Below are 55,118 nucleotides of genomic sequence, written 5' to 3' on the forward strand. Positions count from 1 at the left end.
GCCGCCAAGGCCGGCGCACCGGTGATCGAGTTGCACACGGGCACCTATGCCGAAGCCGAGGGCGAGGCGGCTGCAGCCGAACTGGCACGCATCCGCCTGGCGGTTGACGAAGGTCTGCGCCATGGGCTGCGGGTCAATGCCGGCCATGGCCTGCACTATGGCAATGTGCAAGCGGTGGCGGCCATCGAAGGCCTGGCCGAACTGAACATCGGCCACGCCATCGTGGCCCAGGCCGTGTTCGACGGCTGGGAAAAGGCCATTCGCGACATGAAAGCCTTGATGGTGCGCGCACGCGCAGCCTGAACCGCGCTGGCGCGATCCAGGGCCGCCCCGAGGGGCGGCCTTTTCATTGCCCGGCGCTCGCGTATGATTCCGCTATTGCAGCGCCTGCTTTCCGAGATGTTCCCGCCATGGCTTTCTTTCCCGATACCCCCGGCGCCATTGCCGGCATTGGCATGGACCTGATCCGTGTCGATCGCATCGAACGCGCGTTGGCCCGTCATGGCGAGCGGTTTGCCGAAAAAGTCCTGGGCGACCAGGAACTGGAGAAGTTCCGCGCCCGCAGCGCTCGCGATCCGCAGCGCGGCGTGCGCTTCCTGGCCACCCGTTTCGCGGCCAAGGAGGCCTTCTCCAAGGCGATCGGCCTGGGCATGCGCCTGCCCATGACCTGGAAGCGGGTGCAGGCGCTCAATGCGCCGGGCGGGCGCCCCGTGCTGGTGCTGGATCCTGCGCTGGGGCACTGGTATGCCGAACGTTTCGGGCAGGCCCATGTCTCCCTGACCGATGAGTGGGATATGGCTGCTGCCTATGTGATTGTCGAAACCCGTCGCGCGCCGGGCGCCGCGACTTCCTGAGGATTCCTTGATGTCAAAAAGCAAGAAGCCCCGCAATCTGCCGCCCGGACCCGTCATGGTCGATGTGGCAGGCACGCGCCTGAGCAAAGAAGAAAAAAAGCGCCTGCGCGACCCGCAGGTCGGCGGCGTGATTCTGTTCGCGCGCAACTTCGAGAGCCGTGAGCAACTGACCGACCTGACGCGCAAGATCCATGCTGCGCGTGGCGAGCCCTTGCTGATCGCGGTGGATCATGAGGGCGGGCGTGTGCAGCGTTTTCGTGAGGATGGTTTCACGGCCCTGCCGGCGATGGCCAGCCTGGGCCAGTCGTGGGATCGCGATCCCTTGCTGGCCATGCGTCAGGCCACGGCCGTCGGTTTCGTGCTGGCCGCCGAGCTGCGCGCCTGCGGGGTCGACATGAGCTTCACGCCCGTGCTGGATCTGGATTACGGCGTAAGCGGCGTCATCGGCAACCGCGCCTTGCACCAGGACCCGCGTGTGGTCGCCATGCTGGCGCGGGCGCTGTCGCAGGGGCTGGCGCTGGCCGGGATGGCAGCCTGCGGCAAGCACTTCCCGGGGCATGGCTTCGTGGAGGCCGATTCGCATCACGAGATCCCGGTGGACCGGCGCAGCCTGGCGGCCATTCTCAAGGATGACGCCGCGCCCTACGAGTGGCTGGGCGATCAGGTGCTGCCGGCCGTCATGCCGGCGCATGTGATCTACCCGAAGGTGGATCGCCATCCGGCCGGTTTTTCGCGCCGCTGGGTCACCGACATTCTGCGCGGCCGCCTGAACTACGACGGTGTGGTGTTTTCCGATGACCTCACCATGGAGGGGGCCTCGGTGGCCGGCGATATCCTGGCGCGCGCCGAGGCCGCGCTGGGCGCGGGCTGCGACATGGTGCTGGTCTGCAACCGGCCCGATCTGGCCGATGAGCTGCTGGGTCGCCTGCAGTTTGAATTGCCGGCCGAGTCCGTGGCTCGTATCCGCCGCCTGATGCCCGCCTTCGCCGCTCCCGATTGGGACAGCCTGCAGGCCGATGCCCGTTACCAGCATGCCCGACGACTTCAATCTGAAATCCTTTCTGGCTGATCTGCCCCATCTCCCTGGCGTCTACCGGCATCTCGATGCCGACGCCGAGGTGATGTACGTAGGCAAGGCACGCGACCTGAAAAAGCGCGTGTCTTCCTACTTCCAGAAAAACCTGTCCAGTCCGCGCATCGCGCAGATGGTGAGCAAGGTGGCGCGCGTGGAGGTGACGGTCACGCGCTCCGAGGCCGAAGCCTTGATCCTGGAAAACAACCTGATCAAGAGCCTGCGGCCGCGCTACAACATCCTGTTTCGTGATGACAAGTCCTATCCCTATCTGCTGATCACCGGTCACGAATGGCCGCGTATCGCCTATTACCGCGGAGCGACCAGCCGGCGCGGGCAGTACTTCGGTCCTTATCCCAACGCCTGGGCGGTGCGCGAAACGATTCAGATCCTGCAGAAGGTGTTCCGTTTGCGCACCTGCGAGGACACGGTGTTCGCCAACCGTTCGCGGCCCTGTCTGCTGCATCAGATCGGCCGTTGTTCGGCGCCCTGCGTGCAGGCCATCGAGCCTCAGGACTACGCAAGCGACGTGCAGCGCGCGGTGCGCTTTCTGAATGGCGAGGCGCGCGAGGTCATGGACGAAATCGAGGCGCGCATGCTGCTGGCCTCCACGGACTTGCGCTTCGAGGAGGCGGCTGTGCTGCGCGATCAGATGGGGTCGCTGGCCAAGGTGTTGCATCAGCAGACCATGGAGAACTTCGGCGGCGAGGATACCGACGTGATCGCCGTGGCCAGCGCCGGCGGCAAGGTGTGCGTCAACCTTGCCATGGTGCGCGGCGGCCGGCATCTGGGCGACAAGCCCTTTTTCCCCACCCATGCCGAGGGCGAGGCGGCCACGCAGGTGCTCGAGGCTTTCGTGGCCCAGCACTATGTCGAGGGCGGACTGCCGCCGGTGCTGGTGGTATCGCATCCCTTGCCCGACGCCGAGCTGCTCGGCCTGCTGGCCGAACAGGGCGGTGTGCGCAGCCGGCTGCTGACGCGCCCGCAGGGCGTGCGGCGCTCCTGGCTGGAGCAGGCCCAGAAAAACGCCGAGCTGGCCCTGGCGCGCGCACTGAGCGAATCGGGCGCACGCGCCGGGCGTACCCTGGCGCTGGCCCAGGCGCTGGACATGGACACCGACGAAGCCGCGCTGGATGCCTTGCGCATCGAGTGCTTTGATATTAGCCATACCGCTGGTGAGGCGACTCAGGCATCTTGTGTGGTTTTCGAGCACCATGACATGCAGCCGTCGCTGTACCGGCGTTACAACATCGTGGGCATCACGCCGGGCGATGACTACGCCGCCATGCGCCAGGTGCTGACGCGCCGCTTCGGCAGGGTGGCTGATGGCGAGGCGCCGATGCCGGGGCTGGTGCTGATCGACGGCGGCAAGGGCCAGGTGGAGGTGGCGCGCCAGGTGTTCGCCGAGCTGGGACTGGATATCGCCACCCTGGTGGGGGTGGCCAAGGGGGAAGGGCGCAAGGTCGGCCTGGAGACGCTGGTTTTCGCCGACGGGCGTCCTGCGGTGGCCTTGGGCAAGGAGTCTGCCGCGCTCATGTTGATCGCCCAGGTGCGCGACGAGGCCCACCGCTTTGCCATCACCGGCATGCGGGCCAAGCGCGCCAAGGCGCGCAATGTGTCGCGGCTGGAAGAGATTGAAGGCGTGGGTGCGAAGCGGCGCCAGCGTCTGTTGGCCCGCTTCGGCGGTTTGTCCGGTGTGACGTCGGCCAGTGTCCAGGACCTGGCGGCGGTGGACGGGATTTCTCTCGAACTGGCGCAGCGCATTTATGACGCCTTGCATGGATGACAGGCGGTCTCGGGCTGGCTGAGGTAGCATTACAAACACTATGCCGTTAAACGTACCCATTTTCCTGACGTGGCTGCGCATCGCCATGATTCCGCTGGTGGTCGGGCTGTTCTACCTGCCCGATACCTGGCTGTCGGTGAGTGTGCGCGACACGTTGGCGGCCGTCGCCTTCATCGTGGCCGCGCTGACAGACTGGTTCGATGGCTGGCTGGCGCGCCGCTGGAACCAGACCTCGGCGTTCGGCGCCTTTCTGGACCCGGTGGCCGACAAACTGATGGTCTGTGCAGCGCTCATCGTGCTGCTGGATCTGAGCCGGGTGGATGCGTTTATTTCGCTCATCATCATCGGCCGTGAAATCACCATTTCCGCGCTGCGCGAATGGATGGCCAAGATCGGCGCCAGCGCCAGCGTGGCCGTGCACTGGCTGGGCAAGTTCAAGACGGCCGCCCAGATGGTGGCCATTCCTTGCCTGCTTTACGATCAAACCCTGTTCGGGCTGAGCACCCGGGTCTGGGGCAATGTGCTCATCGTGGTGGCGGCCGTGCTGACGGTCTGGTCCATGCTGTACTACCTGCAGCGCGCCTGGCCGGCCATCCGCGAGAAGGCGGGCTGAACCGCGCGGGGCGGTAAAGCTGCAGACAAAGAGGCCGCGCACAGCGGCCCATGGAGGGTGGCGGCCGCGGGCCGCCATCGACTGGAGACCTTGCTGGGGCCGCGTCGACGCGGCCCGCGATATTTATGACGACCGCTAGCGCCCTTTCCCCTGATAGCCCCGATTCCCCTCTTTTGCGCCGCCGAGACTGGCAGGTGATCATGCTGATCGGCGTGGCCCATGCCAGTTCGCATTTCTTCCAGCTGATCCTGCCTTCGCTCTATGTGTCGCTGGGCCTGGCCTTCGACCTGGATTTTGCGCGTCTGGGTCTGCTGGTGTCGGTGTTTTTCGTGGTGTCCGGGCTGGGACAGGCTTCTTCGGGGTTCGTGGTCGACCGGGTCGGGGCGCGGCCGGTGCTGTGGTTCGGCCTGAGCTGCTTCGTGCTGTCGGCCGTGCTGATCGGCTCGGCCAACGGCTACGCCATGCTGATGGTGGCTGCCGTGATCGGCGGGGTGGGGAATTCGATTTTTCATCCGGCCGACTATTCGATCATCAATCACCGTGTCAGTGCGGCCCGCCTGGGGCATGCCTATTCGGCCCATGGTCTGACCGGCAACCTGGGATGGGCGCTCACGCCGGTGTTCATCACTTCCATCACGCTGTTGTCGAACTGGCGGGTGGCGACGTTCTCGGCGGCTGCGCTGATTGCCTTCATCTTGTTGCTGACCATACTGGGGCGTGACCTGCTGGGCGGCGCCGTGCCGCAGGAAAGCGGTGCGCAAGGCAAGTCCGGCGCACCGCAGCAAAGCGCATTGCAGACGCTCAAGGATCTCTTGGCGCGCCCGGCGCTGTGGGGGGCTTTCCTGTTTTTCGCGGCGACCTCGGTGGCGTTTTCGGCGGTTCAGAACTACACCATCCCGTTGCTCGGTCAGCTTTACGATCTCTCGCGGGTCACGGCCAGCACGGCCTTGTCGGGGTATATGCTGGCCTCGGCGGCCGGCATGGCGGCCGGCGGCTTTCTGGTGTCGGCCACGCCGCGCACCGAGCGCACCGTGACGGCGGCGCTCATCCTGGCAGGCCTGACGCTGGTGCTGCTGGCCATGGGCTGGGTGCCGGCCTCGCTGGCCGCCTTCGTGGTGGGGCTGGCCGGCTTCTGCTCCGGCGTGGCCGCGCCTTCGCGCGACATGCTGATCCGTCGCGTCACGCCCAAGGGATCGACCGGTTCGGTCTATGGCCTGGTGTATTCGGGCATGGATGTGGGGTCGGCGCTCGGACCGCTGGGTTTCGGCATTCTGCTGGATGCGGGTCTGGCCAAGGGGCCCTGGATCGGCGCCGGCCTGGCGTTCGCCGTGGGCGCGCTGCTGGCGCAGTGGATTGCCGTTCAGGCGCGCCGCAGCGCGGCCTGAATCGCGCGGCGGGGCAGGGGCTTACTGGCGGGCAGTCCGAAGGTTGGCGGGCGGGGCATCCTGGCGGTTGCTGCGCCAGGGGTTGATGTCCAGTCCGCCGCGCCGGGTATAACGCGCGTACACAGTCAGTTCGCTGGGCTGGCAGGCGCGCATCAGGTCGCAGAACATGCGTTCGACGCAGTGCTCGTGGAATTCCGTGTGCTGGCGGAAGGATACGATGTACTTGAGCAGTGCTGCCCGGTCTATCGGGCGGCCCCGGTAGCGGATCTGCACGCTGCCCCAGTCCGGCTGGCCGGTGACCGGGCAGTTGGACTTCAACAGCTGTGATACCAATGTTTCCTCGACCTCGTCGCCCGGCAGGCAGGCCAGCAGTTCGGGCGCCGGCTGGTAGCGGTCGATCTCGATATCCTGCTTGTCGAGATTGAAACCGGCCAGTTCTCCGATAGCCTGGCCGCTGAAATGCTGCGGCAGCATGAAATCCATCGCTATGGTTGCGCCGGCGGCCTTTGACAGGTCTTGCTGCAGGCGCTCGCGCAGCGCATGGGCGTTGGGCAGGCGTGTCTGGTTGAACGAGTTCAGGTAGAGCTTGAACGACTTGGACTCGATGATGAAGGGGCTGTCGGCAGGGATGGCGAAACTGGCCATGGCCACGCGCGGCTTGCCCTTGGCATCCAGCCAGGAGAGCTCATAGGCCGTCCAGATGTCGACCCCGCGAAACGGCAGAGGCTGACCAGCCAAGGGGGGAAGCTCGGACAGCCCCAGCCCGGCACGGTTCTCGGCGCGCGGAATGGGGAACAGCAGCGAGGCGTCATATTCGCTGGGGTAGGCCACATGATGGCCCAGCGGCGCATGGGAAAGCGGCATGGCAAGAAGGCAAAGATCGGAAAGCTGCATTGTAGGCGTTCGACAGGCGCTTTTTTTTGCATGGTGAAAACCGTATGCCGGCATGTGAAAGCGTATGCTGCAAAGCAGCGAAAGCAGATTTCACGGCAGCAAATGAGTTTTCATATTATGAAATGAAATTCGTAATTCATTGATTATAAATAGAAAAATAAATGGATTTTCTCTGATGGAAGAGGGTCGCTGCTGCGCAGCATCCTCGTAGACTGTTTCGCACGGATTCGCGGCAGACCCAGACCCTGAATCCCTAGTCTTGCAAAACCATCCCTCGGAGGAACATCATGAGCCAACGCGACAACGACATCCGCAATCTGCAACGGGAGTGGGCCGAGAACCCGCGCTGGAAGGGCATCACGCGCGCCTATGGCGCCGATGAGGTCATCCGCCTGCGCGGCTCGATCGCCATCGAGCATTCGCTGGCCCGCCGCGGCGCCACCCGCCTGTGGGAGTTGCTGCACAGCGAACCCTTCGTCAACTCGCTGGGTGCGCTGACTGGCAACCAGGCCATGCAACAGGTCAAGGCCGGCCTGAAGGCCATCTATCTGTCGGGTTGGCAGGTGGCCGGCGACGCCAACCTGGCGGGTGAAATGTATCCCGACCAGTCGCTTTATCCGGCCAACTCGGTCCCCCAGGTGGTGCGCCGCATCAACAATTCGCTGGCCCGTTGCGACCAGATCCAGTGGATGGAAGGGCGTCAGCCTGGCGACGAGGGTTACATCGATTTCTTCGCGCCCATCGTGGCCGATGCCGAAGCCGGGTTCGGCGGCGTGCTCAATGCCTTTGAGCTCATGAAGGGCATGATCGAGGCCGGCGCGGCCGGCGTGCACTTCGAGGACCAGCTGGCCTCGGTGAAGAAGTGCGGCCACATGGGCGGCAAGGTGCTGGTGCCCACCCGCGATGCCGTGGCCAAGCTGGTGGCCGCGCGTCTGGCGGCCGACGTGATGGGCACGCCCACGCTGTTGCTGGCGCGCACCGATGCCGATGCGGCGGACCTGGTCACGAGCGACGTGGATGAAAACGATCGTCCTTTCATCACCGGCGAGCGTACGGTCGAGGGTTTCTTCCGCACCCGCGCCGGCATCGACCAGGCCATTTCGCGCGGCCTGGCCTATGCGGCCTATGCCGACCTGATCTGGTGCGAGACCTCCACGCCCAATCTGGAGTATGCCCGCAAGTTCGCCGAGGCCATTCATCGCAAGTATCCGGGCAAGCTGCTGGCCTACAACTGCTCGCCGTCGTTCAACTGGAAGAAGAACCTGGACGATGCCACGATCGCCAAGTTCCAGCGCGAGCTGGGCGCGATGGGCTACAAGTTCCAGTTCATCACGCTGGCCGGCTTCCATTCGCTGAACTACGGCATGTTCGAGCTGGCCCACGGCTATGCACGTCGCCAGATGAGCGCCTTCGTCGAGCTGCAGCAGAAAGAGTTTGCCGCCGCCGATCTGGGCTTTACGGCGGTCAAGCACCAGCGCGAAGTCGGCACGGGCTATTTCGACGCCGTCACGCAGACCATCGAAGGCGGCCAATCCTCGACCACGGCCCTGACCGGTTCGACCGAGGAAGCCCAGTTCGAGCAGGGCGGCAAGCAGGTGCAGGCGGCGTAAGCGCCGGCGCGTTTCGTATGTAGGGTGGAGTGCTTTGGGGTGCCGCTGGGCACCCCTTTTTTTTGCGGGCGGGTCGGCGGGGCCGGGCAAATCCGACCGCTTTGTATCCTGAGGGGAAACAAACTGGTTCCGCCTGGCGGCTATTTCCCGGGCAGCGATGTCTCTACAGTGTTCGAAACGCTGGAGGAGACTAATGTTCGAGACCGATTTGTACCGTGGGCAGCGGGTGCTGGTGACGGGAGGGGGGACGGGGCTGGGCTTTGCCATGGCCGGCAAGCTGGCTTCGCTGGGCGCCGAGGTGCACCTGTGGGGACGCCGCGAGGCCGTGCTGCACGAGGCCGCGGCTGCGCTGCGCGAGACGCACGGCGCCCAGGTCTTCACGCATGCGCTGGATATCCGGGATGCCGCCGCGGTGGCCCGGCAGGTGGATCACATCTGGCAGCAGCATGGTCCGCTGACGGCGCTGATCAACAATGCGGCAGGCAACTTCGTCAGCCGCACCGAGGATCTAAGCATCAACGGCTTTCATGCCATTTCCGATATCGTGTTCCGGGGGACGTTCTACGTCACGCAGGCGGTCGGCAGGCAATGGATCGCGCAGGGGCTGCCGGGCGCGGTGCTGTCCATCGTGGTGACCTGGGTCGACACCGGTGCGCCGTTCGTGGTGCCTTCGGCCATGTCCAAGGCGGGGCTGGACGCAATGACCAAATCCCTCGCGGTGGAATGGGGGCCAAAGGGTATCCGCCTGAACGCCATTGCGCCGGGCGTGATCCCGACCGAAGGGGCCAGCCAGCGTCTGCGCCCCGGCATCGAGGGCAACCGGGATTCGGCGCGCCAGCGCGAGCTGGACAATCCCATGCGCCGGCTGGGCACGGGCGAGGACATCGGCAATCTGGCCGCCTTCATGCTGGCCCCGGGCAACACCTGGCTCAACGGCCAGACCATCACGCTCGATGGCGGCGATGCGCTGGCCAATGGCGCCTACTTCACCGACTACCAGGCCTGGACCGATGATGACTGGGCCCTGGCCAAGGCCATGGCCAAGGGGGCCCGCTGATGAGACCGCAACCCCATTCCACTTTGCTGTGCGAAGGGCAGGCGCTGGACCCCGCGCAGCAACAGGAGCGCGGCCTGCGCCTGGCGCAGGGGTTGGTGCAATTGGGTCTGCAGCCCGGCGATGTGCTTGCCGTGTTGCTGAAAAACTGCCTGCAGTATGCCGATGTGGTGCATGCCTGCCGTCTGGCGGGTGTGGTGTACTGCCCGATCAACTGGCATTTTACGGCCTCGGAAATCGCTTACCTGCTGGAAGACAGCGGCGCCAAGGCCTTGCTAAGCAGCCAGGATCTGCTCGATGCGCTGCAGCCGGCGTTGCAGACGCCGATTCCCAGGCTCGTCATCGACGCGGCCTCTGGCGGCTGCGACTACGAGACCTGGCTGGCCGAGCAGCCGCTCTATGATGGCCCGCTGGTCGCCCCCCGTGGCCATATGGCCTACACGTCAGGCACGACCGGTCGTCCCAAGGGCGTGGTGCGCGATACATTCCCGATCGAGGAACTGGCGCAGCGCCAGGCCGTCAACCGCAAACTGGTGGAGACGGCCTATGGTCTGCGCCACGGCGCGCGCACCCTGCTCACGGCGCCCATCTATCACAGCGCACCAAGCCTGTACTTCCAGAATGCCTTGATGCTCAGCGAGTGCGTGGTGCTGACTTCTCGCTTCGATCCGGAGCAGTTTCTGCAACTGGTCCAGACGCACCGCATCGATACGGCCTACATGGTGCCCATCATGTATGTGCGCCTGCTGCGTCTGCCGGCGCAGGTGCGCCAGCGTTATGACATTTCGTCCTTGCGCTTCATCGCCTCTACCGGCTCGCCGTGTGCGCCTGAAGTGAAAAAAGCCATGATCGAGTGGATGGGCCCCATCATCCACGAAACCTATGCCTCCAGCGAGGCCGGCCTGGTCACCTTCATGCATGCCCAGGATGCGCTGAGCCGTCCGGGCAGCGCCGGGCGGCCGCTGCTCGAGGCCAAGGTGAGGATCCTGGACAAGGCGCGTCAGCCCGTGCCCGTGGGCGAGGTGGGGCTGATCTACGTACGCCAGCCTGCCTATGCCGATTTCACCTATCGGGGCAACGAGGCTGCCCGGCGGGCCATCGCCTTCGATGATCTGATCACCCTGGGAGATATGGGGTATCTCGACGAGGAAGGTTTCCTGTATGTCTGTGACCGCGACTCCGATCTGGTGATTTCCGGCGGGGTCAACATCTACCCGGCAGAGATCGAGAACGAGTTGCTCAAGCATCCCCAGGTATCGGATTGTGCGGTGATCGGCGTGCCGGACCCCGAATACGGCGAAAAGCTGTTGGCGCTGGTAGAGACGGCGGGCGAGCCGGACGAATTGCAAAAGGCGCTGCCGCAATGGTTGAAGGGCAGGCTGGCCGCCTACAAGCTGCCGCGCGGTTTCGTGTTCCAGACCTTGCCGCGGGACGACAACGGAAAAATCGCAAAAAGAAAGCTGCGCGACGCCTATTGGGGATCGTCGCAGCGCAAGGTGTGATTCATTCAAAGCATCGAGGAGATAACCCATGAAAAAACTGGCAATCGCCATCTGCCTGCTGGCGACCGCAGCCAGCGTTTCGGCGCAGCAGCACGCCTTCCCCGACAAGCCCATCCGGCTGATCGCACCCTACGCCCCGGGCGGCTCGGCCGACGTGCTGGCCCGCACGCTGGCCAATTCGCTGGCTGCCGAGATCAAGCAGCCGGTGATCGTGGAGAACAAGCCCGGCGCCAATACCATCATCGCGGCCTCGGCCGTGGCGCGCGCGCCGGCCGACGGCTACACCCTGCTGCTGGCCAGCAATGCGAGCATGGTGCTCAACCCGCTGCTGTACAAGAAGCTTACCTACAACCCCGATACCGAACTCAAGCTGATCAATATCCTTGCTGAAGCGCCCTTGGTGCTGGTGACCAACAGCCAGACCGGGATCAAGGATATCGAGGGCCTGAAAGCCTATGAAAAGGCCCGCCGCGGCCAGCTCAATTACAGCTCGATCGGCCTGGGCAACCCGCTGCAGCTGACCACCGAGCTGATCAAATCGCGCCTGGGCGTGGGGGCCACCCATATCCCGTTCAATGGCAGCGCCCCGGCGTTGACCGCACTGATGTCCAACGATACGCAGATGATGGTGGATGTGATCGGCACCTCCCTGCCGCAGATCAAGGCCGGCAAACTGGTGCCCATTGCCACTACCGGGCGCGAGCGGCTGGCATTCCTGCCGCAGACACCGACGATTGCCGAATCAGGGTTTCCGGACTTCCGCGCCTCGACCTGGTTCGGCATCGCGGTGCCGATGGCCACGCCCACGCCCGTCGCACAGCGGCTGCAGCAGGCGATCGATACGGTCATGCAGGATCCTGCCTTCATCACCACCCTGAACAATCAATATCTGGTGGCGCAGCCGCCGCAGACCCAGGCCCAGCTTGACGCCTTTGTGAAATCGGATGGGCAGATGTGGCGTCAGGTCATTGCCGACAACCATATCGCGCTGGACAACTGAGCGCACAGGCCGAGCCGCCTCAGGAGACGAACCGTTTCAGGTTCGTCCTGAGGAAGTCGGTCATCACCTTGACCGCCTGGGACGGGCGACGATCCTCGGCCGTAATGATGTAAAGCCGGTCGCCCAGCCCCGAGATGCTCCAGTCGGGGCAGACGCGTTGTACCGACCCCATGCGCAACTCATCCATCACCATGTAGTGAGGCAGCGCCGCGACGCCGCAGCCCTTGAGCATCGACTGCTTCAGGAACGGGAAGTGTTCGCTCGTCAGGTAGGGCTCGCACTTCAGCGCGATCTCCTCCTGCTGGTTGCGGATCGTGATGGCATAGGTCTTGCCGTCGCCAGGCGGCAGTATCAGCACGCCGTGAGGGATCTCGGTGGGATTGGCGAAACGGTGGCTTTTTGCGAAATCGCTGTGGGCGTACAGGCCGAATTCGACCGGCCCGAGATCGCGCGCCACCAGATGGTCCTGCACGTCCTTGGCCAGCCGCACCGCCACGTCGATCTTCGCGCTCATCAGGTCGTTGACGCGGTTGGAGAACAGCACCCGGATGCGCACCTGCGGGTAGCGTTTGTGAAAGGCCAGCAGCAGGTCGGCCAGATACACTTCTCCCAGGCCGGTGGGGATGCTGAGCCTGACCGAGCCGCTGACCACGTGCTGCAGCGCGTCGAGCGCTTCGCGTGCGGATTCGACTTCCTGGATGATGCTGCGACCGTGGGCATAGAGCACTTCGCCGGGGGCCGTCAGCAGGATGCGCCGGGTGGTCCGGTGCAGCAGCTTAACGCCCAGTGACGTCTCCAGCGCCTTGAGTTCCTTGCTGACCTTGGAGCGGGTGACATCGCGCCGTCGGGCTGCCGCGCTCAGGCTGAGCGCATCGACGATCTCCACGAAGTTGCGGATGAGGTTGATGTCCATGCCGTTCATGCCGGCGGCGCACAGGGCGGGGCTGCCCGGCAGGCGGTAGGTTGGTGGATCGGTGCGCTCATGGTGCCGCCGCTCTCGGTTGGGCTTGTCGTTGTGTTGCGGGAGGCCGGGCAGCCGTCGGGCTGCCATGCGGGCGCTTCTGCGCCGGCGGTGGCCGCCGCAAGGGCGTTGTGTCGCAAAAAGTGTAGTGCGTATCGCGCCAAAGCGCGACCGCCCGCCCGGTCCTCAGGCCGGCAGCGGCACGTTCAGGCTGGCTTTCAGACAGCCCAGCGCGACCGAGGTGCGAAAGCGCCGGATGTTGTCGTCGCCGCGGAACAGGCGTTCGGTGAGGGCCTCGTAGTCCGCCATGTTGCTTGCGGTGATCACCAGCAGATAATCGGCCTCGCCGGTGATCGGATAGCACTGTTGCACAGCCGGCTCGGCCAGGATGCGCGCGCGCAGCGTCTCGGTATGGCGCGGGTGTTCGTCATGCAGATGCAGCTCGACCAAGAGGGTAAGCGGGCGGCCCAGCAGGGTGGGGTCAAGCACGGCCACTTCGGCGCGGATGACGCCGCTGGCGCGCAGCCGCCGTATGCGGCGCTGAACCGCCGGCGCCGACAGGTGGATGGCGCGCGCGATCTCGCGCTGCGGCACGGTGTTGTCGCGTTGGAGGATGGCGAGAATGGCCAGATCGAAGGAATCCAGCTCGATGGCGGCGGGAGATGGCATCACGAGAGCGAAAATTTCATTCGGACATGTTAAATAGAGCCCAAATAAAAATCGTAACGCAATAAAGTTCCGGCATGTCTACTTCTCGCTACACCGCTTTGCTTCCTCCCCTGGCGATTCTCGGGGCGGTCACGTTTCTGGGTCTGGGGACGTCCTGGGCCAAACAGGTTCTTTTTCCCCTGGTGGGGGCGCAGGGCACCACCGCCTTGCGGGTTGGCTTGTCAGCCATGCTGCTCTTGCTGTTGTGGCGGCCGTGGCGCTGGCGGCTCACGCGCCGCGATCTGCGCATGGTGGCGGCCTATGGCGCCGCGCTGGGCCTGATGAACCTCTGTTTCTATCTGTCGCTGCGCACGATTCCTTTCGGGGTGGCCGTGGCGATCGAGTTTTCCGGGCCGCTCGCAGTGGCCTTGCTGTCTTCGCGCCGCGCCGTCGATTTCGTCTGGGTGGCGCTGGCCATGGCCGGTCTGGGCCTGCTGCTGCCCTTGGGGCATAACGTCAGCACGCTCGATCCGCAAGGCGTCATGCTGGCCTTGATGGCAGCGGTCTGCTGGGCGACCTACATCCTGTTCGGCAAGCGCGTCGGCCATCTGCATGCCGGCCATTCCGTGGCGCTGGGCCTGGCCGTCGCCGCGCTGGTGGTGGTGCCGGTGGGCGTGGCCCATGCCGGCGCCAGCTTGCTCACGCCGGCCGTCCTGCTGGTGGGCCTGGGGGTGGCGGCACTTTCCAGTGCGATTCCCATCTCGCTCGAAATGGTGGCGCTCAAGCGTTTGCCGCAGCAGGCCTTCGGCATCATGATCAGCATGGAGCCGGCCGTGGCGGCGGTGCTGGCGCTGGCTTTGCTGGATGAGTATCTGAGCCTGACCCAATGGCTGGCCATCGGCATGATCGTGGCCGCTTCCATGGGCAGCGCCCTGGGCGCGCCGCGTCCGCCGGCGCCTGCCTCGCCGGCGGTGCCGGCCTGAGCGCGCGTCAGCGCGGGGCGAGCAGGGCGTCCAGCGGCGCGATGGCCTCGGCCTGACGCGCCACGGCGGCGGCGTCGACGCAGTCGAGTTGCGGGATCTCGGCCAGGATGCGGGTCTGGCCGAAGCGTTCTATGGCCAGGCGGTTGCCGGGTGAGGGCGGGCCGCTCATCACGACGCCGAGCACCGGGATCTCGCGCTGGCGCAGCGCCTGCAGACTGAGCAGGGTGTGATTGATGGTGCCCAGGCCGCTTCTGGCGGCCAGCACGACCGGCATGCCCAGCGCGGCGATGTAGTCCAGCATCATGTGCGTGTCGTCGATGGGTACGTACAACCCGCCCGCGCCCTCGATCACCAGGGGGCCGTCGACCACCGGCGGCACCAGCCGGCGGGGATCGATGCGCACCTGCTCCAGCGGCGCCGCGGCCCACGGCGATAACGGGGCCTGCAGGGCATAGGCCGGATCATGGCGGCGCGCGGGCGGCAATTGTGCCAGCTCCGCCACCGTGGCGCTGTCGCCGGGCTCGTCGGCCAGGCCGGTCTGCAGCGGTTTCCAGTAGTGAGCCTGCCAGGCGCGCGCCAGCACGGCGCTCACCAGGGTCTTGCCCACGCCGGTGTCGGTGCCGGTGACGAAGACGCCTTGTGGGCGTTGCCATTGGCCATAGGCGAATTGATAGGTCACTTGGGCTCCTTGTTGTTCGAATCGGTGCATGACGGCGCGCAGTTGCCCGGCGTTCAGGGGGCGGTGGCCGGCGCGCGGCACGGTGGCGCCGATGCCTTTGAGGGCGCGCACGAAATCCAGTCCGTCGCGGTGCTGCTGGCGATGGGCTTGTGCGACCACACTGCCCGGCAGCAGTCCGGCATGGATGCTGTCGGCCGCCGGGTAGGCGGGCGTGCCGGCCCGCAGGCCCAGCCCTTCATGAGCCTGCTGCCACTCGGTGAAGCTGCCGTTGGCCAGGGTGGCCGTCGCCAGCCAGCCACCGGGGCGCAACAGGCGGGCCAGCCGCAGCAGTCCGGCGTTCAGATCGCTGAACCACTGCATGGCCAGACTGGAGCAGATCAGGTCATAGTTGCCGGCCAGACCTCGCGGATGTTCGCCATCCATGACGGCGAAGCGCGCCGATCCCGGTAGCGTCAGGGTGGCGCGCGCCTGGGCCAGCATGTCCGGCGACAGGTCGGTAAGGGTCCAGTCGGCTTCGCCCAGGCTTGCGGCCAGGGCCTGTGACAGCAGGCCGGTGCCGCAGCCGATCTCCAGGATGCGCGGGCGTGGCGGCAGCGGCAGGGCCGCGATGCGGCGCGCCAGGGTTTCAGCGGCATGGCGCTGGGCCTGGGCGTGGCGTTCATAGGTGGGGGCAGCCGTGCCGAAGCGGCGCGCCACGAGGGCCAGGGTGGCGTCGCGGGCTGGCATCAGCGGTCCCATTGCGCCAGGAAACTGCGCAGGAAGTCAGCGCAGGCATCGGCGGCGGCCCAGGGCAGGAGGTGGCCGCCGGTGGGCAGCCATTGCGCTGCGCCGGGCAGCGCGGCTTGCGTCAGGGCAGGCGCAACGATGGCATCGTCGGTGGCCGCCAGCGCCGCCAGAGGGCGGCGCCAGCCTTGCAGGGCGTGGCGTTGATCGTCATCGCGCAGGCGCAGCAGATCGGTGCGCAGCCGCTGCGTGTCCAGCGCGGCTGCGTCCCAGTCTGGCAGCAGCGGGCAGGCCGGGCCGCCAGCGCGCGCCAGGAAGTCTGCCAGTACGGCCTGCGGCTGCCGCGTCAGGCGGGCCAGCATGCGGTCGATCAGCCGGACGGGCGTGCCGGCTTCCCAGCCGGGAGCGGCGCTAAAACGGGGGAAGCTGTTGATCAGGGCCAGGCCCAGGCACTGTGGCGGCGGGTCGGCCAGCAGGCGCATGCCGCCCAGCGAATGGCCGATGGCGATCACCGGGCCGTCCGGAGGGGGCGCGCAGCTTGCGCCGAAGTAGCCGGCCTCGGCCACGGAGTGGGGCCAGTCGGCCAGGCGCTCTCGCAGCGGTTGCCAGATCCGTGCGTCGCAACCCCAGCCATGCACGAAAAACAGGGTGGGGCGGTTCAAGAGCGCCACCCCCGCAGGGCATCGAGCAGCGTGTCGATGTCCGCCTGGCGATGGGCCGCGCTCAGGGCAAAGCGCAGCCGGCTGGTGCCATCCGGCACCGTGGGCGGGCGGATGGCCACAGCCAGCAGCCCGGCCTCCTGCAGCGTCTGGGCCAGCGCCACGGCGCGCGCGGCCTCGCCGACCAGGGCGGGCACGATCTGGGTGGACGAAGCGGCGCTGTCCAGGCCGAGCGTGGTCAGCCCGGCGCGCAGTCGTTCGCCCAGGGCCTGCAGATGCGCGCGTTCGGCGTCCAGCGTGGGCACGAGATCGAGCGCGGCGTCGATGGCGCCCAGCACAGCCGGCGGCAGGGAGGTGGTGTAGATCAGGCCCGAACAGTGATTGACCAGGTAATCGCACAGCGCACGTGAGCCCGCCACATAGGCGCCGAAGCTGCCCATCGCCTTGCTGAACGTCCCCATGATGAGATCCACGCCGCCCGGCGCCAGCCCGGACAGCCCCATGCCTGCCGGGCCGAGCACGCCGGTGGCGTGCGCTTCGTCCAGGTAGAGAAAGGCGTCATGGCGGGCAGCCAGCGCGGCCAGGGCTGCCACGTCGCTGCGGTCGCCATCCATGCTGAAGACGCTTTCGGTAAGGATGAACGGGGTGCCGGGCAGAGCCCGGTCACGCATCAGCAGGGACTCCAGGTGATTGAGGTCGTTGTGGCGGTAGCGGATCTGGCGCTGCCCCGCGCAGCCCTGATGCATGCTGGCGTGGTTGAGCCGATCCGTATAGAGACGCACCGTGCCGCAGGCCTGGAACAGCGCCGGCAGCACGGCCGCGTTGGCTTGCCAGCCCGAAGCCAGCAGCAGGGCGGCCTCGGTTCCCTTGGCGCGCGCCAGCTTGGCTTCGACGCTTTGGTGCTGGGGCAGCGTGCCGGTCACCAGACGCGAGGCCCCGCTGCCGGCCTGGCTGGCCCAGTCGCGCGAGCGCCCGATCAGCGCCGGATGCTGCGACAGGCCGAGATAATCGTTGCTGGAGAAGTTGAGCAGTTCGCGGCCGTTGAGCCGCAGCCGCCCGGGGGCGGCAGGCTCGACCGGACGCAGAACGCGCAACCGGTGGGCAGCTCGCGCGTCATCGAGAGCGCGAAGAAAGAGAGCATCTAGTTTTGACATGGGCCGCTTGCGACGCCGATGAGGCCGGCGCGTCAGGCGCCTGATCATAAAATACGAAGCCCATTGTAGTAGAGCGTGCCCGATCCGGGCCCGCCTTAGCAGGAGTCCGCATGAGTGTTCCCGACTGGATGAGCCAGGGTTATCCGCATATCTGGCTGCCCTATACCCAGATGCAGACGGCTGCGCCGCCTTTGGCCGTGGTCCGTTCCGAAGGCTCGCGCCTGACCCTGGCGGATGGCCGCAGCCTGATCGACGGGGTGGCGTCCTGGTGGACGGCCTGCCACGGCTACAACCACCCGCATATTGCCCAGGCGGTGGCCGCCCAGTTGCAGGCCATGCCCCATGTCATGTTCGGTGGCATGGTGCACGAGCCTGCGCTCAGGCTGGCGCAGCGTCTGGCCGACTGCCTGGGGCCGGGCCTGGACCGGGTGTTTTATACCGACTCGGGATCGGTGGCGGTCGAGGTCGCTATGAAGATGGCCCTGCAGTTCTGGATGAACCAGGGGCGCGCCGAGCGTCGTCGCTTCCTGTCCTTCCGGGGCGGCTACCATGGCGACACCTTCGGCACCATGGCCGTCTGCGATCCCGAGGAGGGCATGCACAGCGCCTTCCGGGGCATGCTGATCGAGCATGTACAGGCCGATCTGCCGCGCGACGAGGCCAGTCTCAAGGCCTTGCGCGCCTGCCTGGAGCGCGAGGCCGCGGGCCTGGCAGGCATCGTGCTCGAACCGCTGGTGCAAGGCGCCGGCGGCATGCTGATGCACGAGCCGCAGGTGCTGCGCGACTTGCGTGCGCTGGCCGATGAGTTCGATCTGCTGCTGATCTTCGATGAGATCTTCACCGGCTTCGGGCGCACCGGCACGATGTTCGCCTTCGAGCAGGCCGGCGTGCGGCCTGACATCATCACGCTGTCCAAGGCCTTGACCGGCGGGACGCTGCCGCTGGCGGCCACGGTCGCCAGCGAGCGCATCTTCGAGGGCTTCCTGTCCGAACAAGCGGGGCATGCCCTGATGCATGGCCCGACCTTCATGGGCAATGCCTTGGCCTGCGCGGCGGCCAACGCTTCGCTGGACCTGTTCGAGCGCGAGCCCCGGCTGGCGCAGGTGCAGGCCATCGAAGCCGGCCTGCGTCAGGGCCTGGCCCCCTGCGCAACCCTGCCCTGGGTGACCGATGTGCGCGTGATGGGGGCGATCGGCGCAGTCGAGTTGCCGGCCATCGTCGATCTGGTCGCGCTCAAGCGGCGCCTGGTCGAGGCAGGGGTGTGGGTGCGGCCTTTCGGGCGTATCGTCTACCTGACGCCGGCCTTCACGATCACACCCGATGAGCTGGCTCAGCTGACCGCTGCGATCTGCCAGGTGCTGGCCCAGGGCGCGCCCTGATATGTCGCGGGGCGGCCCGGGGCCGCCCCGATATTGTCTGGAGCCGATGACAACAGTTGTCGAGCGTCGCGGACGGAATTGGCGTTATCGTAGTTGTTTGACCCGGCGCCAAGCGCCGCATGGATATAGCGAGGTGGCCGTGCACGGCGAAAGCGTCATCAGCGTCCAGAACCTGTCCAAGGTCTACGCATCGGGCCATCAGGCCCTCAAGAACATCAACCTGGAAATCCGACGCGGCGAGATCTTCGCGCTGCTGGGCCCCAACGGGGCGGGCAAGACCACGCTGATCAGCATCATCTGCGGCATCGTCAACGCCAGCAGCGGCAGCGTGCAGGCCGACGGGCATGACATCGTGCGCGATTACCGCGCCGCGCGCCGCAGCATCGGGCTGGTGCCGCAGGAGCTCACGACCGACGCCTTTGAAACCGTCTGGAGCACCGTCAATTTCAGCCGCGGGCTGTTCGGCAAGCCGGCCAATCCGGCGCTGGTCGAGCAGATCCTGCGCGAGCTCTCGCTCTGGGACAAGAAAGACAGCCGCATCATGGCGCTCTCCGGCGGCATGAAGCGGCGCGTCATGATCGCCAAGGCGCTGTCGCACGAGCCGCGCATCCTGTTTCTTGACGAACCGACGGCGGGCGTCGATGTGGAACTGCGCCGGGGCATGTGGGATATGGTGAGACGCCTGCGCGAGCAGGGCGTGACCATCATTCTCACCACGCACTACATCGAGGAGGCCCAGGAGATGGCGGACCGGGTGGGTGTGATCCGCAAGGGCGAGATCATTCTGGTCGAACAGACGCAGACGCTCATGCGCAAGCTGGGCAAGAAACAGCTCACGTTGTCGCTGAACGCGCCGCTGGCCGCGCTGCCGGCTTCGCTGGCCGGCTACGAACTGTCGCTCGACGATGAAGGCCGCCAGCTGAGCTATACCTACGAGGCCTTGGCCGGCGGCGAGACCGTGCAGCCGCTGCTGCGCGAGCTCGACGCCCTGGGCATCGGTTTCCACGACCTGCAGTCCTCCGAAAGCACGCTGGAGGAGATTTTTGTCAGCCTGGTGAGCACGCAATCATGAACTGGTACGCCATCCGCGCCATCTTTCTGTTCGAAATGGCCCGCATGCGGCGCACGCTGATGCAGAGCGTGGCCTCGCCGGTCATCTCGACTTCGCTGTATTTCGTGGTATTCGGCTCGGCCATCGGATCGCACATGGTGCAGATCGACGGCGTGAGCTATGGCGCTTTCATCGTGCCCGGCATGATCATGCTCGCGCTGCTGACCCAGAGCGTGGCCAACGCCTCCTTCGGCATCTACATGCCGCGCTTCTCGGGCACGATCTACGAGATCCACTCCGCGCCGATCTCGTATGCCGAAATCGTGATCGGCTACGTGGGGGCGGCGGCCAGCAAATCGATCCTGCTGGGCCTGATCATGCTGGTGACCGCCAGGCTGTTCGTGGCCTATGAAATCCAGCACCCGGTCTGGATGCTGGCATTTCTGGTGTTCACGGCCGTGACGTTCAGCCTGTTCGGTTTCATCATCGGTATCTGGGCCGACGGCTTCGAGAAGCTGCAGATCATCCCGCTGATGGTGATCACGCCCCTGACCTTCCTGGGCGGCACCTTCTACTCCATCCAGATGCTGCCCCCGTTCTGGCAGACCGTGATGCTGTTCAACCCGGTGGTCTACCTGGTGAGCGGATTCCGCTGGAGCTTCTTCGGCGTGGCCGACGTAAACGTTGCCGTGAGCGTGGGCATGACGCTGGCCTTCATGGTGGCCTGCCTGTTGACGATACGCTGGATCTTCAAGACGGGGTATCGTTTGAAGACGTGACCTCGTCGCGCACCATCGGGTCCTTGATCCACTGCACGAACAGCACGTAGCCCAGCGCAAAGCCGACCGGCCCCAGGAACAACCCCACCAGGCCGGCGGCCAGCATGCCGCCCAGGGCGCCGATCAGAATGATCGGCATCGGGATGCTCATGCCGCGCGCCAGCATCAGGGGCTTGAGCACGTTGTCCAGCAGGCCCACCATCGCGCACCAGATGGCAAAGACCACGCCGATCGGCGTGCTGTTGTGCAGAAAGACGTAAATGGCGGCCGGCACCAGCACGATCAGGATGGGCAGCTGGATGATGCACACGATGACCGCGATCACCGCCAGGATGCCGGCGCCGGGCACGCCGACCACCAGCATGCCCAGCCCGCCCAGCGCCGCCTGGATCAGCGCCACGCCGATCACGCCCTGGGCCACCGCGCGCACCGTGGACATCATCAGGTCAACCATTTCGTGGCCGCGTTGCGGCCCGGCGATGCGCCCGGCAATGGCATCGGCCATCCTCTTGCTGGAGTGACCGTAGATCAGCACCAGCCCGGCAATGGCGATGGCAGCCAGAAAGACCATGAACTCCATGCCCGCAGTGGTGACGCTGTTGAAGAGCCAGCCGGCCGCGCCGGTCAGCATGGGCTGCAGGGGTTTGAGGGCCGCCTCCAGGTTCTGGGTGGCAAGCAACCAGGCCTGATGCAGCCGGGTGCCCACCAGCGGCAGTTCCGACACAAAGGCCGGCGGGTCGGGGATGCGCAGCAGTGGCGGGCCTTCGCCATGGCTCAGCAAGTGCGGCAGGGTTTCGATCAGTGAGCGGGCCAGCAGCACACCGGGCACGATGAAGGCCAACAGCATCAGCAGCACCAGCAGCAAAGCGGAGAGCTTGGGCCGTCCGCCCAGCCAGCGGGTCAGGTGGCGATGGGTGGGCGCCAGCGTCACGGCCAGGATGATGGACCACAGCAACAGGCCGATGAAGGGTTCGGCCACGCGATAGCACCAGTAGGCCAGGCCGCCGATCAGGCTGACCCGGATGATCAGATCCAGCAGGCTGCGGGAAAGCAACTGTTGAAAATCGATATCGGGGCGCAGGGGCATGATGGCAGGTGTCTTCCGGGAGCAGAAAGATGAAAGCGCCGCCCGAAGCGGCGGCGTTCATTCTTGTAGCGGATCGCGCCGCGGGCGGCAAGCGCCGGCCCGGCGCTCAGGAGGCGCTGGCTTGCAGAAAGTCGGCGCGCAGGAAGTCCTGGGCGGGCAGCGGACGGCCCAGCAGGAAGCCTTGCAACGAGTTGCAGCCCAGATGAGTCAGGAAATCCTGCTGGGCGACCGTCTCCACGCCTTCGGCCACGATCTTCAGGTTGAGCCGCTGGCCCAGAGCAATGATGGCCGAGACGATGGCGGCGTCTTCCTTGTCGTGTTCGAGCTGCTGGATGAAGCCCCGGTCTATCTTGAGTTCGTTGGCCGGCAGGCGCTTGAGATACAGCAGGCTGGAGTAGCCGGTGCCGAAATCGTCGATCGAGATGGAAACGCCCAGCGCGGCCAGGTCGCGCAGCACGGTCAGGCTGGCTTCGGCATCGCGCATGGCGGTGCTTTCGGTAATTTCGATCGCCAGGCAACTGGCCGGCAGCAGGTGGCGTTCCAGGGTGTCGCGGATGATGTCGATGAGGCCCGGTTGGGAAAACTGCGTGGCCGACAGGTTCACCGCCATGGTCCAGTCGGTGTGCCCGATGTCCCGCCACAGCCGCATCTGGCGGCAGGCTTCGTCCAGCACCCACTCGCCGATGGAGAAGATCAGGCCGGTGCGTTCGGCAATGGGGATGAACTCGGCCGGGGCGAGCAGGCCGCGCCGGGGGTGATTCCAGCGCAGCAAGGCTTCGGCTCCGGTGATGGGGCCGCAGGCCAGGAACTTGGGCTGGTAGTGCAGCACCAGTTCGCCGCGTGCACGCGCCTGGCGCAGATCCTGCAGCAGTTGCAGCTGCTCGCGCGCATCTTCGTTCATGGCCGGCTCGAAGTAGCTGAAACGGCGTTGGCTGCCCTGGCGTTTGGCGTGGTACATGGCGGCATCGGCGTGGGTCAGCAGGGTATGGGCGTCACGCCCGTCCTGGGGATACATCGCGATGCCCACGCTGGCCGTGACGGCCAGCGGATGGCCTTCGATGAGGGCTTCTTCGGAGAGTGCGTCGATCAGGCGTTCGGCCAGGTCTGCCGCATCGGCCGGCTCGATGACCCGGGCCAGCACGATGAACTCGTCGCCGCCCAGGCGCGCCACCGTGTCGTGGGCCTCAAGGACGCGCTCACGGATGCGGCGCGCCAGTTCGCGCAGCAGGGCGTCGCCGCTCTGGTGGCCGAAGGCGTCGTTGACCGCCTTGAAGCCGTCCAGGTCGATGAACAACACGGCAAAGCCCGTGCCCTGTGCCTGGCCCCGCGAGATGGCCTGATTCAGGCGCTCATCGAGCAGGGCGCGGTTGGGAAGGTTGGTCAGTGGGTCATGCAGCGCGAGGTGCAGCAGCTCCTGGTTGGCGCGCGCCAGCGATGTGGTCAGGGCCGAGGTCCGTGCTTCCAGGCGGCTGTCCAGCACCGCGACCACCAGGGCGATGGCCAGCACGCATAGCGTGACGGCGGTCACGCCGATGGCCAGCCAGCCGGCGCTGATGCCATGCAGCGCTGCCAGGCAGGTGCTGCCGTCGGCAAAGCGCGCAGCCGCCATGCCGGTGTAGTGCATGCCCACGATGGCCAGCCCCATCACCACGGCCGCGCCGCTGCGGTAGCCGGCCGCGCCCGGACGGTTGTGGCGCAGTGCATGGGCCATCCAGAGCGCCGCACCCGAGGCCAGCACGGCCACGACCACCGACAGCGCAAACAAGCCGGGCGCATAGTCGATGGCTGGATGCATGCGCATGGCTTCCATGCCGATGTAGTGCATGGCGGCGATGCCGCAGCCCATGAGCAGCGCGGCCCCGGCCAGATGCAGGCGTGGCAGCGCGGCGCGCGTGACGACCCAGAGCGCGAAGGCCGAGCAGGCGATGGCGATCAGCAGTGACAGCAGGGTGAGCGCCGGGTCGTAGCCCAGCACGATGGGCAGGCTGAAGGCCAGCATGCCGACGAAATGCATGGACCAGATGCCCAGACCCATGGCACAGGCGCCGCCCAGCAGCCACAGGCGGGCGGCAAGCCCGCTTGCGGCGTTGACCCGGCTTGCCATGCCCAGTGCGGTGTAGGAGGCCAGGATGGCCACCCCCAGCGAGGTCAGCACCAAGGTCGGATCGTAGTTGCCAGCGAGCATGCACAGGACTCCGGAATGTCGGTTGGCGGCTGCGGCGCGGGACGCGCCGCTGTAGAGCCTGGGGCCGGACCCCCAACAAGCGAAGCGTATCCGATTTTTTCAATTGTTGTTGGATGTAGCCTCGTGCGCCGCTCACGTCCCCACGCGCAGGGGGGCGGTGAGTTTGCGCAGCGCGGCGATGGCGCTCAGTGCGGTGATGCGGCCGGTCTTGGGATTTTCCGAAGGGATGTTGCGGATCTCCATGGCGAAGCTGGCCGAGTCGGACTCCACTTCGACGCGGTGCACGTTGCGCGTCACGCCCGGGTCGGCCCAGATTTCCAGGGTGCTGCGGTCCGGACCGATGCCGGCCAGCGCGACGCTCACGGCAACGTTCAGGTTGGCCGGGAACCCCTCGGCGGCTTCGCGCGGAGAGCCCCGGAAGATCAGCGTGGGCCCGGTGATGGCGTTCACGTCGATCCGGTGCTGCTCCAGGTAGGGCGCGCCGCTCAGGCCGCGCGGCGGCTTGCGGGTGATCATGGTGACCGAATGGATCTCGCCCTGGGCGGCTGCCGTGATGGCATCGAGCCCCAGGATGGCGCCCGATGCGACAAGGATCTGGCCGCCATGCGCCTGGGCCACCCCGATCAGGTCTTCGTTGCGCAGCAGCGCCCCGGCGCTCAGGACCAGCAGCTTTTTGCCGGCGCGCAGCGTCGGTTCGGCCACCTCGCGAAAGACCTGGGCGGGGGCGGCCTCGACCACGATGTCGCAATGCGCGGCCAATGCTCCCAGGGTCGTGAACAGGGGGCGCGGGCCTTGCCATGTCCGATCCTGGTAGCGCTGCGGATCGCGCACGGCAATGGCCGCCAGTTCCAGGCCGGGCAGGCCGCGGTCCAGGGCCTGTGCCACGGCGCTGCCGATTGCGCCGAAACCGGCGATACCAACTTTCAGGGGGTGCATGCTTGTCCTTCAGGAACGGCTTAATCAGGGGCCAGATACTAGGACAAGGCGGAGGTTCTGCCTACCCGCAGGCAGCAGGAGGGGGCGGGCCAGTGACAGACCGGCCCGGCAGGGGAGGGGTCAGCCAGTGGATTTGAGGATGGCGTAGAGCTGATCCTTCAGGTGGAGCTTTTCTTTCTTGAGCTTTTCGATCTCGATGGGGCTGGCGGCTTCGCGGCCGGCTTCCATGTTGAGGATGCGCTGATCAAGATCGTTGTGCTTGTCGAACAGCCGCGCAAAATGCGCGTTGTCGGTCTTGAGACGGGAAATCTGCTCGCGATACTCAGGGAACATACAAGGGACCTCCGTGGTGAGTGACCGCGCCCGAGCGGACGCGGTGGAAATGCCGGTGCCTCGAGTTGATTCCAGTATAGCGGGCGGCAGGCCAGGCCTCCAGCCCGCTATCGGGGGTTTTCAGCGGGGGGATCCCTGCGTCACGAGGGCCAGGCCGCCAAGAATCGCCGCCATGCCCGCCACAGCCAGGCCGCTGAGCGCCTGGCCGAGCAGCAGGTAGTCCAGCAAGGCGGTGCCGACCGGTACAAGGTAGAAGAGACTGGTCACGTTGACCAGATCGCCGCCCTGAATGAGACGGTAGAACAGTAGCGTTGCCCCGACCGAGATCCCCAGGCCCAGCCATAGCAGCAGGCCCAGCGAGGCCGCATTGAACGTGAAGGCCAGCGCTTGTGTCGGCGCCAGCGCCAGGCACAGCAGCAGACCGACGGCGTATTGCAGCGGCAGCACGTCCAAGGGCGCCTGGGTCACTTTCTTCTGCAGCAACGCACCCAGCGTGATGCAGGCAAGCGAGGTCAGGGCGAAAGCGATGCCCAGCCAGCCCAGCCCCTGCAGATGCAGGCCCTGCCACACCACCAGCATCAGCCCGCCCAGGGCCAGCAGCAGTCCGGCCAGCCTGCGTGGCGACAGGTGGCGATGCACGGCCAGCAAGGTGAGCAAAGGCTGAATGCCCAGAATGGTGGCCAGTACGCCTGGGGCCACGCCATGTTCCAGCGCCAGCAGATAGCAGACCGTATAGCCGCCCAGCAGCGTCAGGCCGATGAGCGCGGTCAGCAGGCGCGTGCCCGGCGCTGGCAGCCAGCGGCGCCGGGCGGTCGCCAGCGCGGCCAATACGAGGAAGGCCAGGCCCATGCGCAGCAACAGAAAGGCAAAGGGCGAGGCATACAGCAAGGCCAGTTTGGAGGTGATGGCTCCGCTGCTCCAGAGCAGCACGAACAGCGTCGTGGCGCCATGGGCGCGGCACGAGCGTAGATGAATAGACATGAAAAATCCTGTCGAAAGACGCAAACGTCCCCCGCAGCGCGCCGGTGGCGCGAATACGTTCGTTACGGGGGAAAGGCAGGCAGCGCGCAGCGGCGCCGCAGACTCAGTGCTGAGCGACGACCGCAGCGACCACGACTTGCGGGGGCGAGACTGCGGCGACGATGGCAAGCACCGTTGCGTGGACAGGAGACACCGTTCGCACGCAGGTCAGCGCGGCGCGGGAGCGCAGCGTGCTGACAGGCGGGTGGTGCGAAAACGGCATGGTGTGAGGGATCTCTATAGCGCGCCGCCAGGCAAAAGTGCCGCAGCGCAAGTGGAAATTCTAGGGTATTTGTCTGACATCGTCAAAACGCAGAGGTGCCCGCGCCCGCTTTCCCGGCCTGGGGCAGGGATTAGGGAATGCGGCGCATTTGCGGGACAATGCCGCCGTCTTTCATCTGTTGCAGGATTTTCTGATGTCCCAGGCCGACTATCCGGATGACCCCCGGCCCCAGGCGCCGCAGGCGCCGGGCCCGAACGAATGCTGCCAGAGCGGCTGCATCCCCTGTGTCTACGATATGTACGACGAGGCCATGGGAGAGTATCGGGAGGCGCTGAAAGCCTGGCTGGAGCGCCATCCCGAAGCGGCTGCCTGAGCTGCTTGTCAGGTCAGGGCGCGACGCGCTTTAGCACGTAGAAGTCGGCCAGGGCGCCGGTGATGACCTGGCCTTCCTGGTCGAGCATCGTCAACTGGTTTTCGCCCACGCGCCAGCGGGTCTCTTCGCCTTCGAGGAAGATGGAGCCGTTGTCGGGCAGCCAGCGGAAATTGCCGCGCGTGACCTCCGGCTTGGCCTGACGGTCCTCGTAGAGCGTGCTTTGCTCATACGTTTCATTGCTGTTGAGCGTGAGCTTGATGCGGATGCCGGGGCAGTCCGCGCAGGGCAGGGTGCCGGCGTAGCTGCCGGCCCAGTCGACCGAGGTGCGCGAGGTGTGCATGTCGGGCGGGGGAGCCGGCACCGTGTTCGAGGGGGCCGAGCACGCGCCCAGGAGTACGGTCATGGCGAGCGGGGCGAGAACTTTGAACATGGGATCTCCGTGGGTGAAGGAATACGCTCCGCAACCTTAGCGGGAAGGGGGGGCGGATCGTATTCGGAAACGTAACACGAGGTGAGGTTTTCTGTTGCGCTGGCCTGTATGGATCAGGCCCGCAGTAGGATACGCGCTTGGGCAGCCAGCGCGCCGGACGGTCCGGGGCCATCTGCCAGGAGGCATCATGACGTTCATTTCCCGTGCCGCGTTGCTGGCGGCCCTGTGTTTTGCGGCGGGCGCGCAGGCGCAGACCGCGTCTGCGCAGACCGACTTTCCCGGGTCGCAGCCCCCGCATTCCTCGCATTGGTCGCCACCGTCGACCCTGCGCATGACGGTCGAGCCGGCGCCTGCGGCCGCAGCGCCGTTGCGGGACACGCCCGAGAGCATTGCCGAGTACCAGCGTTGTCGTGCGGTGTCTGACCGTGCGGCGGTGTCCAATCAGCAGCGCACCGCCGGTGTGCAGGCCTGCCTGAGCGAATTGCAGCAGCGCCGCGAAATGGCGCAATGAGGCAGGGTGGAGGCGGGCGGTGGATCCTGAACTTCTGATGCGGCTGGTCGAGCGCGAAATGCCTTTCGGCAAGTACCAGGGCCGACGCATTGCCGACCTGCCCGGACACTACCTGACCTGGTTTGCGCGCAACGGATTCCCCAAGGGGGAAATCGGCCGGCTGCTTGCGCTGATGCACGAGCTGGATCACAACGGCCTGCGTGAACTGCTGGCGCCGCTGCGCCAGATGGCCGGCGGCAAGCCGCCCGGCTAGGCGCGCAGGGCCTGCACGAGAGCCTGCACGTAGCCGGGTGCGGCAGCCAGGTCGCGCACGCACAGCATCAGCCGCCGGTCAGCCCAGGGGTCGCTCAGCGGCAGGCGGCACACGCGTGGGCCTAAACGCAGGCGGCGCGCGCTGGATTGCGGGATGACCGCTACGCCCAGCCCATGCTCGACCATGCGCGCGATGGCGGAAAATGCACGCATGCGCACCCGGATGCGCATCTGCCGGCCGGCCCGCGCGGCCTGATCATCCAGATAGCCCGACAGCGCACTGCTGGCCTCCAGCGCGATGTAATCGTAGTCCAGCGTCTCGGCGAACCGCAGCGAGGTGCGCTGCGCCAGCGCATGGCCGGCCGGCGCGATCAGCTCCAGCTTGTCGGGTCGGAACGGCAGGGCGTCCATGCCGCTCAGGTCCACGGCATCGGAGACGATGCCGACGTCGGCCGCGCCTTGCGCCAGAGCGGGGACGATGCGATGGCTCAATTGCTCCTGGATGTCGACGTCCACATTGGGGTGGGCATTCAGGAAGGCCGCCAAGGGGTCGGGCAGGAACTCCGCGATCGCGGCGGTGTTGCACAGCAGGCGGATGCGACCCTTGAAACCCAGCGCATATTCGCCCAGGTCTTCCTGCATGTGGGCCACCTGCTGCAGAAGCAGCCGGGCATGGTGGGTGAGAGCCAGCCCGGCCGGCGTGAGCGTGACGCCGCGCCGCTTGCGGTTAAAGAGCGGCGTGCCCAGCGAGGCCTCCATGCCGCGCAGCCTGGCGCTGGCCGAGGGCAGCGCCAGGTGGCTGGCCGCCGCGCCGGCGGTGATGCTCCCCCGTTCGCAGATATGCAGGAAAAGCTTCAGGTCGGTCAGATCGAAGTGCATGCGCAGGCTCTGTCAAAAACGAAGGCTGGGTCAGTGTATTCCGCATTTTCAAGGAGCGCCCTGGGACGCATGATGGCGCCATCATGCAGATATTCACAGACTTCTTCTCACACGCAGGCTGGTTGGTGTCGCTGGCGATCCTGGGCGCTTTCTTGCTGGCCGGCTTCGTCAAGGGCTGTATCGGCCTGGGCATGCCGACGGTGGCGGTGGGGTTGCTCAGCATGGCCATGCCGGCGCCTCAGGCGGCCGCGCTTCTGGTGGTGCCGGCGGTCATCACCAACATCTGGCAGATGTCGGCGGGCGGGCAGTTCGTGAGCCTGACGCGGCGGCTCGCGCCGCTGCTGGTGGGGGTTTGCGTGGGCAACGCGGCCGGGGTGGTGGTGTTCGCCGGTGTCAGCGCGGTGGGCGCGGCCAATGTGCTGGGCGGCGCGCTGATCTGCTATGCGGCCCTGGGCCTGTCGCCCATGGTGTTGCGGGTGCCGCCGCGGATCGAAGGTCGTCTGGGCGGGGTCTGCGGGCTGCTGACCGGGATGATCACCGCGGTCACCGGCGTATTCGTGTTGCCTTCGGTGCCTTACCTTCAGGCGCTGCAGCTGGACCGCCATGCCCTGGTGCAAGGCATGGGCATCGCCTTCATGGTGTCCACCCTGGCCATGGCCGGCGGCCTGATCTATGACGGTGAGCTGGGCGTCATGCAGGCCGGCGCGTCGCTGGTGGCCCTGCTGCCGGCGATGGTCGGCATGGGGATCGGCCAGGCGCTGCGCCGGCGCATCAGCGAGCGGGCCTTCAAGCATGGGTTCTTTATTGCCCTGGCGTTATTGGGCATCAGCCTGCTGTTCAAGTCCTGAGACGGGACACGCGGGTGGTACAGTCACTGCGCGCGCCGGATGGGCCGGCGCAGTTTCCGTAGCGTGACTGTTTCCTATGCCTATCGATTCTCAAGAGTCGCACTTGTTCGAGCGCCAGGAAAGCGGCGAACTGGTCTATGACGGCCGTTTTCTCAAAGTCAGGCGCGATATGGTGCGCCTGCCCAACGGGCGCGAGGCTTCGCGCGAGTACGTGGTGCATCCGGGCGCCGTGGTGGTGTTGCCCTTGCTCGACGATGGCCGCGTCCTGCTGGAACGCCAGTTCCGTTATCCCATCGGCCAGGTGATGACCGAGTTCCCGGCCGGCAAACTGGATCCGGGCGAAGATCCGCTGGCCTGTGCCAAGCGGGAATTGTTCGAGGAGACCGGCTATACCGCGGCCGAGTGGGCCAAGGCGGGGGCCTTGCACCTGGCCATCGCTTATTCGACCGAGATCATCCACATCTTTTTCGCCCGTGGCTTGCGCGCCGGCGAGCGCCAGCTCGACGAGGATGAGTTCCTCGATGTGCACAGCGCCAGCCTGCCGGAACTGCTGCAGGCCAGCCGCGCAGGCGCCGTAACCGATGCCAAGACGCTGACCTGCCTGCTGTGGCTGCAGAACGTCATGGCAGGTGACTGGTCGCTGGACTGGCAGGCGGCCTGAGGCAGCAGCGTCAGCGCGCCGGGATCGGCCGGCAGGGCGCGCCGTCCGGCAGCGGCATGCTGTCGCTGCCCAGCAGCGCGCGCGCGCCGCAGGTCGAGGCGTACATGCTTGCCACCACGTGGCCGACATCCACCACTTCTTCGGCGCGGTGGCGCTGCGCCGGCCAGGCGGGCTGGCGGCTGGCACGCCATTGCTCCTGACGCCAGAAGCCCAGGCCGCGCGCCCAGCGCGTGGCGCCCTGGGCTTCGGCGCCGCAGCTCTTGTCCAGGAACTGGTGTTCGGGGTTGTTGTCGGCGCCGCCCAGCAGGTACACGACATGACGCGCCATGTAGCGCGCAGCCAGGCGGCTGCGATCCACTGCCGGAAGATAGGCCGGCAGGGCATCCAGGCCGTACTTGTATTGGTTATAGGTAGGGCAGATGCCGCGCTCGTAGGGGGCGAAACCCTTGCCGTCCGTGCGTGGCCGGTCGGCCGACAGATACAGATAGGAAGACGGGTTGGCCACGACGTACTGCAGCGTCAGCCCCTGGCGGCGCAGGGCCGGCTCGGCATGGTTCAGCACCGCATAACGCTGCACCAGCTGGCCGCCGGCCGAGTGGCCGGCCAGCACGACGTGCTGCAGCGAAGGCAGGCGTTGCGGATCCGTCAGTGCGTGCAGCAGGTCATCGAGCACCTGCATCGAACCGATCGGGGCCGGGCGGCCGCGGGCCTGCAGGCTGGGTTCGCCATCTTCCCAGCTGTTGCGACGCCAGGCCGGCATGGCGCCGAACCCGATGTCCACGGCGCTGGGAAACTTGGGCGCGACGATCAGGGTATCGTCGCGGCGCGCAGGGTTGGCCGTCAGCAGCGCCTGGGCAGCCAGGTAGGCGCCGGCGGCGTCACGCTTGACGCCATGCACCACGATCACCAGACGGCGGATCTCGTGCAGGGAACCGGCATCCAGCGCCCGGTTGGCATAGACGGGAAACGGGTAGGCGGCGGCTGCGCCCAGTGTCAGCGCCTGCCAGGCCGGGGCGGCCGGCACCTTGGCCGGCACCGGCGGGTGATAGGGGTCATGGCCTGCATGGCTGGCTGTGCTCAGGGCGGCGGCCAGCCAGGCGATACTGAGGCGGCGCATCGCCATGCCGGGTTCAACAGTGCTCGTGGCCCAGCAGCTGCCGCAGGCCGGCCACGTCCTGCAGACGCACTTCACGTTGGTTGATGCGGATCAGCCCTTCGCGTCCGAAGCGCGAAAACAGCCGGCTGACGGTCTCCAGGGTCAGGCCCAGGTAGTTGCCGATTTCCTCCCGGCTCATGCGCAGCACGAACTCGGTCGAGGAATAGCCCAGTGTGGTGTAACGCTGCGACAGATTCAGCAGGAAGGCGGCCAGGCGCTGCTCCGAGCGCATCGAGCCGAGCGTGGCCAGCATCTGGTGCGAGCGGCCGATCTCGCGGCTCATGAGACGGCGGAACTGCTGCTGCAGGCTGGGCAGGTGTGCGGACACCCGGTCGATTTCGGCCAGCCGGATGACGCATACCTCGGAGTCTTCCAGCGCCACCGCATTGGAGATATGGCGCGACTCCAGGATGCCATCCAGGCCGACGATTTCGCCGGGCAGGTGAAAACCGGTGATCTGGAATTGCCCGGTGGCGTCTTCCAGTTGTGTCTTGAGCGAACCGTAGCGCAGGCCATAGACCGCATCCAGGGGCGAGTCCAGCTCGTAAAGGGTTTTGCCCTTTTCGACCCGCACGCGTTCCTTGACGAGATCGTCCAGTTTCTCCACTTCGGAGGCAGCCATGCCAACCGGGATGCAGACATGACCAAGCATGCAGCTGGAGCAATGGGCGGCGTCAGGCGCAATGGGAACCCGCTTTTGCATTCGTAACCTCGTGGGAAGATGCCGGCTCTGGTAACTGGCGCGGCTTAGTTGTTATTTATATCGTTACATTGTAGTCCCCCGGCGCGAAACGCGCCCGGGCGGCACGGCGGCGGCCGGGTCCAGGCCCCGGAGCAGCGGAAAACGTTCTATGCTCGGGAGGCGTCGCGCAAGTCAATGCGGCGCGCTGCAAGTCGATTTTCAGGGTGTGTGTCAAGCAGCTCTTGAAATGTCCCTGTTTGGCCGCACATTTAGGTCATCGAGCCGGCTGACTCTGCTGTCTGGCGTGGCTCTTCAACTGCCAACCGACCATTATGCGATTCGACAAACTGACTACGAAATTTCAGCAGGCGCTGGCCGACGCTCAGAGTCTGGCCGCCCGCAACGACAACCCTTATATCGAACCGGTCCACGTGCTGGCGGCGCTGCTGAGCGATGCCGACAGCGGCACCGGCAGCCTGCTGGCGCGCGCCGGCGTGGCCGTCAACCGTCTGCAGCCTGCGCTGGAGACGGCGCTGCGCGCCTTGCCGCAAGTCTCCGGCGACGACAACGTCCAGGTCAGCCGCGACCTGCAGTCTGTCTTCACCCGCACCGACAAAGAGGCCGCGCGCCGGGGCGATACGTTCATCGCCAGCGAATTGTTCCTGCTGGCGCTGGCCGACGACAAAGGCGAGGCCGGCCGCGCGCTGCGCGACGCCGGGCTGCAGAAAAAAGCCCTCGAAGCCGCCATCGACGCGGTGCGCGGGGGCGAGAAAGTCTCCGAGGCCGACGGCGAGTCCAACCGCGAAGCGCTTTCCAAGTACACGCTGGACCTCACCGAGCGCGCCCGCGAGGGCAAGCTGGACCCGGTGATCGGGCGTGACGACGAGATCCGCCGCACCATCCAGATCCTGCAGCGCCGCACCAAGAACAACCCCGTGCTGATCGGCGAGCCCGGTGTGGGCAAGACGGCCATCGTCGAGGGACTGGCCCAGCGTATCGTCAACGACGAGGTTCCCGAGACCCTGCGCGGCAAGCGCGTGCTTTCGCTCGACCTGGCCGGGCTGCTGGCAGGGGCGAAGTTCCGCGGTGAATTCGAAGAGCGCCTGAAGGCTGTGCTCAAGGAACTGTCGCAGGATGATGGCCAGAACATCGTGTTCATCGACGAGTTGCACACCATGGTCGGCGCCGGCAAGGCCGAGGGCGCGATGGACGCCGGCAACATGCTCAAGCCGGCATTGGCGCGCGGCGAGTTGCACTGCATCGGCGCGACTACGTTGGACGAATACCGCAAGTACATCGAGAAGGATGCTGCGCTGGAGCGCCGTTTCCAGAAAGTGCTGGTGGGCGAGCCCGATGTCGAGTCGACCATCGCCATCCTGCGGGGGCTGCAGGAGCGTTATGAGATCCACCACGGCGTGGACATCACCGACCCCGCCATCGTGGCGGCGGCGGAACTGTCGCACCGTTACATCACCGATCGCTTCCTGCCGGACAAGGCCATCGACCTGATCGACGAGGCCGCGTCGCGCATCCGCATGGAGATCGACTCCAAGCCGGAAGTGATGGACAAGCTCGACCGCCGCATCATCCAGCTCAAGATCGAGCGCGAGGCCGTCAAGAAGGAAACCGACGACGCCTCCAAGCGCCGTCTGGCTGCCATCGAGGAGGAACTCGAGCGGCTGCAGCGGGAGTACAACGATTACGAGGAAATCTGGAAGGCCGAGAAAGCCGCCGTGCAGGGCGCGCAATCCATCAAGGAAGAAATCGATCGCGTGCGCGCCGAGATGGCCGAGCTGCAGCGCAAGGGTCAGTTCGACAAGCTGGCCGAACTTCAGTATGGCAAGCTGCCCGAGCTCGAGGCGCGGCTGAAGGCGGCCGACATGGCCGAGGAAGATGCCGAGCGCGCCGACGCGGACGCCGGCAAGCCGCGCCTGTTGCGCACGCACGTGGGCGCCGAGGAAATCGCTGAAGTGGTCTCGCGGGCCACGGGGATCCCGGTGTCCAAGATGATGGAAGGCGAGCGCGACAAACTGCTGCACATGGAAGATGCCCTGCATCAGCGCGTGGTCGGGCAGGACGAGGCGGTATCGCTGGTGGCCGACGCCATCCGCCGTTCGCGCGCTGGCCTGGCCGACCCGTCCAAGCCCTATGGTTCCTTCCTGTTCCTGGGGCCGACCGGCGTGGGCAAGACCGAGCTGACTCGCGCGCTGGCCAACTTCCTGTTCGACTCGGATGAGCATCTGATCCGTATCGACATGAGCGAGTTCATGGAGAAGCACTCGGTGGCCCGCCTGATCGGCGCGCCTCCGGGCTATGTGGGCTACGAAGAGGGCGGTTACCTGACCGAGGCGGTGCGTCGCAAACCGTACAGCGTGGTGCTGCTCGACGAGGTCGAGAAGGCACACCCGGATGTCTTCAACGTGTTGCTGCAGGTGCTTGACGATGGCCGCCTGACCGATGGGCAGGGCCGTACGGTGGACTTCCGCAACACGGTCATCGTGATGACGTCCAACCTCGGTTCGCAGCATATCCAGAGCATGACGGGCAAGCCTTACGAGGTGATCAAGGATGTGGTGATGGAAGAGCTCAAGCAGACGCTGCGGCCTGAATTCCTGAACCGTATCGACGAGGTCGTGGTGTTCCATGCCCTGGACGCCCAGCACATCGAGTCGATCGCCGGCATCCAGCTCAAGCGCCTGGCCAGCCGCCTGGAGCAGCAGGAAATGACGCTGGAAGTCAGCGATGCGGCACTGGCGGAAATCGCCCGGGCCGGTTTCGACCCGGTGTTCGGCGCCCGCCCGCTCAAGCGTGCCATCCAGCAGCAGATCGAGAACCCGGTCGCCAAGCTGATCCTGCAAGGCGTCTTCGGGCCGCGCGATGTGGTGCCGGTGGACTTCCGCGACGGCAAGTTCACCTTCACCCGCACGCTGCAGTAAGCAGCTTTCCCGCAAAGAAAAACCGGCTCCCAGGAGCCGGTTTTTTTCTGCCGGGCAGGTCGTTGGGGCCGGCGGGCAGCGCTTGCGATCAGTTTCACAGGCGGCGGCAGCCCTCGGGCAGCTGTCCATGGCGCACCTGCTCGCGGATTTCCTGCATCAGGGCGGCAGCAGCCGGGCTGGGGGCGCGTTCATGAGGGTGCAGCAGGCAGAGCACCCGCAACATGGTGGGCCGCGACAGCATGGTGAAGGCCAGACCGGGCAGCATCACGCGGTGCGCAGCCAGCGCCGGCAGCAGCGCCACGCCCAGGCCTGCCTGCACCAGCGCTGCCTGCGAGGTCGTGCTGGAGGCCTCGTAGAACGGGGCGGCCGCTTCGATCGGCAGGTCGGCGCGCGCGCGCAGCAGCGCCATGATGCCGGTTTCGTCGACCACGCCGACCAGCTTGCGCGAGGCCAGGCTGCGCCAGGACATGAAACCGTCCTTGCCCGGACGCAGCTCGGCATCATCACTGCGGTACAGCACGCCGAAACGATCCTCGATGAGGGGTTCGAAGTTCAGGCCCGGCGCATCGGCCCAGCGGCTGGTCAGCCCGAAATCCACTTCGCCGGCGCTGACCTGGCGCTGGATGCGGCCGGAGTTGTCATCGCGCAGATAGAGGCGCACGCCCGGATAGCGCCGGGCATAGGCGGCTGCCGCCGGCGCAATGATCTCGGTGATGGCAGAGGGCGCCGCAGCCACGGCCACCCGGCCGCGCTGCATGGAGCCGTAGCGGATCGCATCGTCGATGGCGCCGTCGAAATCGGCAAGCAGACGCAGCACCCGGGGCAGGAAATCGTGGCCGAGCTGGGTCAGCAGCACCCGGCGGCTGGTGCGCTCGAACAGGGTGGCGCCCAACGCCGTTTCCAGCTGGCGAACCAGCGTCGTGACCGACGACTGGGTCTGGAACAGGCGTTTGGCCGCGTGTGTGAAGCTGTTTTCCTGGGCCACGGCCACGAAAGCGTTGAGGTGTTTGAGCGTGACGTGCTTGGGCAGGCGATTCATTACAAAATCCGATAGATGGATCAACTTAAACAATTTTCCCAGATTGGTCGCAGCACCGATACTGCGCGCTTACCGCGCCGGAAGGTCTGGCGCGGCCAGCCAGAACACAATGAGCCATCCCTTGCCTGACATGACCGACCTTATTTTCCGTAACGCAGAACTGATCGATGGCAGCGGCGGCGAACGCCGCCGGGCCGACCTGGCGGTGCAGGGCGACCGCATCGTGGCGATCGGCGAGCTGGGCGGATTGCGGGCACGTCAGGAAATCGATGCCCGCGGGCGGGTGCTGGCCCCGGGGTTCATCGACGTGCATGGCCATGACGACCTGATGTTCGTCGAGAGGCCGGATCTGCGCTGGAAGACCAGTCAGGGCATCACCACGGTGATCGTGGGCAACTGCGGCGTGAGCGGCGCACCGGCGCCGCGCCCGGGCAACACCGCAGCCGCCCTGGCGCTGCTGGGCGAGACGCCGCTGTTTGCGGGCATGGCGCCGTTTCTGGCCGAGCTGGAGCGCCGGCGTCCCATGATCAATGTGGCCGCGCTGGTCGGGCATGCCAACCTGCGCCTGGCCTGCATGGACGACCCGCTGGCCGCGCCCACCGCCCAGGAACAGGCTGCCATGGAAAACCTGCTGGAGGAATCGCTGCGCGCCGGCGCGGTCGGGTTCAGCACCGGCTTGGCCTATGAACCGGGCGGGCGTGCCGGGCTTGCCGAACTGCAGGGCCTGGCCCGCGTGGCGGCCCGGCACCGCGCGCTGCATACCAGCCATATCCGCAACGAAGGCGATGCGGTCGAACAGGCGGTGCGCGAGGTGCTAGAGATCGGCCGCGCCAGTGGCTGCGCCACGGTGCTGTCGCATCACAAATGCATGATGCCGGCCAACTGGGGCAAGAGTCGCAACACCCTGGCCGACATCGACCGCGCGCGCGCCGATGGGCTGGAGGTCGGCCTGGACATGTACCCCTATCCGGGGAGCTCCACCATCCTGATCCCCGAACGTGCCGAGCTGATCGAGCGCATCCGCGTGACGTGGTCGCAGCCGCATCCGGAATGCAGCGGGCGCGATCTGGACGATATCGCCCGGGAGTGGGGTTGCGACAAGACCACGGCGGCGCGTCGCCTGCTGCCTGCCGGGGCCATCTATTTCGCCATGGACGAGGCGGAGGTGCAGCGCATCTTCCAGCATCCGGGCTGCATGGTCGGCTCCGATGGCCTGCCCAATGACGCGCATCCGCATCCGCGCCTGTGGGGCAGTTTCACGCGCGTGCTGGGCCGTTTCGTGCGCGAAGCCGGTCTGATGACGCTGGAGGCGGCCATCGCTCGCATGACGAGCTTGCCCGCGCGCGTCTACGGCCTGCAAGACCGTGGCCGGCTTGGCGTGGGGGCCCATGCCGATCTGGTGCTGTTCGATCCGGCCAGCGTGGCCGATCAGGCCACCTGGGAGCAGCCCACGCTGCCGTCGATCGGCATCGAGGGCGTCTGGGTCAATGGCGCCAGCGTATTTCCCGATGCTGCTGCTGCCCGTCCGGGGCGGGTGCTGCGCTCGGCTTGAGCTGTTCTTTTCAATAATCCTGACAGGAGACAACAACCATGTTGCGCAAATCCCTTGCCGCCGTCGCGCTCAGTGCCGTGGCGCTGAGCGTGCACGCCGCCTTCCCGGATCGTCCCATCACTCTCATCGTGCCTTTCCCGGCAGGCGGGCCTACCGACATCGTGGGCCGCGTGGCGGCCGCCAAGGCCGGCGAGATCCTCGGCCAGCAGGTGGTGGTCGAGAACCGCACCGGCGCCTCGGGCACCATCGGCATGAGCGCGACCGCACGCGCCAAACCCGATGGCTACACCGTGGGCCTGGCCACCGTGTCCACCCATGGCACCGCGCCGCATCTGTATCCGACGCTGAACTACGATCCGATCAAGGATTTCACGCCCATCAGCAACCTGGTGACCAGCCCCAACATCCTGGCCGTCAATCCGGCCTTCGAAGCCAAGGAACTGGCCGGCTTCGTGGAGCAGGTGCGCGCCAACCCCAACAAGTACGGGTATGCCAACGCGGGCGCGGGCGGCATCAATGACCTGGGCATGATCTGGTTCCTGCAGCTGATCGGCGGCAAGATGGACAGCATCTCCTACCGAGGCTCCGCGCCGGCCCTGACGGATACCGTGTCGGGCGTGGTTCCGGTGATCTTCGACAACTTCCCGTCTTCGCTGCCCTACGTCAAGAGCGGTCATCTGCGGCCGTTGGCCATCACCGGCAGCGAGCGCAATGCCCGCCTGCCGGATGTGCCGACTTTCGCCGAGCAGGGCTACAAGGACTACGACGTCACGGCCTGGTACGGCGTGGTGGGCCCGGCAGGCTTGCCGCCGGAAATCCGCGATACGCTGGCCAAGGCCTTCATGGAGGCCGTGCGCGACCCTGCCACCGCCGCCAAGATGGAAGATGCGGGCGCCTTTGCGCTGGGCAATTCGCCAGCCGAGTTCGCCGAGCAGATCCAGCGCGAGCATGGCCGCTGGAAGACCGTGATCGAGCAGGGCGGCGTCAAGCTGCAGTAAGTGGGCTGGCGCATGCCTGCCGTCGTGACGCGTCGGTGTCAGTACACGTCGCGGCGCACTCGCCCATCGGCGCGCAGGGTCTGCAGGCCCTGTGCGCCCAGGATGTCTTCGAGGGCCTGGTCCACCCCCCGGGCCATGCCCTGCAGGCTGCCGCACAGCGCGATCACCGCGCCGGCCCCGACCCATTCGCGCAGCAGGGCGGCCCGCTGGCGCAGCCGGTCCTGCACATAGCCCTGGCCCTGTCGCGAATACACCAGGTCCAGTTCCGGCAGCAGCCCCTGGCGCTGCCAGTCCTGCAGCTCATCGCACAGCAGCGCATCGTGGTCGGCATGGCGTTCGCCGAAGACCAGCCAGTTGCGGCCGTGGCCGCGCGCCGCGCGGGCCTTGAGCCAGGCGCGCAGGCCGGCCAGCCCCGTGCCATTGCCGATCAGTACGAGCGGGAAGTCCCCCGGCGGAAGATGAAAGCCGGGGTTGCTGCGCAAGCGCAGCGCCACCTTGCCATCGATTGGGCAGCGTTCAGTCAGCCAGCCGCTGCCCAGACCCGGCTCGCCCCGGGCGTTGCGCTGTTGACGCACCAGCAGCTGGACGCAGCCGTCAGCCGGCAGGCTTGCGATGGAGTAGTCGCGCGGGGCCTGCAGGTCTGCCTGCGGGGTGCTGCGCGGCGCGATCTCGGCAATGTCGCCAGCCTGCCACTGAAGGGCCTCGGTGTTCAGGGGCCGCAGTTCGATGAGATAGCAGGGACCGCCGGCGCTGCCCGGATTGAGCAGCCGGCGCACGGCCAGGCGCCAGTCCGTGTAGGCGGGTGGCTGCCAGTCGGCGGGCGAGGCGCCGGTGAGTTCGCTCAGCGTCCGTTGCCAACGCTGCAGGGCCGTTGGCGCGCTGCGATCGGCCTCGATGCGTTCGGCCAGCGGTCGCGCACCTTGTGTCATCAGCCACTGGTCGAGCTGGCGGCCAAAGCCGCAGAAGTGTTTGTAGCTGCTGTCGCCCAGCGCCAGCAGCGCATAGCGCAAGCCGCCGAGCGCGAGTGTCTCGGGCATCACCCGTTGCACGAAATGCGCCGCGCCGTCCGGAGCATCGCCTTCCCCTGAGGTGCTGGCGATGAAGAGCGCATGCGTGGCGCGCGCGAGCAGGGCGGCGTCGGCCTGGTTGAGCGAGAGCGTCTGGGCCCGCTGGCCGGCGGCCTGCAGTACGGTTGCGCTCTGTTCGGCCAGGGCCTGTGCCTGGCCCGACTGACTGGCATGGATCACCAGCCAGCCGGCCGGGTCGGCCACCGGCCGGCGGCGGGCGTGCGCCTGGCGCCAGGCGCGCCAGCTCAGCAGTATCCAGGCGGCCACCAGCAGCGCGGCCGCGCCCCAGCGCAGCATCATGGGCCGGCGACGTCCAGTTCAAGAAAGGCCGGGCTGGGCGAGCACCGCAGGCCGTGGGCGCTGCGCACGATGAACAGTGCAGCCAGGCGATGCTGGCGCGCATAGGCCAGTCCCGCTTCGTGGCCCATGACATTGAGTGCGGTGGCCAGGGCGTCGGCCTGCATGCAACCGTCCGGATGCACTACCGTGACCGAGGCCAGATCGTTATCGAGGGGCAGGCCGCTGCGGGGGTCCAGGGTATGGCCATAGCGGCGCGCCCCGTGCGTGGCGTAGCGCCGGTAGTCGCCCGAGGTCGCGATGGACTGCCCCTGCAGCGCGATGCTCAGAGCGTGGTCGCCGCTGGCGTCGGGAACCTCGATCGCCACCCGCCAGGGCAGGCCGTCGGGGCGCAGGCCCCGGGCCCGCAGTTCGCCGCCGACCTCCACCAGATAGTGCCGCAGGCCCAGCGCATCCAGCGCCCAGGCGGCGCAGTCCACGCCGTATCCTTTGGCGATGGCGGACAGATCGAGCTGCAGTACGCCGGGTTGCCAGCCCAGGCCGCGCGAGCGGTCCAGCGCCAATCGTCGCCAGCCGCAGCGCTGGCCGGCATCGGCCAGCCGGGCTGCCGAAGGCGGCTCGGAAATCCCGCGCCGTGGCCCGAAGCCCCACAAATTCACCCATTCGCCCAGCGTCGGGTCACAGGCGCCCTGCGTGTCGCGGGCCAGTCGCAGGGCGTAATCCAGTACGTGCAGCAAGGCAAGGGGCAAGGGGTGCCAGCCTGTGGGGGCAGCATTGAAGCGCGACAGCGCGGAGCTGCTGTCCCAATGGCTCATTTCGGCCACCACACGATCCAGCGGAGCCTGCAGGGCCTGCTGCAAGACGCGCTGCGACAGCCCCCAGGGCGCACTGGCCCGGGCCGACCAGGTCGTTCCCATGGTGGCGCCGGCCAGCGCCACAGGACGCGCCAGCGCGGCGCCATAGCCGGGCGCCGCGCGTGGAGTGGCCGTCAGGGGGGCGCCGTGCGCTTGCATGCAGGGGCTCAGGGGCGCAGCACTTCCAGCGTGCCGGCATAGCTCATGCGGCGCTTGCTGGCCTTGGGGGCCGTGACCAGGTCGTCCTCGGCGCTGGCCTCGATCCAGTACAGGCCTGGCTGCGGCCACTTCACCTCGAACTGGCCCTGGGCATCGGTTTTCAGGGCGATCTCGCCCACCTGGTCGCGGTAGCGGCTGCCGTCGGGCACGATGTTGACTTCCAGGCCGGCGGCCGGCTTGCCGTCGACCGTCATCTTGAAGGTGGCCGGCTCATCGGAATAGAGATCATTCGGATGGCTTACGGCAAGCAGCTCCAGCCCTTTCCCGGTTGCAGCGATGGGGCTGGGCTTGCCGGCCGTCACGAAGGTTTCCACACGGCCCAGGCTTTGGGTGATGCTCAGATCCTGGGCCTGTGCCGGGACGGCCTTGTCCAGGCCGTCGGCCGCGCCGAAATAGCGCTTGGCCTGGCCGTTTTCTTTCCAGCGCGCAAACACGCCATCGTTGACGACGGCGATGCGATAGGTGCCCGGCTGGGTCAGTTGCACGTCGAAGGTGCTGCGCAGCTTGCCGCGATGGGCGTTCTGGGCTTCTACCTTGGCGCCGTCCGGCGCCACGATCACGAGGTTGTCCAGGCGCAGCGGCGCGTGGTTAATGTAGAACTTGTCGTTGCTGACCACCCCGTCGACGGTGATCCAGCCGTCGGTGCCGGACAACACGGTCGAGGACGGGCGCAGCCAGACGTCATGGGCCTGGGCGGCCAGGGGCAGGGCGAGCATGGCGGCGAGGGCCAGCCGGGCATATCGTTTCATTGTGGATCTCCGTAGCGCGTCAGAATGTCAGGGCTTGATCTGGAGGGCGAATTCGCCCAGTTCGTGCTGGCCCCGGGTCGAGTCCTGGGCCGGACCTTGGGGCGGCCAGCTGAAGGGCAGGCGCAGCATCTCGCGGCCGCCGACTTCGCGTGCCGCCTCCACCACCACGGCGTACTGGCCGGGTTCGAGGCTGGCCAGGGCGCCTTGCTTGTCGGAGAAGCTGAGCGAGTGCTTGCCGACCGGGCGCGTCGCGCCGCTGACCCCGTCGACCGGGAAGGTCTGGTTGCGCCCGCTGCGACGCCACCATTGGCGCATGTCCTTGAGCCACTGGGCGCCTTCGTTGTTCTTCATGGCCACGTCGTACCAGACGGCCAGGTCGCCGGCGGCGCTCTGGTCTTCGCGTTCGATCCAGATGGCGACATAGGGCCGGTGGTACTCGGCCACGTCCAGCCGGGGCACCTCCACCGTGACGTTCAGCTCGGCAGACTGCGCCGTGCGCAGGATGGCGCAGGCAAGCAGGAGGGAAAGCAGGGGTTTGCGCATTTCAGGTCGGGTCCGCACAGAATCAATGGATGAAAAGCAGCGCCAGCACGACCGGGATCACCACCCCCAGGCCCACCATGGGCCAGGTGGCGGCGCGGTGCCCGGCATGCATTTTCAGCAGCACCAGGCCGGTCAGTGAAAACACCAGACAGGCGACGGCGAAAATGTCGAGGAACCAGCTCCAGGCCAGCCCCGTGTGGCGGCCTTTGTGCAGGTCGTTCAGATAGGCGATCCAGCCCCGGTCGGTACGTTCGTATTCGATCTCGCCGCTGTCCAGGGCGATCGACAGCCAGGCGTCGCCGCCGGCGCGCGGCAGCGAGACATACACTTCGTCTGGCGACCATTCCGGCCGGGCGTGCGAGACATCGACGTCGAGTTCGCGTGCCAGCCAGTCACGCGCGCGCCCGGGCAGCGCGGACCCGCCTTGGGCTGCGGCCAGGGCCTTGAGCACCGGCGCCGGCATCTGCGCCTGGCGGGTGACCACCTGCGGTTTGCTGTCGATATGGCTGGCATTGTTCAGGGTCAGCCCGGTGATGGCGAACAGCAGCATGCCCAGCAGGCAGAGCGCCGAGCTGATCCAGTGCCAGGTATGCAGGGTCTTGAGCCAGTAGGCGCGCTGCTGGCCTTGCGAAGAGATGGTCATGGTGCGTTCACGAAGGTGGCGAATTCTAACACTTAATGAGAATTAATCTTAAGCGCGTTGAGATTCCCGAAGGGTGTGACGTAGCGCGGCATGACAAGGGGGACGGGGCAGGGATAAGATAAACCCGGGTATTCCCCCAGGACGCTATGCACAGGAGATGGGCATGATCGGTCAAGACGTTTTGCAGAACATCGGAAAGCAATGGGGTTGGGTGGCGTTGCGCGGTGTCGTCGCGGTGCTGTTCGGCCTCCTGGCCATGTCCATGCCGGGTATCACCCTGGCTGCACTGGTGCTGGTATGGGGGGCCTATGCCCTGGTCGATGGCATCTTTGCGCTGATCGCCGGCTGGCGCATCCGCGACCAGAACAAACCGCTGTGGCCGCTGATTCTGGCCGGCGTGGCGGGTGTGGCCGCCGGTCTGGTGGCGTTTTTCTGGCCCGGAGTCACCGCGCTGGTGCTGCTCTACATCATTGCCTTCTGGGCCATCGTGGGCGGCGCCTTCCAGATCGTCGCGGCGATCCGGTTCCGCAAAGAGATGCAGAATGAGTGGCTGCACGGCCTGTCAGGCGTGATTTCGCTGCTGTTCGGCATCATGCTGCTGGCGCAGCCGGGCGAGGGCGCGCTGGCCCTGATCTGGGCCATCGGGCTGTACTCGGTGTTTTTCGGCGTGCTGCTGCTGGTGCTGGCCGTGCGCATGAAAATCCACGCCGCCAAAGGCTGAGCCACAGGGCCGGGCGCATTGTGCAGACGTTGATACCGCTTAACTTTCTGGCCGTCGGCATCGGTGCGACCTTCGGGGCCTGGCTGCGCTGGTTGATGGGCCTGCGCCTGAACACTGCCGCCTGGCCCTGGGGGACGTTCGCCGTCAATCTGGCCGGCGGCTATCTGATCGGTCTGGTGCTGGGGTTGGTGGCCGCGCATCCGGAGTGGCCGGCCTGGGTGCGTCTGGGCCTGATCACGGGATTTCTGGGCGGCCTGACGACCTTCTCGACGTTTTCGGCCGAGGTAGTCCAGTACCTGGAGCGCGGTCAGTATGGGGCGGCGGGCGCCTATGCCCTGGCCAGCCTGGCGGGATCACTGTGCCTGACCGCCCTTGGCCTGCTGTCGGCCCATTTGCTGATGCGTTAGCCGGCCTTCAATCCTTGCGGCGGGTCAGCAGCACCCGGGCGGCGTTCAGGCCGCTGCGCACCGCGCCTTCCAGTACGCCGGGATAGCCGGTATCGGTCCAGTCGCCGGCCAGCGCCAGGCTGGGCCAGGGCGTCTGGTTCAGAGGCCGGGCCAGCCCGGGAACGGCTGCGAACGTAGCGCGTTTCTCGATGAAAAGCTCAGCAACCTCGACCGGCGGCAATGGCGGCAGGCCGGCGCGCGCGGCTTGCTCGCTCACCTGGGTCAGCAGGGCGTCGATGGCTTCCTGGCGGGGCAGGTTGGCCAGCCGCTTGGCAGTGCTGCAGACCACGGCCAACTCTCCCTGGGGCGATTTTCCGGTCAGGCGTGCGCGGTCGAACAGCCATTGCCCGGCATGCCCGCGATCGGGGTCCTCGCGCAGCATCATCATGGGCTCGGGCAAGGACCATGCCGCAGCCAGACGCAGGTTGAGGGTGGCGATAGGTTGATAGTCGAAGGCCTGCAAGGCGCGCAACAGGCCGACCGACGGGGTATTGCGCAAGGCATTGGCCAGCAGGCGCGCGGCGATGGCGGGCGGCACGGCCAGCACGGCCGCGTCGAAACGCTCATCGTTGACATCGACGCCCGAGTCCGAAGGACTCAGCATGCGTACGGTGTCGCCATAACGCATCTTCACCTGCAGGGCGACCACATCGGGCCATAGTGCCGAGAGATCCACGCAGGGCAGCAGCACATCGCTGTGGCGGCGGTTTCCGTTGAGCGTATCGCGCAGCACGGCGGCAAACAGCGCGGCGCTGGCCTGGTCGGGCGGCGTGTTCAGTGCCGCCACGCACAGCGGCGTCCAGACCTGGCGCTGCAAGGGCTCGGGCTGGACGTGATACTGCATCAGGCTGGCGACCGTCCAGTCGCGGGGCGGCTGCCATTGGCATTGGCGCAGGGCCCGGATCAGGCGCAGGGCAGCGAGCTTGTCGCGCAGGCTCAGACCGCGCGCGAATAACAGGGCGGCCGCGCCGTGCAGCGGTGCGGGCAGGGGCGGCGCGGACAGCAGGAACTGGCGGTCCAGGCTGGCCAGGCGCAGCGGTCGGCGCATGAGCAGCGCATCCGGGTTGCGGCCCAGGCGGCGCATCAGCGCCAGGGTTTCGGTATAGGCTCCCAGCAGGATGTGCTGACCATTGTCCAGATCGGCGCCGAAGGCGGGATGCACCACCCTGCGCGCCCGTCCGCCCGGCGTGCGCCCGGCCTCGAAAACCGTGACCTTGGCGTCGGCCTCGCGCAGCGCGGCCGCCGCAGCCAGGCCGGCCCAGCCGGCTCCGATGACCGCGACCTTCATTGGCTCAGGCGGCGCACCACGCCGCGTCCGCCGCCGACCCAGGTCTTCCAGGCCAGCCACAGTTTGCGCAAGGGCGTCAGCGACGTGCGCTGCTCCAGTACCTGCCAGTCATCGCGCTCGATTTCGTCGAGCAGCGCATGGTAGATGGCCGCCATCATCAGCCCCGGGCGCTGGGCGCGGATGTCGACCGCGGGCAGCGCCTGCATGGCTTCGCGGTACAGCTCGCGGGCCCGCGCAGCCTGGAAGGACATCAGCGCCGAGAAACGTTCGGAATGCACGCCGTTCAGGATGTCGCTGGCCTTGACCTCGAACTTCTGCAGATCGTTGACCGGCAGATAGATGCGGCCACGGCGGGCGTCATCGCCCACGTCGCGGATGATATTGGTGAGCTGGAAGGCCAGCCCGAGCTTGCCGGCATAGTCCAGCGTGCGCTCGTCGGCATAGCCGAAGATGCCGGCCGACATCTCTCCCACCACGCCGGCCACATGCCAGCAGTATTTGCGCAGGCCCGGCCAATCCAGGTAGCGGGTCTGGTCGAGATCCATTTCCATGCCGTCGATGACGGCCATCAGGCGCTCGCGGGTGATGCCGTAGGCGTGCAGGTGCGGTTGCAGGGCCCGCGTGACGGGATGCTCGGGGGTGCCGGAGAGCATTGCATCGACCTGCTTGCGCCACCAGCCGAGCTTGACGCGCGCGACTTGCGGATCGGTGCAGTCGTCGACCACGTCGTCGACCTCGCGGCAAAATGCGTACAGCGCCGTGATGGCGCGACGGCGCTCCACCGGCAGGAAGAGAAATGCGTAATAGAAACTGGAGCCGCTTTTGGCGGCTTTGTCCTGGCAGTATTCGTCAGGGCTCATATCAGGTCAGCGCGCGCCACGCCATGAACGCCCAGTCACGGGCGCCCAGTTGCGGGCGGTTCATGAAAACATCGTAGTTGGCCTGCTCGATGCGTTGCAGTATGCGCAGCCCCCCCTGGATGACCAGCTTCAGCTCGAATCCGATGCGGCCTGGCAGGCGGCGCGGCAGCGCAGCGCCTGAGTGTAACAGTGCCCGTGCGCGTGTGATCTGGAAATCCATCAATGCTCGCCAGGCCGGCGTGAGCCGGCAGGCGGCGAGATCGTCTTCGCTGACGCCGAAGTGTTGCAGGTCTTCCTGGGGCAGGTAGACACGGCCCTTGTGCCAATCCTGGCGCACGTCCTGCCAGAAATTGGTGAGTTGAAGGCCGGTGCAGATGGCGTCGGCCTCGGTAAAGTTGGCGGGCGTGGCCGCGCCATACAGGTGCAGCATCAGCCGTCCGACCGGATCGGCCGAGCGCGCACAATAGTCGCGCAAGGCATCGAAGTCGGCGTAGCGATGGGTGCGGACATCCTGTTCAAAGGCCGACAGCAGATCGAAGAAGGGTGTGATCGGCAACTGGTGGCGGCGTACCGTGGCGGCCAGCGGCACGAAGATGGGCGCGAGCTCGCCATCCACCGGGCCGATGGGGGCGGTTTCGGCGCCGATCCGGTGCAGTTCGGTGCGAAAGCGCGCCAGATCGGCCAGGCGCGCCTCGGCCGCGGCGTTGCCTTCATCGGCAATGTCATCGGCCGCGCGGGCATAACGATAGATATCGCGCACTGCCTGGCGTATCGGCCGGGGCAGCAACAGGGAAGCGACAGGGAAATTTTCGTAGTGATCAACAGCCATAGCATCATGCCGCATGCCCGCGTCGCAGAATGCGGGGGCCGGCCAATTGTAGGGCTTGCCAGAACAGGCCCGGACAGCGGGATCAGTTAGACTATCCGCCTCAGGAAGAAAGCTACCATGCCCCGTCCAATTTACGCCCAGATTTCCCAATCGGCTTTGCGTCATAACCTTTCCGTGGTGCGTGAGCGCCTGGATCGCGCCGCCCAGGCGGCCGCCTGCGAGTCCCCGTCGATCTGGGCCGTCATCAAGGCCAATGCCTATGGTCACGGCATCGAGCGCGCCGTGCGCGCCTTCGGTCAGGCCCAGGGCCTGGCCATGCTCGATCTCGAAGAGGCCGTGCGCTGCCGCGAGGCGGGCTGGGGCGGGCCCATCCTGCTGCTGGAGGGCTTTTTCCAGCCGCAGGATCTGGACATCCTGGATCGCTATCGTCTGAGCACGTCCCTGCACAGCCAGGAGCAGCTCGACATGCTGGAGCAGGCCCGTCCGGCGCATCGCATCAATGCGATGGTCAAGCTCAACAGCGGCATGAACCGCCTGGGTTTTTCGCCCGAGGCCTACGGCGCCGCCTTCGAGAGCGCCCTGGCCCTGCAGGCGCGCGGCGTGTTGGGCACAGTCGGCAAGATGACCCACTTCGCCACTGCCGACAGCGGGCTGGGCCCGGACTGGCAATGGACGCTGTTTCAGGCTTGCACCGAAGGTCTGCCCGGGCCGGTGAGCGTCTGCAATTCGGCGGCCACCCTGCGTCATGCCCGGCTGGCGCTGGGCCAGCCCGAAGGTCAGGTGCAATGGGTGCGTCCCGGCATCTGCCTGTACGGCGCCTCGCCTTTCGATGATGAAAGCGCCGATGCGCTGGGCCTGCGTGCCGCCATGACGCTGCGCTCGGAGATCATCGGCGTGCAGGACCTGAAGGCGGGGCAAACGGTGGGCTACGGCGCCACCTTCACCGCTTCCAAACCGATGCGCATCGGCGTGGTGGCCTGCGGTTATGCTGATGGCTATCCGCGCCACTGCGGCACCGGCACGCCGGTGACGGTAAGCGGCGTGCCCACGCGCCTGCTGGGCCGGGTGTCGATGGACATGCTGGTGGTCGATCTCGAACCCGTGCCCTCGGCCGGGGTCGGCAGCGCCGTCGTGCTGTGGGGAGAGGGCGGGCCCAGCGTCGATGAAGTGGCTGCGGCCGGTGGCACCATCGGTTACGAATTGCTCACGGCATTGGCCATGCGCGTGCCGGTCAGGGACGCCGATTAACCCGGATCGGGGCCCGATTCCTGCGGAGCCCCGCCACCAGATCGCCGCGCCGCCGCAACATGGCGCGGTTCAGACAGACGAGATGAGGTTGCATCCATGAAGGACAAATGCGTATTGGTGACTGGCGCGACCAAAGGGATAGGCTGGGCCCTGACCCAGCGGCTGGCCGATGCCGGCTGCCACGTGGTGGGCATCGCGCGCAACACCACCGATCTGGACTTCCCGGGCTATCTCTATGCTTGCGACCTGGCTGACGCCGGGCGCACCGAGGAAGTGCTGCGCGAAATCCGCGAGAAATTCCCGGTCGACGCGGTGGTCAACAACGTCGGGGTGGTGGCACCGCAGCCGTTGGGCGAAATCGATCTGGCCACGCTCTACAGCGTGCTCGATCTGAACGTGCGGGTCGCCGTGCAGGTGACTCAGGCTTTCGTCGAATCCATGAAAGTCCGTCGTGCCGGGCGTATCGTCAACATCGCCAGCCGCGCCATCTTCGGCGCGCCCGAGCGCAGCGCCTATGCCGCAGCCAAGAGCGCGCTGGTCGGCTGCACCCGCAGCTGGGCGCTCGAACTGGCCGAGTACGGTGTGACGGTCAATGCCGTGGCGCCCGGTCCGATCGAGACCGAGATGTTCCGCCAGGTCAATCCGGCGGGCGGCGATGCCGAAAAGCGCACGCTGGCCTCCATCCCCATGAAGCGCGTCGGCACGCCCGCCGAGGTGGCCGCCGCGATCGCCTTTCTGCTCTCGGATGACGCCGGCTTCATCACCGGGCAGGTGCTGGGCATCGATGGGGGCGCCACGCTGGCGCGCTGATCCCCCCGACCCGTAGCGACGGGCCGGCATGATGCCCGCCCGTTCCTAGTCCGCCGCCGCCTGTCGCGGCTTTTTTTTTGCCTGTCCGATCCGCTCTGCCGCGTTTTTTTCTGCGCGCAAGTCAGGACACCCCCGGGTAGTTGTGCTGCGCATCTTGTTTTGCCATAAAACGAAATGATATAACATAATAAAAGTAACGATATAACATTCCTTGTTGGTGTTCCGACAGGCGCCACGCTCCAGGCGGCCTGGTCTCCCTCTCGTCCTTTCCCCATGTCTCTGTCTTTTTGCTCCTACGCGCGTCGTGCCCGCGCATTCGCGGTCACTCTGGCCGCTGCCGCCCCGGCGGCCGCCCAGCATGCCGGTGATGTCATCGATACCTTGGCGCCGATATCCGTGACCAGCCGGCCAGAGGAGGAGGCGCCCGGCGCTCGCACGGCGGTGACACTGGAGAGCGCGGGCCTGCCGGCCGCGAGGAGCTTCATCACGGCAGCCGAGGTGCAATCCACCAATGTGGGGCGTGATATTTCCAACGTATTCCGCCGTGTGCCGGGTGTCGTGGCCAATAGCATCGACCAGGGCGATACCGGCAATGGCTTCAAGATGCGCGGCTTTGCCACGCAGGGAACGCACGGGGCTGATACCGCGGTGTATGTCGATGGCGTGCCCCAGAACCTGCCGTCCAGCGAGGCCGGCGCCGGCCATGGCCCGGCCTTTCTGGAGTGGTTGACGCCCGACATGATCGGCGGCATCAGCGTGGTCAAGGGGCCGATATCGGCGCTCTATGGCGATCAACACCGTGCAGGCGCGGTACAGATCCACACTCCCTGGGAAGACGCCGTTTCCAATGCAAGCGTGACGGTGGAAAGCTACGGCGGGCGACGCGCCTCGTTGGTCTATGCCGGCGGGCACGACGCGCTGCAGTCCTTGTTCGTTGCGGATGTCTACCGTACCGACAGCAATCGCAAGCGTGCCGACAACGAGCGGCAGAACTTCTTATGGAAGATATGGCTGCCCTACGAGGGCGGGCGCTACAGCCTGAGCGTCAATCACTATCACGCCCGCTACCATGCAGCCGGCTTCCTGTTGTACTCGGATCTGCAGGCGGGCGCCGTCGATCCGAGCGATGTGCAATACGACACGCCAGCCTATGGCCGCAACACACAGACCGGGCTGGTGTTCAACCGCAGCCCCCTCAATGCGGAAGAGGGCTGGTATGCCACCTTCTATCTGCAGGATATGAAGCGCCGGCGAGCAGCCACGGCCGCGGTGAATCAGCACAATGTCGGCGTCGATGACCGTTACTTCATGGGCGGCCGGCTGGCGCACAATATCGCGCTCGGCGAGCGCGGCGCCCTGTTCGTCGGGGCGGATCTGCGGCGCGACAAGGGCGACGGCTACCGGCGCCGCTACATGAACGATGTGCCCACCGATAACTACCTGGTCAACCTGAACATGGACCTGGTGACCTATGGGCTGTTCGCACAGGGTCAGTACAGGCCGGCAGACTCCCTCAAGCTGCTGGCAGGCGTGCGCTATGACGCCTTTCACTACGACATCGACAACCGCAAGCTGCCTGCCGCCTCGGCCAGATACCACGGCTCGGTGGTCACGCCGAAATTCGGCCTGGCCTGGAGTCCTTTGCGCGAACTGGATCTGTTTGCCAACGTGGCCGAGGGCTTTCGTTCTCCGGCGGCACAACAGATCAGCCCGGGGGGCGGCCTGGGGCCGCTGGGGGCGCCGGGCGGTATCGCCAATACATCCATCCAGCCGTCCAAGGTACGCTCTTACGATGTGGGCTTCACCGTCCGCCCCGTGCCTGACTGGACCCTCTCAGGCGCCGCGTACTACGTCCAGAATGAAGACGAGATCGTGCTGACAGCGCCGGATACCTACTCCTCTGTCGGCGAGACCACGCGCAAAGGGTTCGAACTGGAAACCCGCTACCGTGTCAGCCCGGCCTTCGACATCTACGCCAGCTACGGCCGCATCCTCGAGGCCGAGATCAAGAACCCGTTGCCCGGCAGCGGCGCACGCCTGTCGGTGCCCCGGGACACCCTGAAGGCCGGCGTGGCGTATCGGACGGCGCTCGGGCCGGGGCATCTCACACTCCATGCCGACGCCTTTCTGACGCGCCGGATTCCCTATTACAGCGGCACGCCGCTGCGCGGGCAGACCATGCCGAGCTACACCCGCTACGACCTGCGCGCCACCTACGATTACCGGGATTACCAGGTCTCGGCGTACTGGGTATCGCAGCCCCACCGCTACGCCAGCGAGGCTGCCTACGCGACCGCCGCCGGACTCTGGATCGCGCCCCAGCCACGGCATCTGGTGGGGCTGAACCTGCGGCGGTACTTCTGACGGGGAAAATGCCATGGAACAAGCGGCCTTGCGTGCCTGCGGGTTGGTGGTCGACTACGGCGGCAAACGCGCATTGGATGGCTTGTCCCTGAGTGTGCCGGCCGGCGAGGTGTATGCCTTGCTGGGTGGCAATGGGGCAGGCAAGACGACAACCCTGAGCGCTTTTCTCGGCTTCGTGCCGGTGACGGCCGGCCAGCTTTGGGTGGCCGGTCAAGCGCTGCCCGGGTCGGCGCGCAGACGGCTGGCCTATCTGCCTGAGAACGTGGCGCTCTATCCCTATCTGAGCGGCCTCGAGAATCTGCGCTACTTCAGCGCCCTGGCGGGCCGGCGGCTGACGCGCTGCCAGGCCCATGCGCGCCTGACTCAGGCCGGGCTGGCCGAGGCTGCGCACGGGCAGCGGATGCATGCCTACTCCAAGGGCATGCGCCAGAAGGTCGGCCTGGCCATCGCCTATGCCAAGCAGTCCGCTGCCATGCTGCTGGATGAGCCGACCTCGGGCCTGGATCCGGCGGCCATCCATGAGTTTGCGCTCGAACTCCGGCGTGCCGCCGGGCAAGGCATGGCCACGCTGATGGTGACCCACGATCTGGCAAACGCTTTGCAGGTCGCCGATCGCATTGGCATCATGCGTGGCGGTCGGCTGTTGCAAGAGTTCGAGGCGCGCGCCCTGGATGTGGCGCAGCTGCGCGAACTTTATCTGAACTATGCGCAGGTGGCCTCATGATGCGTCTGCTGGTGGGCAAGGAGCTGCTGGCGTTGCGGCGAGAGCCGCGGCTGTGGGTACTGGGTCTGGGCCTGGCATTGCTGCTGGCGTTGGCCCTGTTCGCAGCGGCACAACAGCAGCAAAAGCAGGAACAGGAGCGGCAGGCCATCGGCGAAGATGTCCGCGCTCAATGGGATCGGCAAGGAATCAAGCATCCGCATCGGGGAGCGCATTTCGGCATGTACGTGTTTCGGCCCCGGGAGCCACTGGCCGCATTTGATCCCGGTATCGTCCCGTATGTCGGCCAGGCGATCTGGCTGGAGCCCCATCGGCGCAATCTGGCGCGCCATGAACCGGCCGCTGACAATGGTCCGGTGCAGCGGCTGGCCAACGTCTCGCCGGCGTTTCTCCTCAATGCCCTGCTGCCTTTGCTGATACTGGCGTTGGCATTCAACCAGGTGACGCGCGAGCGCGAGCAGGGCACCTTGCGTCTGCTGCAAAGTCAGGGCGTGAGTCGTCTGGCATGGCTGGTCTCCAAGCTGATCGCGGTGGCGCTCGGTCTGGCAGCGCTGCTCTTGCCGCTGCTGGGGGGAGCGGCGGTGGCGGCCTACGCGGCAGGCGGCCTGTCCTTGCTGATCCAGACCCTTTGGCTGGAGGCGGCCTATTTGCTCTACTACGTGGTGATAGCCGGCTTGGGGCTGGCGCTGGGGGCCTGCTGCCGCGGCAGCAGGGCGGCGCTGTGCCTGCTGATCGCCTTGTGGGCGGCCTGGGTCTTCGCCGTGCCGCGCCTGGCCGCAGCAGCGGCCCAGCGGCTGGTGCCATTGCCGGCGGCCGACCAGTTCTGGGCCGCGATTGCGCGCGACTACCGCCAGGGACTTCCTGGAGATCCCGATCTGGCAACGCAAGTGGCGGGCTTCGAGGCCGCATTGCTGCGTCGTTATGGCGTGCAGCGCCTGGAGGACGTGCCTCTGGGCGTCAACGCGGCACGCCGCCTGATGCGTGATGCCTATGCCGATCGGGTCCATGCGCATCATTTCGACGAGCTGTGGCGACGATATGAACAGCAGCAACAAGTGTTGCGGGGATTCGCGGGCTTCAGCCCGGTATTGACCATGCAATTGTTGTCCAGCGCGTTGAGCGCGACGTCGCTGTCGTCACAGCAGCATTTCGAAGCGATGGCCGAAGACTATCGCCGCAGCTTCAATCGCCGCATCGATGAATGGGATCGTGACCATACCCAGGGCCTGGTGTCGTACGAGCAGGCCTATGGAGCCAACACCCTCTGGCAGTCCATGCCGGTGTTCGAGGCTGCTGGTCCGCCGCCTGCCCAGGTGTTGCGGCAGGCCCGGCCCGAGATGACCTTGCTGGCGATCTGGGCAGCGCTGATGATCGGGTGCCTGACCTGGGCGGCAAGGCGGGTGTGATCATGCGGACTCTGTGCATGGCTGAATGCCGCCGTTTTTTGGGTCAGCCCTTGAACCTTCTGGTGCTGGGCATCTATGTCGGCCTGCTGCTGCTGGGTGCCTTGTGGGCCTTGCTGCAGGCCGACCAGTTGCGCAGCGAGCAGATGCGGCGCGAAGGGGTGCGCGCGCAGGCCCTGGCCCAGGGGCTGGCCCCGCCGCTGGCGGCCACCTTGCCCGCGGCCGCAATGCAGGCTTTCACATTGGGACGCTCGCAGGCCGGCCTGGCGCAGTTGTCGCCAGCGCCGGGTCTGGTCCTGAGCGTGTCGCCCTTTCACTATCAACCGACGGCCATCGCGGTCTCGGTCGAGAGTCGCCATGGCGATGGGCGGCGCAGCGGCGTCCTGGACAACCCCTTGCTGGGTTCCCTCGGCAGCCTGGACCTGGGCCTGTTGATCAGCCTGCTCATGCCCCTGGCCGCCATCGGACTGGCCGCGGCCAGTCTGGCAGAGCATCGTGAGCAAGGGCTCTGGAGGCTGGTTTGCTGCCAGTCAGCCAGCCCCTGGCTGGTGCTGACGGCCGGAATGCTGATCCAGGCGCTCGCCCTGGGGTTGCCGGCGCTGCTGATCTGCGCGGTGGCGCTGCTGCGCGATGCCGGCGTTCAGGGCTGGGCGACGGCGCTGCTCTGGGGGGCATGCCTGCTCTGTTACGCCCTGTTCTGGAGCATCCTGGTTCACCTGCTGGGCTTGCTGCGGCTGGCATCGGGCGCCTCGGTGATGGTGGCGCTTGCTGCCTGGCTGGGCCTGACTTTCGGCTTGCCTGCGGCAGCGCAGGCCTGGGCGGCCCATCAGCATCCGATCCCTTCCCGGCTGGGTTTCGTGGTGGAGTTACGTCAGGCGCAACAGCAGGCCGAGGAGGCCATGCCGGCGTTGCTGTCCGCCTGGTATGCCCGTCACCCGGCCTGGCAGCCGGTACGGCCTCAGGCACCGGCCTGGCCTGTGAGTTTCCTGCCGCGCTTTGAGCAGCAGGATGCCCGCTTGCGCGCTGCGGCGCATGCTTTCATTGAGCAACGTGTCGCCCAGACTCGTCGTTTGAAGGAGTGGGCCTGGGCGGCGCCGCCGCTTGCGCTGTGGTTGGCCGCGGACCAGCTGGCGGGGATCGGCCCGGCGCGGTATGCCGGATTTATGTGG

General features: G+C 66.6%; 54 protein-coding genes (2 of these 54 cut by a window edge). 30 read left to right on the forward strand and 24 right to left on the reverse strand.

Going from position 1 to position 55,118, the window contains the following annotated elements:
• The 6 genes from A7V84_RS02970 to A7V84_RS02995 form a co-directional block, all read left to right on the forward strand.
• A protein-coding gene (locus A7V84_RS02970) for a pyridoxine 5'-phosphate synthase (RefSeq protein WP_025512706.1) crosses the window boundary here: on the forward strand, positions 1–303 show its end. Its footprint begins 423 nt before the window's first position; the window shows 303 of its 726 coding nt (coding positions 424–726); its start codon lies off the left edge, out of view; it ends in the stop codon at positions 301–303.
• 107 nt (positions 304–410) lie between these two features.
• Entirely contained in the window at positions 411–854 is a 444-nt protein-coding gene (gene acpS, locus A7V84_RS02975; RefSeq protein WP_025512705.1) for a holo-ACP synthase, read from the forward strand.
• A 10-nt stretch (positions 855–864) separates the two neighbouring features.
• Complete coding sequence (gene nagZ, locus A7V84_RS02980) at positions 865–1,923, forward strand: beta-N-acetylhexosaminidase (protein ID WP_033534492.1); 1,059 nt, start codon at positions 865–867, stop codon at positions 1,921–1,923.
• On the forward strand, positions 1,886–3,712 hold the full coding sequence (gene uvrC / locus A7V84_RS02985; RefSeq protein WP_063492503.1) for an excinuclease ABC subunit UvrC: 1,827 nt from the start codon (positions 1,886–1,888) through the stop codon (positions 3,710–3,712). Before nagZ ends, uvrC begins: the two co-directional genes overlap by 38 nt.
• Before the next feature lie 40 nt (positions 3,713–3,752).
• Positions 3,753–4,325: a CDP-diacylglycerol--glycerol-3-phosphate 3-phosphatidyltransferase gene (gene pgsA / locus A7V84_RS02990; RefSeq protein ID WP_025512702.1), complete on the forward strand. Its 573-nt coding sequence runs from the start codon at positions 3,753–3,755 to the stop codon at positions 4,323–4,325.
• A 125-nt stretch (positions 4,326–4,450) separates the two neighbouring features.
• Entirely contained in the window at positions 4,451–5,710 is a 1,260-nt protein-coding gene (locus A7V84_RS02995) for an MFS transporter (protein WP_025512701.1), read from the forward strand.
• Positions 5,711–5,731: 21 nt separating this feature from the next.
• Here the strand turns inward: A7V84_RS02995 and queF are convergent, their stop codons facing one another.
• Entirely contained in the window at positions 5,732–6,574 is an 843-nt protein-coding gene (gene queF / locus A7V84_RS03000; RefSeq protein ID WP_033534543.1) for an NADPH-dependent 7-cyano-7-deazaguanine reductase QueF, read from the reverse strand.
• Positions 6,575–6,891: 317 nt separating this feature from the next.
• On the opposite strand from queF, the gene aceA reads away from it, so the two are divergent.
• The 4 genes from aceA to A7V84_RS03020 all read left to right on the forward strand — a co-directional run bounded on the left by aceA (position 6,892) and on the right by A7V84_RS03020 (position 11,770).
• Positions 6,892–8,214 (forward strand): isocitrate lyase, encoded by a 1,323-nt coding sequence (gene aceA, locus A7V84_RS03005; protein WP_025512699.1) that lies wholly within the window; start codon positions 6,892–6,894, stop codon positions 8,212–8,214.
• 193 nt (positions 8,215–8,407) lie between these two features.
• Positions 8,408–9,271, forward strand: coding sequence for an SDR family oxidoreductase (locus A7V84_RS03010; RefSeq protein ID WP_063939969.1), 864 nt, complete (start codon positions 8,408–8,410; stop codon positions 9,269–9,271).
• The gene (locus tag A7V84_RS03015; protein WP_033534489.1) at positions 9,271–10,770 is read left to right on the forward strand and encodes an AMP-binding protein; all 1,500 of its coding nucleotides are present in this window, start codon (positions 9,271–9,273) and stop codon (positions 10,768–10,770) included. Before A7V84_RS03010 ends, A7V84_RS03015 begins: the two co-directional genes overlap by 1 nt.
• A 28-nt stretch (positions 10,771–10,798) precedes the next feature.
• Positions 10,799–11,770 (forward strand): Bug family tripartite tricarboxylate transporter substrate binding protein, encoded by a 972-nt coding sequence (locus A7V84_RS03020; protein ID WP_063492502.1) that lies wholly within the window; start codon positions 10,799–10,801, stop codon positions 11,768–11,770.
• Positions 11,771–11,789: 19 nt separating this feature from the next.
• Here the strand turns inward: A7V84_RS03020 and A7V84_RS03025 are convergent, their stop codons facing one another.
• Together A7V84_RS03025 and A7V84_RS03030 are read right to left on the reverse strand one after the other, a co-directional pair.
• Complete coding sequence (locus tag A7V84_RS03025; protein WP_231886793.1) at positions 11,790–12,821, reverse strand: LysR family transcriptional regulator; 1,032 nt, start codon at positions 12,819–12,821, stop codon at positions 11,790–11,792.
• A gap of 96 nt (positions 12,822–12,917) precedes the next feature.
• Positions 12,918–13,400: an Lrp/AsnC family transcriptional regulator gene (locus A7V84_RS03030; RefSeq protein ID WP_063492501.1), complete on the reverse strand. Its 483-nt coding sequence runs from the start codon at positions 13,398–13,400 to the stop codon at positions 12,918–12,920.
• Between the two features lie 74 nt (positions 13,401–13,474).
• On the opposite strand from A7V84_RS03030, the gene A7V84_RS03035 reads away from it, so the two are divergent.
• Positions 13,475–14,362, forward strand: a complete 888-nt coding sequence (locus tag A7V84_RS03035; RefSeq protein ID WP_025512693.1) for an EamA family transporter — start codon at positions 13,475–13,477, stop codon at positions 14,360–14,362.
• A 7-nt stretch (positions 14,363–14,369) separates the two neighbouring features.
• Here the strand turns inward: A7V84_RS03035 and bioD are convergent, their stop codons facing one another.
• From bioD to A7V84_RS03050, 3 genes are read right to left on the reverse strand one after another with little or no spacing between them, the layout of a single operon-like run.
• On the reverse strand, positions 14,370–15,767 hold the full coding sequence (gene bioD / locus A7V84_RS03040) for a dethiobiotin synthase (RefSeq protein WP_033534541.1): 1,398 nt from the start codon (positions 15,765–15,767) through the stop codon (positions 14,370–14,372).
• Positions 15,767–16,435, reverse strand: a complete 669-nt coding sequence (locus A7V84_RS03045; protein WP_115638866.1) for an alpha/beta fold hydrolase — start codon at positions 16,433–16,435, stop codon at positions 15,767–15,769. The genes bioD and A7V84_RS03045 overlap by 1 nt, the downstream gene beginning before the upstream one ends.
• Positions 16,423–17,577 carry an aminotransferase class I/II-fold pyridoxal phosphate-dependent enzyme gene (locus A7V84_RS03050; protein ID WP_025512690.1) on the reverse strand — a complete coding sequence of 385 codons (1,155 nt, stop codon included), beginning with the start codon at positions 17,575–17,577 and terminating at the stop codon, positions 16,423–16,425. Before A7V84_RS03050 ends, A7V84_RS03045 begins: the two co-directional genes overlap by 13 nt.
• Before the next feature lie 110 nt (positions 17,578–17,687).
• Between A7V84_RS03050 and A7V84_RS03055 the strand changes: the two genes are divergently transcribed.
• From A7V84_RS03055 to A7V84_RS03065, 3 genes are all read left to right on the forward strand, one after another.
• Entirely contained in the window at positions 17,688–18,956 is a 1,269-nt protein-coding gene (locus tag A7V84_RS03055; RefSeq protein ID WP_063492500.1) for an adenosylmethionine--8-amino-7-oxononanoate transaminase, read from the forward strand.
• A gap of 139 nt (positions 18,957–19,095) precedes the next feature.
• Positions 19,096–20,028, forward strand: a complete 933-nt coding sequence (locus A7V84_RS03060) for an ABC transporter ATP-binding protein (protein ID WP_025512688.1) — start codon at positions 19,096–19,098, stop codon at positions 20,026–20,028.
• Positions 20,025–20,786 (forward strand): ABC transporter permease, encoded by a 762-nt coding sequence (locus tag A7V84_RS03065; RefSeq protein WP_025512687.1) that lies wholly within the window; start codon positions 20,025–20,027, stop codon positions 20,784–20,786. Before A7V84_RS03060 ends, A7V84_RS03065 begins: the two co-directional genes overlap by 4 nt.
• Here the strand turns inward: A7V84_RS03065 and A7V84_RS03070 are convergent.
• The 5 genes from A7V84_RS03070 to A7V84_RS03090 all read right to left on the reverse strand — a co-directional run bounded on the left by A7V84_RS03070 (position 20,758) and on the right by A7V84_RS03090 (position 26,308).
• Positions 20,758–21,873, reverse strand: a complete 1,116-nt coding sequence (locus tag A7V84_RS03070; protein WP_025512686.1) for an AI-2E family transporter — start codon at positions 21,871–21,873, stop codon at positions 20,758–20,760. The two genes, A7V84_RS03065 and A7V84_RS03070, sit on opposite strands and share 29 nt — an antisense overlap.
• 106 nt (positions 21,874–21,979) lie before the next feature.
• Positions 21,980–24,058 carry a putative bifunctional diguanylate cyclase/phosphodiesterase gene (locus A7V84_RS03075; protein WP_025512685.1) on the reverse strand — a complete coding sequence of 693 codons (2,079 nt, stop codon included), beginning with the start codon at positions 24,056–24,058 and terminating at the stop codon, positions 21,980–21,982.
• A gap of 132 nt (positions 24,059–24,190) precedes the next feature.
• Positions 24,191–24,994 carry an aspartate dehydrogenase gene (locus A7V84_RS03080; protein WP_033534485.1) on the reverse strand — a complete coding sequence of 268 codons (804 nt, stop codon included), beginning with the start codon at positions 24,992–24,994 and terminating at the stop codon, positions 24,191–24,193.
• 120 nt (positions 24,995–25,114) lie between these two features.
• Positions 25,115–25,327: a YdcH family protein gene (locus tag A7V84_RS03085; protein ID WP_025512683.1), complete on the reverse strand. Its 213-nt coding sequence runs from the start codon at positions 25,325–25,327 to the stop codon at positions 25,115–25,117.
• A 120-nt stretch (positions 25,328–25,447) separates the two neighbouring features.
• Positions 25,448–26,308, reverse strand: a complete 861-nt coding sequence (locus A7V84_RS03090; protein ID WP_063492499.1) for a DMT family transporter — start codon at positions 26,306–26,308, stop codon at positions 25,448–25,450.
• A 455-nt stretch (positions 26,309–26,763) separates the two neighbouring features.
• Here A7V84_RS03090 and A7V84_RS03095 point away from each other — a divergent pair, with 455 nt between their 5' ends.
• A complete protein-coding gene (locus tag A7V84_RS03095) occupies positions 26,764–26,943 on the forward strand; it encodes an oxidoreductase-like domain-containing protein (RefSeq protein ID WP_025512681.1) in 180 nt (59 codons plus the stop codon).
• A 13-nt stretch (positions 26,944–26,956) separates the two neighbouring features.
• Here the strand turns inward: A7V84_RS03095 and A7V84_RS03100 are convergent, their stop codons facing one another.
• Positions 26,957–27,373, reverse strand: a complete 417-nt coding sequence (locus A7V84_RS03100) for a copper resistance protein NlpE (protein WP_033534484.1) — start codon at positions 27,371–27,373, stop codon at positions 26,957–26,959.
• A gap of 187 nt (positions 27,374–27,560) precedes the next feature.
• Here A7V84_RS03100 and A7V84_RS03105 point away from each other — a divergent pair, with 187 nt between their 5' ends.
• Both A7V84_RS03105 and A7V84_RS03110 read left to right on the forward strand, forming a co-directional pair.
• Entirely contained in the window at positions 27,561–27,884 is a 324-nt protein-coding gene (locus tag A7V84_RS03105) for a hypothetical protein (RefSeq protein WP_063492498.1), read from the forward strand.
• A 19-nt stretch (positions 27,885–27,903) separates the two neighbouring features.
• Complete coding sequence (locus tag A7V84_RS03110) at positions 27,904–28,137, forward strand: DUF3820 family protein (protein ID WP_025512678.1); 234 nt, start codon at positions 27,904–27,906, stop codon at positions 28,135–28,137.
• Here A7V84_RS03110 and A7V84_RS03115 read toward each other — a convergent pair.
• Positions 28,134–29,015 carry a LysR family transcriptional regulator gene (locus A7V84_RS03115; RefSeq protein WP_025512677.1) on the reverse strand — a complete coding sequence of 294 codons (882 nt, stop codon included), beginning with the start codon at positions 29,013–29,015 and terminating at the stop codon, positions 28,134–28,136. The two genes, A7V84_RS03110 and A7V84_RS03115, sit on opposite strands and share 4 nt — an antisense overlap.
• Before the next feature lie 83 nt (positions 29,016–29,098).
• Here A7V84_RS03115 and A7V84_RS03120 point away from each other — a divergent pair, with 83 nt between their 5' ends.
• Both A7V84_RS03120 and A7V84_RS03125 read left to right on the forward strand, forming a co-directional pair.
• Positions 29,099–29,863 (forward strand): sulfite exporter TauE/SafE family protein, encoded by a 765-nt coding sequence (locus tag A7V84_RS03120; protein WP_025512676.1) that lies wholly within the window; start codon positions 29,099–29,101, stop codon positions 29,861–29,863.
• A gap of 76 nt (positions 29,864–29,939) precedes the next feature.
• Positions 29,940–30,524, forward strand: coding sequence for an NUDIX domain-containing protein (locus tag A7V84_RS03125; RefSeq protein ID WP_025512675.1), 585 nt, complete (start codon positions 29,940–29,942; stop codon positions 30,522–30,524).
• Positions 30,525–30,534: 10 nt separating this feature from the next.
• Here the strand turns inward: A7V84_RS03125 and A7V84_RS03130 are convergent, their stop codons facing one another.
• Both A7V84_RS03130 and A7V84_RS03135 read right to left on the reverse strand, forming a co-directional pair.
• A complete protein-coding gene (locus tag A7V84_RS03130) occupies positions 30,535–31,647 on the reverse strand; it encodes a hypothetical protein (RefSeq protein WP_063492497.1) in 1,113 nt (370 codons plus the stop codon).
• Between the two features lie 7 nt (positions 31,648–31,654).
• Positions 31,655–32,383: a helix-turn-helix domain-containing protein gene (locus A7V84_RS03135; RefSeq protein ID WP_025512673.1), complete on the reverse strand. Its 729-nt coding sequence runs from the start codon at positions 32,381–32,383 to the stop codon at positions 31,655–31,657.
• 311 nt (positions 32,384–32,694) lie between these two features.
• Between A7V84_RS03135 and clpB the strand changes: the two genes are divergently transcribed.
• Positions 32,695–35,298 (forward strand): ATP-dependent chaperone ClpB, encoded by a 2,604-nt coding sequence (gene clpB / locus A7V84_RS03140; protein WP_025512672.1) that lies wholly within the window; start codon positions 32,695–32,697, stop codon positions 35,296–35,298.
• A gap of 94 nt (positions 35,299–35,392) precedes the next feature.
• On the opposite strand, the gene A7V84_RS03145 is transcribed toward clpB, so the two are convergent.
• Positions 35,393–36,337 (reverse strand): LysR family transcriptional regulator, encoded by a 945-nt coding sequence (locus A7V84_RS03145; protein WP_025512671.1) that lies wholly within the window; start codon positions 36,335–36,337, stop codon positions 35,393–35,395.
• Between the two features lie 109 nt (positions 36,338–36,446).
• Here A7V84_RS03145 and A7V84_RS03150 point away from each other — a divergent pair, with 109 nt between their 5' ends.
• Both A7V84_RS03150 and A7V84_RS03155 read left to right on the forward strand, forming a co-directional pair.
• Positions 36,447–37,889, forward strand: a complete 1,443-nt coding sequence (locus tag A7V84_RS03150; RefSeq protein ID WP_025512670.1) for an N-acyl-D-amino-acid deacylase family protein — start codon at positions 36,447–36,449, stop codon at positions 37,887–37,889.
• 38 nt (positions 37,890–37,927) lie between these two features.
• Positions 37,928–38,887 (forward strand): tripartite tricarboxylate transporter substrate binding protein BugE, encoded by a 960-nt coding sequence (locus tag A7V84_RS03155; RefSeq protein ID WP_033534482.1) that lies wholly within the window; start codon positions 37,928–37,930, stop codon positions 38,885–38,887.
• A 38-nt stretch (positions 38,888–38,925) separates the two neighbouring features.
• Here the strand turns inward: A7V84_RS03155 and A7V84_RS03160 are convergent, their stop codons facing one another.
• Genes A7V84_RS03160 through A7V84_RS03180 form a run of 5 tightly spaced genes read right to left on the reverse strand, consistent with a single transcriptional unit; the run spans position 38,926 to position 43,259 of the window.
• Positions 38,926–40,254: a sulfite reductase subunit alpha gene (locus tag A7V84_RS03160; protein WP_063492496.1), complete on the reverse strand. Its 1,329-nt coding sequence runs from the start codon at positions 40,252–40,254 to the stop codon at positions 38,926–38,928.
• Positions 40,251–41,264 (reverse strand): FAD:protein FMN transferase, encoded by a 1,014-nt coding sequence (locus A7V84_RS03165; protein ID WP_063492495.1) that lies wholly within the window; start codon positions 41,262–41,264, stop codon positions 40,251–40,253. The genes A7V84_RS03160 and A7V84_RS03165 overlap by 4 nt, the downstream gene beginning before the upstream one ends.
• 8 nt (positions 41,265–41,272) lie before the next feature.
• A complete protein-coding gene (locus tag A7V84_RS03170; RefSeq protein ID WP_025512666.1) occupies positions 41,273–42,073 on the reverse strand; it encodes a DUF4198 domain-containing protein in 801 nt (266 codons plus the stop codon).
• Between the two features lie 27 nt (positions 42,074–42,100).
• Entirely contained in the window at positions 42,101–42,616 is a 516-nt protein-coding gene (locus tag A7V84_RS03175; protein WP_025512665.1) for a DUF2271 domain-containing protein, read from the reverse strand.
• Positions 42,617–42,638: 22 nt separating this feature from the next.
• Positions 42,639–43,259: a PepSY-associated TM helix domain-containing protein gene (locus A7V84_RS03180; RefSeq protein WP_063492494.1), complete on the reverse strand. Its 621-nt coding sequence runs from the start codon at positions 43,257–43,259 to the stop codon at positions 42,639–42,641.
• Between the two features lie 163 nt (positions 43,260–43,422).
• Between A7V84_RS03180 and A7V84_RS03185 the strand changes: the two genes are divergently transcribed.
• Positions 43,423–43,980: an HdeD family acid-resistance protein gene (locus A7V84_RS03185; RefSeq protein WP_025512663.1), complete on the forward strand. Its 558-nt coding sequence runs from the start codon at positions 43,423–43,425 to the stop codon at positions 43,978–43,980.
• 20 nt (positions 43,981–44,000) lie between these two features.
• On the forward strand, positions 44,001–44,387 hold the full coding sequence (gene crcB, locus A7V84_RS03190) for a fluoride efflux transporter CrcB (RefSeq protein WP_025512662.1): 387 nt from the start codon (positions 44,001–44,003) through the stop codon (positions 44,385–44,387).
• 7 nt (positions 44,388–44,394) lie between these two features.
• On the opposite strand, the gene hpnE is transcribed toward crcB, so the two are convergent.
• Genes hpnE through hpnC form a run of 3 tightly spaced genes read right to left on the reverse strand, consistent with a single transcriptional unit; the run spans position 44,395 to position 47,403 of the window.
• On the reverse strand, positions 44,395–45,714 hold the full coding sequence (hpnE, locus tag A7V84_RS03195) for a hydroxysqualene dehydroxylase HpnE (RefSeq protein WP_063492493.1): 1,320 nt from the start codon (positions 45,712–45,714) through the stop codon (positions 44,395–44,397).
• Positions 45,711–46,574, reverse strand: coding sequence for a presqualene diphosphate synthase HpnD (gene hpnD / locus A7V84_RS03200; protein ID WP_025512660.1), 864 nt, complete (start codon positions 46,572–46,574; stop codon positions 45,711–45,713). Before hpnD ends, hpnE begins: the two co-directional genes overlap by 4 nt.
• Before the next feature lies 1 nt (position 46,575).
• Positions 46,576–47,403: a squalene synthase HpnC gene (gene hpnC, locus A7V84_RS03205; protein ID WP_025512659.1), complete on the reverse strand. Its 828-nt coding sequence runs from the start codon at positions 47,401–47,403 to the stop codon at positions 46,576–46,578.
• Positions 47,404–47,520: 117 nt separating this feature from the next.
• Here hpnC and alr point away from each other — a divergent pair, with 117 nt between their 5' ends.
• The 6 genes from alr to A7V84_RS03235 all read left to right on the forward strand — a co-directional run.
• On the forward strand, positions 47,521–48,651 hold the full coding sequence (gene alr, locus A7V84_RS03210) for an alanine racemase (RefSeq protein ID WP_025512658.1): 1,131 nt from the start codon (positions 47,521–47,523) through the stop codon (positions 48,649–48,651).
• 96 nt (positions 48,652–48,747) lie between these two features.
• Positions 48,748–49,461, forward strand: a complete 714-nt coding sequence (locus tag A7V84_RS03215; protein WP_025512657.1) for an SDR family oxidoreductase — start codon at positions 48,748–48,750, stop codon at positions 49,459–49,461.
• 273 nt (positions 49,462–49,734) lie between these two features.
• Positions 49,735–51,825 carry a TonB-dependent receptor gene (locus A7V84_RS03220; RefSeq protein ID WP_025512656.1) on the forward strand — a complete coding sequence of 697 codons (2,091 nt, stop codon included), beginning with the start codon at positions 49,735–49,737 and terminating at the stop codon, positions 51,823–51,825.
• Positions 51,826–51,838: 13 nt separating this feature from the next.
• The gene (locus tag A7V84_RS03225; protein WP_033534478.1) at positions 51,839–52,549 is read left to right on the forward strand and encodes an ABC transporter ATP-binding protein; all 711 of its coding nucleotides are present in this window, start codon (positions 51,839–51,841) and stop codon (positions 52,547–52,549) included.
• Positions 52,546–53,952: an ABC transporter permease subunit gene (locus A7V84_RS03230; protein ID WP_063492492.1), complete on the forward strand. Its 1,407-nt coding sequence runs from the start codon at positions 52,546–52,548 to the stop codon at positions 53,950–53,952. Before A7V84_RS03225 ends, A7V84_RS03230 begins: the two co-directional genes overlap by 4 nt.
• A 50-nt stretch (positions 53,953–54,002) precedes the next feature.
• Positions 54,003–55,118, forward strand: the 5' portion of a protein-coding gene (locus A7V84_RS03235) for a DUF3526 domain-containing protein (RefSeq protein WP_157988191.1). It continues 225 nt past the right edge of the window; only the first 1,116 of its 1,341 coding nucleotides appear in the window; it begins with the start codon at positions 54,003–54,005; its stop codon lies beyond the right edge, outside the window.

It is taken from the genome of Bordetella trematum (genome assembly GCF_900078335.1).
Classification (GTDB): Bacteria; Pseudomonadota; Gammaproteobacteria; order Burkholderiales; family Burkholderiaceae_B; genus Bordetella; species Bordetella trematum.

Bases quoted from the DNA above. Each gene is read 5' to 3' on its own strand.
- A7V84_RS03220 (WP_025512656.1), top strand. From the start codon at position 49,735: ATGTCTCTGTCTTTTTGCTCCTACGCGCGTCGTGCCCGCGCATTCGCG.
- alr (WP_025512658.1), top strand. From the start codon at position 47,521: ATGCCCCGTCCAATTTACGCCCAGATTTCCCAATCGGCTTTGCGTCAT.
- A7V84_RS03020 (WP_063492502.1), top strand. From the start codon at position 10,799: ATGAAAAAACTGGCAATCGCCATCTGCCTGCTGGCGACCGCAGCCAGC.
- A7V84_RS03025 (WP_231886793.1), bottom strand. From the start codon at position 12,821: ATGGCAGCCCGACGGCTGCCCGGCCTCCCGCAACACAACGACAAGCCC.
- A7V84_RS03160 (WP_063492496.1), bottom strand. From the start codon at position 40,254: ATGATGCTGCGCTGGGGCGCGGCCGCGCTGCTGGTGGCCGCCTGGATA.
- A7V84_RS03015 (WP_033534489.1), top strand. From the start codon at position 9,271: ATGAGACCGCAACCCCATTCCACTTTGCTGTGCGAAGGGCAGGCGCTG.
- acpS (WP_025512705.1), top strand. From the start codon at position 411: ATGGCTTTCTTTCCCGATACCCCCGGCGCCATTGCCGGCATTGGCATG.
- clpB (WP_025512672.1), top strand. From the start codon at position 32,695: ATGCGATTCGACAAACTGACTACGAAATTTCAGCAGGCGCTGGCCGAC.
- A7V84_RS03085 (WP_025512683.1), bottom strand. From the start codon at position 25,327: ATGTTCCCTGAGTATCGCGAGCAGATTTCCCGTCTCAAGACCGACAAC.
- A7V84_RS03130 (WP_063492497.1), bottom strand. From the start codon at position 31,647: ATGGCGATGCGCCGCCTCAGTATCGCCTGGCTGGCCGCCGCCCTGAGC.
- A7V84_RS03170 (WP_025512666.1), bottom strand. From the start codon at position 42,073: ATGAAACGATATGCCCGGCTGGCCCTCGCCGCCATGCTCGCCCTGCCC.
- A7V84_RS03225 (WP_033534478.1), top strand. From the start codon at position 51,839: ATGGAACAAGCGGCCTTGCGTGCCTGCGGGTTGGTGGTCGACTACGGC.
- A7V84_RS02995 (WP_025512701.1), top strand. From the start codon at position 4,451: ATGACGACCGCTAGCGCCCTTTCCCCTGATAGCCCCGATTCCCCTCTT.
- bioD (WP_033534541.1), bottom strand. From the start codon at position 15,767: ATGCCAGCCCGCGACGCCACCCTGGCCCTCGTGGCGCGCCGCTTCGGC.
- A7V84_RS03175 (WP_025512665.1), bottom strand. From the start codon at position 42,616: ATGCGCAAACCCCTGCTTTCCCTCCTGCTTGCCTGCGCCATCCTGCGC.
- A7V84_RS03075 (WP_025512685.1), bottom strand. From the start codon at position 24,058: ATGCTCGCTGGCAACTACGATCCGACCTTGGTGCTGACCTCGCTGGGG.
- A7V84_RS03230 (WP_063492492.1), top strand. From the start codon at position 52,546: ATGATGCGTCTGCTGGTGGGCAAGGAGCTGCTGGCGTTGCGGCGAGAG.
- A7V84_RS03120 (WP_025512676.1), top strand. From the start codon at position 29,099: ATGCAGATATTCACAGACTTCTTCTCACACGCAGGCTGGTTGGTGTCG.
- hpnD (WP_025512660.1), bottom strand. From the start codon at position 46,574: ATGAGCCCTGACGAATACTGCCAGGACAAAGCCGCCAAAAGCGGCTCC.
- uvrC (WP_063492503.1), top strand. From the start codon at position 1,886: ATGCCCGACGACTTCAATCTGAAATCCTTTCTGGCTGATCTGCCCCAT.
- pgsA (WP_025512702.1), top strand. From the start codon at position 3,753: ATGCCGTTAAACGTACCCATTTTCCTGACGTGGCTGCGCATCGCCATG.
- nagZ (WP_033534492.1), top strand. From the start codon at position 865: ATGTCAAAAAGCAAGAAGCCCCGCAATCTGCCGCCCGGACCCGTCATG.
- A7V84_RS03050 (WP_025512690.1), bottom strand. From the start codon at position 17,577: ATGTCAAAACTAGATGCTCTCTTTCTTCGCGCTCTCGATGACGCGCGA.
- A7V84_RS03145 (WP_025512671.1), bottom strand. From the start codon at position 36,337: ATGAATCGCCTGCCCAAGCACGTCACGCTCAAACACCTCAACGCTTTC.
- A7V84_RS03080 (WP_033534485.1), bottom strand. From the start codon at position 24,994: ATGCACCCCCTGAAAGTTGGTATCGCCGGTTTCGGCGCAATCGGCAGC.
- A7V84_RS03115 (WP_025512677.1), bottom strand. From the start codon at position 29,015: ATGCACTTCGATCTGACCGACCTGAAGCTTTTCCTGCATATCTGCGAA.
- A7V84_RS03095 (WP_025512681.1), top strand. From the start codon at position 26,764: ATGTCCCAGGCCGACTATCCGGATGACCCCCGGCCCCAGGCGCCGCAG.
- A7V84_RS03070 (WP_025512686.1), bottom strand. From the start codon at position 21,873: ATGCCCCTGCGCCCCGATATCGATTTTCAACAGTTGCTTTCCCGCAGC.
- A7V84_RS03065 (WP_025512687.1), top strand. From the start codon at position 20,025: ATGAACTGGTACGCCATCCGCGCCATCTTTCTGTTCGAAATGGCCCGC.
- A7V84_RS03090 (WP_063492499.1), bottom strand. From the start codon at position 26,308: ATGTCTATTCATCTACGCTCGTGCCGCGCCCATGGCGCCACGACGCTG.
- A7V84_RS03180 (WP_063492494.1), bottom strand. From the start codon at position 43,259: ATGACCATCTCTTCGCAAGGCCAGCAGCGCGCCTACTGGCTCAAGACC.
- hpnC (WP_025512659.1), bottom strand. From the start codon at position 47,403: ATGGCTGTTGATCACTACGAAAATTTCCCTGTCGCTTCCCTGTTGCTG.
- queF (WP_033534543.1), bottom strand. From the start codon at position 6,574: ATGCCGCTTTCCCATGCGCCGCTGGGCCATCATGTGGCCTACCCCAGC.
- A7V84_RS03150 (WP_025512670.1), top strand. From the start codon at position 36,447: ATGAGCCATCCCTTGCCTGACATGACCGACCTTATTTTCCGTAACGCA.
- hpnE (WP_063492493.1), bottom strand. From the start codon at position 45,714: ATGAAGGTCGCGGTCATCGGAGCCGGCTGGGCCGGCCTGGCTGCGGCG.
- A7V84_RS03135 (WP_025512673.1), bottom strand. From the start codon at position 32,383: ATGCAAAAGCGGGTTCCCATTGCGCCTGACGCCGCCCATTGCTCCAGC.
- A7V84_RS03105 (WP_063492498.1), top strand. From the start codon at position 27,561: ATGACGTTCATTTCCCGTGCCGCGTTGCTGGCGGCCCTGTGTTTTGCG.
- aceA (WP_025512699.1), top strand. From the start codon at position 6,892: ATGAGCCAACGCGACAACGACATCCGCAATCTGCAACGGGAGTGGGCC.
- A7V84_RS03100 (WP_033534484.1), bottom strand. From the start codon at position 27,373: ATGTTCAAAGTTCTCGCCCCGCTCGCCATGACCGTACTCCTGGGCGCG.
- A7V84_RS03165 (WP_063492495.1), bottom strand. From the start codon at position 41,264: ATGCAAGCGCACGGCGCCCCCCTGACGGCCACTCCACGCGCGGCGCCC.
- A7V84_RS03155 (WP_033534482.1), top strand. From the start codon at position 37,928: ATGTTGCGCAAATCCCTTGCCGCCGTCGCGCTCAGTGCCGTGGCGCTG.
- A7V84_RS03035 (WP_025512693.1), top strand. From the start codon at position 13,475: ATGTCTACTTCTCGCTACACCGCTTTGCTTCCTCCCCTGGCGATTCTC.
- A7V84_RS03030 (WP_063492501.1), bottom strand. From the start codon at position 13,400: ATGCCATCTCCCGCCGCCATCGAGCTGGATTCCTTCGATCTGGCCATT.
- A7V84_RS03125 (WP_025512675.1), top strand. From the start codon at position 29,940: ATGCCTATCGATTCTCAAGAGTCGCACTTGTTCGAGCGCCAGGAAAGC.
- A7V84_RS03185 (WP_025512663.1), top strand. From the start codon at position 43,423: ATGATCGGTCAAGACGTTTTGCAGAACATCGGAAAGCAATGGGGTTGG.
- A7V84_RS03010 (WP_063939969.1), top strand. From the start codon at position 8,408: ATGTTCGAGACCGATTTGTACCGTGGGCAGCGGGTGCTGGTGACGGGA.
- A7V84_RS03055 (WP_063492500.1), top strand. From the start codon at position 17,688: ATGAGTGTTCCCGACTGGATGAGCCAGGGTTATCCGCATATCTGGCTG.
- A7V84_RS03215 (WP_025512657.1), top strand. From the start codon at position 48,748: ATGAAGGACAAATGCGTATTGGTGACTGGCGCGACCAAAGGGATAGGC.